This window comes from Nocardioides piscis, from assembly GCF_011300215.1.
GTDB classification, from domain to species: Bacteria; Actinomycetota; Actinomycetes; order Propionibacteriales; family Nocardioidaceae; genus Nocardioides; species Nocardioides piscis.
This window is the reverse complement of sequence record NZ_CP049866.1, coordinates 507,930-563,733: the sequence shown is the minus strand read 5'-3', so window position 1 is coordinate 563,733 and position 55,804 is coordinate 507,930. Positions and strand designations below refer to the sequence as shown.

The 55,804-nt window shown below is 70.7% G+C and carries 56 protein-coding genes and 2 pseudogenes (2 of these 58 only partly in view); 46 read left to right on the top strand and 12 right to left on the bottom strand.

Annotated elements, in window-relative coordinates; genetic code table 11:
• The 11 genes from G7071_RS02895 to G7071_RS02845 all read left to right on the top strand — a co-directional run.
• Positions 1–892, top strand: the 3' portion of a protein-coding gene (locus tag G7071_RS02895) for a sulfotransferase family protein (RefSeq protein WP_166320898.1). The gene continues 191 nt to the left of window position 1, outside the view; the window shows 892 of its 1,083 coding nt (coding positions 192–1,083); its start codon lies beyond the left edge, outside the window; its stop codon occupies positions 890–892.
• The gene (locus G7071_RS02890; RefSeq protein ID WP_246210330.1) at positions 889–1,836 is read left to right on the top strand and encodes a glycosyltransferase family 2 protein; all 948 of its coding nucleotides are present in this window, start codon (positions 889–891) and stop codon (positions 1,834–1,836) included. Before G7071_RS02895 ends, G7071_RS02890 begins: the two co-directional genes overlap by 4 nt.
• A 185-nt stretch (positions 1,837–2,021) precedes the next feature.
• The gene (locus G7071_RS02885; protein WP_166314702.1) at positions 2,022–2,954 is read left to right on the top strand and encodes a Rossmann-like and DUF2520 domain-containing protein; all 933 of its coding nucleotides are present in this window, start codon (positions 2,022–2,024) and stop codon (positions 2,952–2,954) included.
• Entirely contained in the window at positions 2,951–3,877 is a 927-nt protein-coding gene (gene panC / locus G7071_RS02880) for a pantoate--beta-alanine ligase (RefSeq protein WP_166314699.1), read from the top strand. Before G7071_RS02885 ends, panC begins: the two co-directional genes overlap by 4 nt.
• On the top strand, positions 3,877–4,293 hold the full coding sequence (gene panD, locus G7071_RS02875; protein WP_166314696.1) for an aspartate 1-decarboxylase: 417 nt from the start codon (positions 3,877–3,879) through the stop codon (positions 4,291–4,293). The genes panC and panD overlap by 1 nt, the downstream gene beginning before the upstream one ends.
• Before the next feature lie 9 nt (positions 4,294–4,302).
• The gene (locus tag G7071_RS02870; RefSeq protein WP_166314693.1) at positions 4,303–5,976 is read left to right on the top strand and encodes an L-aspartate oxidase; all 1,674 of its coding nucleotides are present in this window, start codon (positions 4,303–4,305) and stop codon (positions 5,974–5,976) included.
• Positions 5,973–6,911, top strand: coding sequence for a carboxylating nicotinate-nucleotide diphosphorylase (gene nadC / locus G7071_RS02865; RefSeq protein WP_166314690.1), 939 nt, complete (start codon positions 5,973–5,975; stop codon positions 6,909–6,911). Before G7071_RS02870 ends, nadC begins: the two co-directional genes overlap by 4 nt.
• A 46-nt stretch (positions 6,912–6,957) precedes the next feature.
• On the top strand, positions 6,958–7,740 hold the full coding sequence (locus G7071_RS02860; protein WP_166314687.1) for a type III pantothenate kinase: 783 nt from the start codon (positions 6,958–6,960) through the stop codon (positions 7,738–7,740).
• A 90-nt stretch (positions 7,741–7,830) separates the two neighbouring features.
• Positions 7,831–8,157 carry a histone-like nucleoid-structuring protein Lsr2 gene (locus tag G7071_RS02855; protein ID WP_166314684.1) on the top strand — a complete coding sequence of 109 codons (327 nt, stop codon included), beginning with the start codon at positions 7,831–7,833 and terminating at the stop codon, positions 8,155–8,157.
• A 161-nt stretch (positions 8,158–8,318) separates the two neighbouring features.
• On the top strand, positions 8,319–10,898 hold the full coding sequence (locus tag G7071_RS02850) for an ATP-dependent Clp protease ATP-binding subunit (protein WP_166314681.1): 2,580 nt from the start codon (positions 8,319–8,321) through the stop codon (positions 10,896–10,898).
• Between the two features lie 174 nt (positions 10,899–11,072).
• A complete protein-coding gene (locus G7071_RS02845; RefSeq protein WP_166314678.1) occupies positions 11,073–11,498 on the top strand; it encodes a hypothetical protein in 426 nt (141 codons plus the stop codon).
• On the opposite strand, the gene G7071_RS02840 is transcribed toward G7071_RS02845, so the two are convergent.
• A complete protein-coding gene (locus G7071_RS02840) occupies positions 11,499–12,365 on the bottom strand; it encodes an A/G-specific adenine glycosylase (RefSeq protein WP_166314675.1) in 867 nt (288 codons plus the stop codon).
• 80 nt (positions 12,366–12,445) lie between these two features.
• Between G7071_RS02840 and G7071_RS02835 the strand changes: the two genes are divergently transcribed.
• Positions 12,446–13,249 (top strand): hypothetical protein, encoded by an 804-nt coding sequence (locus G7071_RS02835; protein WP_166314672.1) that lies wholly within the window; start codon positions 12,446–12,448, stop codon positions 13,247–13,249.
• Between the two features lie 7 nt (positions 13,250–13,256).
• Here G7071_RS02835 and disA read toward each other — a convergent pair whose 3' ends face one another.
• Both disA and radA read right to left on the bottom strand, forming a co-directional pair.
• Complete coding sequence (disA, locus tag G7071_RS02830; RefSeq protein ID WP_166314669.1) at positions 13,257–14,339, bottom strand: DNA integrity scanning diadenylate cyclase DisA; 1,083 nt, start codon at positions 14,337–14,339, stop codon at positions 13,257–13,259.
• A 42-nt stretch (positions 14,340–14,381) separates the two neighbouring features.
• Complete coding sequence (gene radA, locus G7071_RS02825; protein ID WP_166314666.1) at positions 14,382–15,773, bottom strand: DNA repair protein RadA; 1,392 nt, start codon at positions 15,771–15,773, stop codon at positions 14,382–14,384.
• Positions 15,774–16,059: 286 nt separating this feature from the next.
• Here radA and G7071_RS02820 point away from each other — a divergent pair, with 286 nt between their 5' ends.
• The 3 genes from G7071_RS02820 to G7071_RS02810 all read left to right on the top strand — a co-directional run bounded on the left by G7071_RS02820 (position 16,060) and on the right by G7071_RS02810 (position 18,866).
• Positions 16,060–17,103, top strand: coding sequence for a LacI family DNA-binding transcriptional regulator (locus G7071_RS02820; protein ID WP_166314663.1), 1,044 nt, complete (start codon positions 16,060–16,062; stop codon positions 17,101–17,103).
• Between the two features lie 69 nt (positions 17,104–17,172).
• Entirely contained in the window at positions 17,173–17,685 is a 513-nt protein-coding gene (locus G7071_RS02815; protein ID WP_166314660.1) for a SigE family RNA polymerase sigma factor, read from the top strand.
• Positions 17,682–18,866: a hypothetical protein gene (locus tag G7071_RS02810; protein ID WP_166314657.1), complete on the top strand. Its 1,185-nt coding sequence runs from the start codon at positions 17,682–17,684 to the stop codon at positions 18,864–18,866. The genes G7071_RS02815 and G7071_RS02810 overlap by 4 nt, the downstream gene beginning before the upstream one ends.
• A 3-nt stretch (positions 18,867–18,869) precedes the next feature.
• Here the strand turns inward: G7071_RS02810 and G7071_RS19800 are convergent, their stop codons facing one another.
• Both G7071_RS19800 and G7071_RS02795 read right to left on the bottom strand, forming a co-directional pair.
• Positions 18,870–20,228: a VOC family protein gene (locus G7071_RS19800; protein ID WP_343043532.1), complete on the bottom strand. Its 1,359-nt coding sequence runs from the start codon at positions 20,226–20,228 to the stop codon at positions 18,870–18,872.
• 74 nt (positions 20,229–20,302) lie between these two features.
• Positions 20,303–21,091 (bottom strand): DUF3109 family protein, encoded by a 789-nt coding sequence (locus tag G7071_RS02795; protein ID WP_166314654.1) that lies wholly within the window; start codon positions 21,089–21,091, stop codon positions 20,303–20,305.
• A 55-nt stretch (positions 21,092–21,146) separates the two neighbouring features.
• On the opposite strand from G7071_RS02795, the gene G7071_RS02790 reads away from it, so the two are divergent.
• The 13 genes and pseudogenes from G7071_RS02790 to G7071_RS02735 all read left to right on the top strand — a co-directional run bounded on the left by G7071_RS02790 (position 21,147) and on the right by G7071_RS02735 (position 30,820).
• Entirely contained in the window at positions 21,147–22,097 is a 951-nt protein-coding gene (locus tag G7071_RS02790; RefSeq protein WP_166314651.1) for a Ppx/GppA family phosphatase, read from the top strand.
• Positions 22,094–22,882, top strand: coding sequence for a sugar phosphate isomerase/epimerase family protein (locus G7071_RS02785; protein ID WP_246210329.1), 789 nt, complete (start codon positions 22,094–22,096; stop codon positions 22,880–22,882). Before G7071_RS02790 ends, G7071_RS02785 begins: the two co-directional genes overlap by 4 nt.
• Complete coding sequence (locus G7071_RS02780; protein WP_166314648.1) at positions 22,882–23,478, top strand: TetR/AcrR family transcriptional regulator; 597 nt, start codon at positions 22,882–22,884, stop codon at positions 23,476–23,478. Before G7071_RS02785 ends, G7071_RS02780 begins: the two co-directional genes overlap by 1 nt.
• A 42-nt stretch (positions 23,479–23,520) precedes the next feature.
• Positions 23,521–24,228: an ABC transporter ATP-binding protein gene (locus G7071_RS02775; RefSeq protein WP_166314645.1), complete on the top strand. Its 708-nt coding sequence runs from the start codon at positions 23,521–23,523 to the stop codon at positions 24,226–24,228.
• Positions 24,225–24,962 (top strand): ABC transporter permease, encoded by a 738-nt coding sequence (locus G7071_RS02770; protein ID WP_166314642.1) that lies wholly within the window; start codon positions 24,225–24,227, stop codon positions 24,960–24,962. Before G7071_RS02775 ends, G7071_RS02770 begins: the two co-directional genes overlap by 4 nt.
• A 35-nt stretch (positions 24,963–24,997) precedes the next feature.
• Entirely contained in the window at positions 24,998–25,933 is a 936-nt protein-coding gene (locus G7071_RS02765) for a proline dehydrogenase family protein (protein ID WP_215727631.1), read from the top strand.
• Between the two features lie 6 nt (positions 25,934–25,939).
• On the top strand, positions 25,940–26,767 hold the full coding sequence (gene proC / locus G7071_RS02760) for a pyrroline-5-carboxylate reductase (RefSeq protein WP_166314639.1): 828 nt from the start codon (positions 25,940–25,942) through the stop codon (positions 26,765–26,767).
• A 1-nt stretch (position 26,768) separates the two neighbouring features.
• Positions 26,769–27,605 (top strand): annotated as a pseudogene (locus G7071_RS02755) (acetoin utilization protein AcuC); the annotation flags it as partial.
• A 41-nt stretch (positions 27,606–27,646) separates the two neighbouring features.
• Positions 27,647–27,946, top strand: a complete 300-nt coding sequence (locus tag G7071_RS19795; protein ID WP_343043575.1) for a hypothetical protein — start codon at positions 27,647–27,649, stop codon at positions 27,944–27,946.
• Between the two features lie 158 nt (positions 27,947–28,104).
• Positions 28,105–28,311, top strand: a complete 207-nt coding sequence (locus G7071_RS02750) for a helix-turn-helix domain-containing protein (protein WP_166314637.1) — start codon at positions 28,105–28,107, stop codon at positions 28,309–28,311.
• 143 nt (positions 28,312–28,454) lie between these two features.
• A complete protein-coding gene (locus G7071_RS02745) occupies positions 28,455–28,556 on the top strand; it encodes a 30S ribosomal protein bS22 (protein WP_008356322.1) in 102 nt (33 codons plus the stop codon).
• A gap of 58 nt (positions 28,557–28,614) precedes the next feature.
• Positions 28,615–29,583: an NAD-dependent epimerase/dehydratase family protein gene (locus G7071_RS02740; protein WP_166320893.1), complete on the top strand. Its 969-nt coding sequence runs from the start codon at positions 28,615–28,617 to the stop codon at positions 29,581–29,583.
• A complete protein-coding gene (locus G7071_RS02735) occupies positions 29,576–30,820 on the top strand; it encodes a lysophospholipid acyltransferase family protein (RefSeq protein WP_166314635.1) in 1,245 nt (414 codons plus the stop codon). Before G7071_RS02740 ends, G7071_RS02735 begins: the two co-directional genes overlap by 8 nt.
• Positions 30,821–30,885: 65 nt before the next feature.
• On the opposite strand, the gene G7071_RS02730 is transcribed toward G7071_RS02735, so the two are convergent.
• The 3 genes from G7071_RS02730 to G7071_RS02720 all read right to left on the bottom strand — a co-directional run bounded on the left by G7071_RS02730 (position 30,886) and on the right by G7071_RS02720 (position 34,061).
• Positions 30,886–32,145: a DUF5667 domain-containing protein gene (locus G7071_RS02730; protein ID WP_166314633.1), complete on the bottom strand. Its 1,260-nt coding sequence runs from the start codon at positions 32,143–32,145 to the stop codon at positions 30,886–30,888.
• A gap of 145 nt (positions 32,146–32,290) precedes the next feature.
• The gene (locus G7071_RS02725) at positions 32,291–33,073 is read right to left on the bottom strand and encodes a sigma-70 family RNA polymerase sigma factor (RefSeq protein ID WP_166314631.1); all 783 of its coding nucleotides are present in this window, start codon (positions 33,071–33,073) and stop codon (positions 32,291–32,293) included.
• Between the two features lie 109 nt (positions 33,074–33,182).
• Positions 33,183–34,061, bottom strand: coding sequence for an HAD family hydrolase (locus G7071_RS02720; RefSeq protein ID WP_425489410.1), 879 nt, complete (start codon positions 34,059–34,061; stop codon positions 33,183–33,185).
• A gap of 62 nt (positions 34,062–34,123) precedes the next feature.
• Between G7071_RS02720 and G7071_RS18950 the strand changes: the two genes are divergently transcribed.
• The 8 genes from G7071_RS18950 to hemB all read left to right on the top strand — a co-directional run bounded on the left by G7071_RS18950 (position 34,124) and on the right by hemB (position 41,726).
• The gene (locus G7071_RS18950; protein WP_246210674.1) at positions 34,124–34,300 is read left to right on the top strand and encodes a hypothetical protein; all 177 of its coding nucleotides are present in this window, start codon (positions 34,124–34,126) and stop codon (positions 34,298–34,300) included.
• Positions 34,246–35,724: an AMP-binding protein gene (locus G7071_RS02715; protein ID WP_246210608.1), complete on the top strand. Its 1,479-nt coding sequence runs from the start codon at positions 34,246–34,248 to the stop codon at positions 35,722–35,724. Before G7071_RS18950 ends, G7071_RS02715 begins: the two co-directional genes overlap by 55 nt.
• Positions 35,721–35,972, top strand: a complete 252-nt coding sequence (locus tag G7071_RS02710) for a glutaredoxin family protein (RefSeq protein WP_166314627.1) — start codon at positions 35,721–35,723, stop codon at positions 35,970–35,972. Before G7071_RS02715 ends, G7071_RS02710 begins: the two co-directional genes overlap by 4 nt.
• 169 nt (positions 35,973–36,141) lie before the next feature.
• Complete coding sequence (locus G7071_RS02705) at positions 36,142–36,834, top strand: redox-sensing transcriptional repressor Rex (protein WP_166314625.1); 693 nt, start codon at positions 36,142–36,144, stop codon at positions 36,832–36,834.
• Positions 36,831–38,129, top strand: coding sequence for a glutamyl-tRNA reductase (locus G7071_RS02700; RefSeq protein WP_166314623.1), 1,299 nt, complete (start codon positions 36,831–36,833; stop codon positions 38,127–38,129). The genes G7071_RS02705 and G7071_RS02700 overlap by 4 nt, the downstream gene beginning before the upstream one ends.
• On the top strand, positions 38,126–39,082 hold the full coding sequence (gene hemC, locus G7071_RS02695) for a hydroxymethylbilane synthase (protein WP_166314620.1): 957 nt from the start codon (positions 38,126–38,128) through the stop codon (positions 39,080–39,082). Before G7071_RS02700 ends, hemC begins: the two co-directional genes overlap by 4 nt.
• Positions 39,079–40,725 (top strand): bifunctional uroporphyrinogen-III C-methyltransferase/uroporphyrinogen-III synthase, encoded by a 1,647-nt coding sequence (locus G7071_RS02690; RefSeq protein ID WP_166314617.1) that lies wholly within the window; start codon positions 39,079–39,081, stop codon positions 40,723–40,725. Before hemC ends, G7071_RS02690 begins: the two co-directional genes overlap by 4 nt.
• Positions 40,722–41,726, top strand: a complete 1,005-nt coding sequence (gene hemB, locus G7071_RS02685) for a porphobilinogen synthase (RefSeq protein WP_166314614.1) — start codon at positions 40,722–40,724, stop codon at positions 41,724–41,726. The genes G7071_RS02690 and hemB overlap by 4 nt, the downstream gene beginning before the upstream one ends.
• Before the next feature lie 521 nt (positions 41,727–42,247).
• Here hemB and G7071_RS02680 read toward each other — a convergent pair.
• Positions 42,248–43,453 carry a lytic transglycosylase domain-containing protein gene (locus G7071_RS02680; protein ID WP_166314611.1) on the bottom strand — a complete coding sequence of 402 codons (1,206 nt, stop codon included), beginning with the start codon at positions 43,451–43,453 and terminating at the stop codon, positions 42,248–42,250.
• Between the two features lie 164 nt (positions 43,454–43,617).
• Between G7071_RS02680 and hemL the strand changes: the two are divergent.
• From hemL to G7071_RS02645, 7 genes and pseudogenes are all read left to right on the top strand, one after another.
• A pseudogene (hemL, locus tag G7071_RS02675) lies at positions 43,618–44,933 on the top strand (glutamate-1-semialdehyde 2,1-aminomutase).
• Positions 44,930–45,607 (top strand): histidine phosphatase family protein, encoded by a 678-nt coding sequence (locus G7071_RS02670; protein WP_166314608.1) that lies wholly within the window; start codon positions 44,930–44,932, stop codon positions 45,605–45,607. The pseudogene hemL and the gene G7071_RS02670 overlap by 4 nt, the downstream one beginning before the upstream one ends.
• Before the next feature lie 4 nt (positions 45,608–45,611).
• The gene (locus tag G7071_RS02665) at positions 45,612–46,178 is read left to right on the top strand and encodes a TlpA disulfide reductase family protein (RefSeq protein ID WP_166314605.1); all 567 of its coding nucleotides are present in this window, start codon (positions 45,612–45,614) and stop codon (positions 46,176–46,178) included.
• Positions 46,171–46,926, top strand: coding sequence for a cytochrome c biogenesis CcdA family protein (locus G7071_RS02660; RefSeq protein ID WP_166314602.1), 756 nt, complete (start codon positions 46,171–46,173; stop codon positions 46,924–46,926). The genes G7071_RS02665 and G7071_RS02660 overlap by 8 nt, the downstream gene beginning before the upstream one ends.
• Positions 46,923–48,494, top strand: a complete 1,572-nt coding sequence (gene resB, locus G7071_RS02655) for a cytochrome c biogenesis protein ResB (protein WP_166314599.1) — start codon at positions 46,923–46,925, stop codon at positions 48,492–48,494. Before G7071_RS02660 ends, resB begins: the two co-directional genes overlap by 4 nt.
• Entirely contained in the window at positions 48,491–49,420 is a 930-nt protein-coding gene (ccsB, locus tag G7071_RS02650; RefSeq protein WP_166314596.1) for a c-type cytochrome biogenesis protein CcsB, read from the top strand. The genes resB and ccsB overlap by 4 nt, the downstream gene beginning before the upstream one ends.
• A complete protein-coding gene (locus G7071_RS02645) occupies positions 49,417–49,680 on the top strand; it encodes a DUF4229 domain-containing protein (protein WP_166314593.1) in 264 nt (87 codons plus the stop codon). The genes ccsB and G7071_RS02645 overlap by 4 nt, the downstream gene beginning before the upstream one ends.
• A gap of 81 nt (positions 49,681–49,761) precedes the next feature.
• On the opposite strand, the gene G7071_RS02640 is transcribed toward G7071_RS02645, so the two are convergent.
• From G7071_RS02640 to G7071_RS02630, 3 genes are read right to left on the bottom strand one after another with little or no spacing between them, the layout of a single operon-like run.
• Positions 49,762–51,021 (bottom strand): GNAT family N-acetyltransferase, encoded by a 1,260-nt coding sequence (locus tag G7071_RS02640; RefSeq protein ID WP_166314590.1) that lies wholly within the window; start codon positions 51,019–51,021, stop codon positions 49,762–49,764.
• Positions 51,022–51,052: 31 nt separating this feature from the next.
• Positions 51,053–51,934 (bottom strand): 1,4-dihydroxy-2-naphthoate polyprenyltransferase, encoded by an 882-nt coding sequence (locus tag G7071_RS02635; RefSeq protein ID WP_166314587.1) that lies wholly within the window; start codon positions 51,932–51,934, stop codon positions 51,053–51,055.
• Complete coding sequence (locus G7071_RS02630; protein WP_246210328.1) at positions 51,918–53,306, bottom strand: MFS transporter; 1,389 nt, start codon at positions 53,304–53,306, stop codon at positions 51,918–51,920. Before G7071_RS02630 ends, G7071_RS02635 begins: the two co-directional genes overlap by 17 nt.
• Positions 53,307–53,418: 112 nt before the next feature.
• Between G7071_RS02630 and G7071_RS02625 the strand changes: the two genes are divergently transcribed.
• The 3 genes in view from G7071_RS02625 to G7071_RS02615 are tightly spaced (at most 59 nt apart) and all read left to right on the top strand, a layout consistent with a single transcriptional unit that may run on beyond the window.
• Positions 53,419–53,868 carry a hypothetical protein gene (locus tag G7071_RS02625; protein ID WP_166314584.1) on the top strand — a complete coding sequence of 150 codons (450 nt, stop codon included), beginning with the start codon at positions 53,419–53,421 and terminating at the stop codon, positions 53,866–53,868.
• A gap of 24 nt (positions 53,869–53,892) precedes the next feature.
• Positions 53,893–54,924 (top strand): AMP-binding protein, encoded by a 1,032-nt coding sequence (locus tag G7071_RS02620; RefSeq protein WP_246210327.1) that lies wholly within the window; start codon positions 53,893–53,895, stop codon positions 54,922–54,924.
• Between the two features lie 59 nt (positions 54,925–54,983).
• Positions 54,984–55,804, top strand: partial view of an o-succinylbenzoate synthase gene (locus G7071_RS02615; protein WP_246210607.1) — the 5' portion only. Its footprint extends 52 nt past the window's final position; 821 of the gene's 873 nt are visible here — the first part of the coding sequence; the start codon lies at positions 54,984–54,986; the stop codon falls past the right edge of the window.

Below are 55,804 nucleotides of genomic sequence, written 5' to 3'. Positions count from 1 at the left end.
CAAGGAGGCCGGCGTCCAGGTCAGTGACTCCCGCCCCAGCGCGTGGTTCGAGACCGGCCGCATCTCCACCCGCGAGCCGGCCCGGATCAGGGTCGCCGACTGGCTCGAGCCACACTTCGAGGTCCACCCCGAGCTGGTCGTCAAGGACCCCCGGCTCAGCTGGTTCCTCGGGCTGTGGCGGGTCGCCGCGATCCGGACGGGCGCCAAGCCGGTCTTCGTGACCATGCTGCGCCCCCCGGCCGAGGTCGTCGGCAGCAAGCAGAAGTACTACGCCAACAAGCTCGGTTCCGCCCACCTCGCCGCCAGCTGGCTCAACATGCTGCTCCACACCGAGCGCGCGACGCGCGACGAAGCCGGCACGTCGCGGGTGTTCGTGCGCTACGAGGACCTGCTGACCGACTGGGTGAAGACGACGATGCACGTCGGCCACACCCTCGAGCTGCAGTCGATCATCCACACGCGCAGCGACCTGATCCGTGAGGTGCACCGCTTCATCGACCCCGACCTGCGGCGGGTCTCGGCCAGCCTCGAGGACCTCGGACTGCCGCCGCGGCTGCACGACCTCACCGCCCAGACGTGGGTGGAGCTCAACAAGCTCGCCGACCCCGACGGGGACGTCTCGCAGGTCCACGCCACGCTCGACCAGCTGCGCGACGCCTACACCGACCTCTACGAGGAGGCGGAGGCGATCAGCAAGAGCTCGGTCGTCGCCGCGCGGATCGACGGTGCCCGTACGGCGGCTGCCTCCGACGCCCCTGCGCCAGGACTGGCGGAGCGGATCCCGCACGACGTCCGCGCCAAGATCCCGCCGTCCCTGCGCCGAGGTGTGCGCAAGGCCCTGGGTCGCGAGCGCACGGCGGAGCAGCCCCCGGGGCAGCCGGAGCCGTCGTGAGCGTCCCGATCGGTGGCGGTCCCGGACTGAGCAACATCGAGGGGCACACCGAGTTCGACATCGTCTGGCCGTGGCAGGCCGGTCCGCTGCGCCGGGGTGCGACCGCGGTGCTCCGGGTCAAGAACGAGGCCGACTCGATGCGTTTCGTGCTGCCGCCCCTGCTGCGCGCCTGCGACCACGTGCTGCTGGTCGACAACAACTCCACCGACGGCACCGGCGAGGCGGCGCTGGCCGTCGCCGCAGAGCACGGGCTGGGCGAGAAGTTCACGCTGAAGCACTACCCGTTCGACGTCGCCCGCGCCGGCGCCGAGCACCTCGCGGTCCCCGAGCGCAGCGTCCACTCGCTGGCCTACTTCTACAACTGGTGCTTCTCCCACGTCCGCACCCGCTACTCGTGGAAGTGGGACGGCGACATGGTGCTCACGACCGAGGGCGAGGTGTCGCTGGCCGACCTGTCGTGGCAGGTGGGCCGCGCGGACGTGGTGATCCGGATCCCACGCCACGGCCTCTACATCGAGTCCGAGAGTCGCGCCTTCCTCGACCTGGGCCTGCGCAACATCGAGGAGTGGGGCTTCCCGATGACGCCCGACTTCGTCTATTCCAAGGCCCCCGAGTGGGAGATCCGGACCACGCCCGACACCATCCGGCAGTTCGCGCTCCCGCAGGGGCTGGTCGTGGAGCTGAAGTATCTCGACGGCGACGAGTTCGCCCACTGGACCAACCCCGAGTCCTTCGCCACCAGCGTCCGCAACCGCCGCAAGCGGCGCGAGTGGCTGGTCTTCAACGCGCTCAGGGCGGGCGAGGTCCCGGAGGGGGTCACCGAGATCGTGGCCCCGGCCGGCGAGCACGTCGTCGACTTCGTGACCCACACGTGGCTCCCGCGCGCCCCACGCCCCTTCGTGGTCGACGACCCGGACCACGCCAAGCTGCACCTGCGCGCCTGACGCCCCACCCGGCGGACCTACTCACGGGTAGCGATTTCGGTGGCGGTCGTCACGCTCGAGTCCTGTTCCCGCGGACCGACCCATCGGCGTACGCTCAGGTTTCAACAACCACGAGCACCGAGTCTGGTACCCACACCGGCCCCACCTGGGGTGGTCGGAGGGACTGGAACGAAAGGGTTCGGACCATGAGGCACTTCCGTGTGGGTGTCATCGGCGCTGGCCGCGTCGGTGCCGTCCTGGCCGCCGCGCTGCGCGCCGCCGGCCACGAGATCGTCGCCGCCGCCGGCGAGTCGGACGCCTCCCGGGGCCGGATCGAGGCCATGTTGCCCGGCACCCCCGGCGCCAAGCCCAGTGACGTGGCCCGCGCCGCTGATCTGCTCCTGCTGACGGTGCCCGACGACATGCTGCCCAACGTGGTCGCGATGCTCAGTGCCAGCGGCGCGATCCACGAGGGCCAGTTCGTCGTCCACACCAGCGGCCGGCACGGCCTGGCCGTCCTCGCCGATGCCGCAGCCGTGGGTGCACGACCCATCGCCCTGCACCCCGCCATGACCTTCACCGGCACCGAGGTCGACCTGCCGCGGCTGCGCGAGGCGATCTTCGGGGTGACGGCCGACGCTGCCGAACGGCCCGTCACCGAGCAGCTCGTCGCCGACCTCGGCGGTCGCCCGATGTGGGTCGACGAGGACAAGCGCACGCTCTATCACGCTGGCCTGGCCCACGGCGCCAACCACCTCGTCACGTTGGTGACCGAGGCGATGGAGATGCTCGCCGCGGCTGGTGGCGACAACCCCGCCGACACGCTCCGCCCCCTCCTCAACGCAGCGCTCGACAACGCGCTCGATCAGGGCGACGCCGCGCTCACCGGGCCGATCGTGCGCGGTGACGTCGAGACGGTCCGGGCCCACCTGGTGGAGATGAGGGCCTCAGCGCCGCAGACGGTCCCGTCCTACCTCGCCCTGGCCCGCGCGACCCTCAGCCGGGTGGTCACCGACGGGCGCCTGCTCCCGATCCGTGGCGCCAAGCTGGCGCAGGTGCTCGACGCCGCGTCGAGTGACGACGTGGCTCCATCATCGGTGCGGCCCCTCACTCGGCTCGGACGCACCATCCGTCGATGACCGCCTCCACCCTTGCCCTCGCGCACACCCGCGAGGAGCTCGCCGACCTGCTCGCGGCCGCCCGCCGCGACGGGCAGCGCGTCGGCTTCGTGCCCACGATGGGCGCCCTGCACGAGGGGCACGCCAGCCTGATGCGCGTGGCCGCCGAGCATGCTGACCTGGTGGTGGTGAGCGTCTTCGTCAACCCCATGCAGTTCGCCCCCACCGAGGACCTCGAGCGCTACCCGCGCACGTTGCCCGCCGACCTCGAGGTGTGCGCCGCCAACGGGGTCACCGCCGTCTTCGCGCCGGCCACCGACGAGATCTATCCCGGGGGCTTCGGTCACGAGACGGTCCGCGACGGGGTCACCGTCGCCCCAGGACGCCTCGCCACCATCCTCGACGGCGCCTCCCGTCCGGGGCACTTCGACGGGGTCCTGACGGTCGTCGCCAAGCTCTTCGGCCTCGTCCAGCCCGACGTCGCCGTCTTCGGCGAGAAGGACTACCAGCAGCTCGCGTTGATCCGCGCCATGGTCCGCGACCTGTGCATGCCGATCCGGATCGTCGGGGCAGAGACCATGCGTGAGCCCGACGGCCTCGCGATGTCGAGCCGCAACCGCTATCTCGATCCCGGCCAGCGGCAGGCCGCGACCGTCCTGAGCCGAGCACTGCGGGCAGCGCAGCAGCAGGCGGCGTACGGCGAGGAGGCGGCCCGTGAAGCAGCGCTGGGCGTGCTCGCGACCGAGCCCGCCGTCGTGCTCGACTACCTCGCCCTGACCGCCCCCGACCTGGCCGAGGCGCCGGAGGTCGGCGAGGGTCGGGTCCTGGTCGCGGCCCGGGTCGGCGACACCCGCCTGATCGACAACATGCAGATCTTCTTCGACCGACTCCCACCGGCGGGCACCGCAGTCGCGGGCTCGACCACCCACGAAAGGAGCAGCTGATGCTGCGCACGATGATGAAGTCCAAGATCCACCGGGCGACCGTCACCCAGGCCGACCTCCACTACGTCGGCTCCGTGACCGTCGACGAGGACCTCCTCGACGCGGCCGACCTGCTCAGCGGCGAGCTGGTGCACATCGTCGACGTCACCAACGGCGCCCGCCTCGAGACCTACACGATCGCCGGCGAGCGGGGCTCGGGCGTCATCGGGATCAACGGCGCGGCCGCCCGCCTGGTGCACCCCGGCGACACGGTGATCCTGATCGCCTACGGTCAGATGGAGACCGCGGAGGCCAAGGACTACAAGCCCGCGGTCGTCTTCGTCGACGCCGACAACCGGGTGATGGCCACCGGCTACGACCCGGCGGAGACCTTCGGCGACCCGTCGCTGACGCGCGGCGACTTCCTCGCCCGCTAGCCTGCCGGGATGCAGTCCTCCCCGAGACTTCCGCAGCGCCTGCGAGCCCCGGAGCCGGGGTGGACCACCCGCGCCGACGTGGTGGTCATCGGTTCCGGGATCGCCGGGCTGACCGCCGCGCTCCGCATCCACGCCGCCGACCGCAGCCTCAAGCTCCTGGTCGTCACCAAGGACGTCCTCAACGCCGGGTCGACGCAGTGGGCCCAGGGCGGGATCGCGGCCGCTCTCGGACCCGAGGACACCCCTGACCAGCACCTCCACGACACCCTCGTCGCCGGCGCGGGCGCCTGCGACGTCGAGGCCGTGCGAGCCCTGGTGACCGAGGGCCCGGACGCGGTGCGAGAGCTGATCGCGCTGGGCACCAGGTTCGACCACCACGAGGGGGAGCTGTCGCTGACCCGCGAGGGCGGCCACCACCGCGACCGGATCGCCCACGCGGGCGGCGACGCGACGGGGGCGGAGATCCAGCGGGCGCTCATCGCCGCCGTCGAGCTGGCCCCCGAGATCGAGGTGATCCAGCACGCGCTGGCGGTCGACCTGCTGCTGGCCGGCGACGCCGGGGTGGCCGGGGTGACCCTGCACGTCCTCGGCGAGGGACAGCGCGACGGTGTCGGGGCAGCTCACTGCCGGGCGGTCGTGCTCGCCAGCGGCGGCTTCGGCCAGGTGTTCTCGCAGTCGACCAACCCGAGCGTCTCCACCGGAGACGGTCTGGCGATCGCCGCTCGCGCGGGGGCGACCCTGCGCGACCTCGAGTTCGTCCAGTTCCACCCGACGGTGATGTATCTCGGTCCCGACTCCCAGGGCCAGCAGCCGCTGATCTCCGAGGCGGTGCGTGGCGAGGGTGCCTTCCTCGTCGACTTCGGTGGTGACCGCTTCATGCAGGGGGAGCACGAGCTCGCCGACCTGGCCCCGCGCGACGTCGTCGCCAAGGCCATCACGCGCCGCATGCTCGAGGCCGACAAGCCCCACATGTGGCTCGACGCCCGTCACCTCGGGGCGGAGTTCTGGGAGCGACGCTTCCCCACGATCCTCGCGGTCTGTCGCGAGCACGGCGTCGACCCGGTCACCGAGCTGATCCCCGTCGCTCCGGCGCAGCACTACGCCTCGGGCGGAGTGGCCACCGACCTCGACGGTCGTTCGGACGTGGCCGGCCTCTATGCCACGGGCGAGGTCGCCTGCAGCGGGGTGCACGGCGCCAATCGCCTCGCCTCCAACTCGCTGCTCGAAGGCCTCGTCTTCTCGCGGCGGATCGCCCAGGTGCTGCCGCAGGAGCTGCGTGAGTGGCAGGCACCGAGCGGCGACGACCCGCGTCGTCCCGGACTGGTCGACGGCCGGCTGCGCGCCGATCTCCAGGCGACGATGACGACCAAGGTGGGCGTCCTGCGGACCGCGGAGGGCATGACGCAGGCCGTCGAGTGGCTGCAGGCGTGCGACACCGACGCGGGTGCGGTCCCCGGCGTCGACGGCTGGGAGACGACCAACCTGCTGACCCTGAGCAGTGCGCTGGCGCAGGCGGCGCTCGGGCGCGAGGAGACCCGGGGATCGCACTGGCGCGAGGACTTCCCCGAACGAGACGACGTGACCCAGGCCGGTCACATCGACACCCGGCTGGTCGACGGGCGGCTGGGCCAGGAGTTCTGTCCCGCACCCTCGACCGACCCGACCACTGGAGCAGTCGCATGACGCCGTACGCCGACCTGCCGCCCGAGCTCCTGCGCGAGATCACCGACGCGGGGCTCGACCCGGAGGCGCTGTATGCCGACATCGAGCGAGCGCTCGCCGAGGACCTCCCCGGCGGTGCCGTCGACGCCACGAGTGCCGCGACCATCTCCGCGGACGCCCGCGGCCGGGCTGACTTCGCCGCGCGCGAGCCTGGCGTCGTGGCCGGGCTCGGGGTCGCGGCCATGGTGTTCGCCCAGGTCATGGGGGAGTCGGTCCAGATCACCGACCGGGTCCCCGACGGGACTCGCGTCGGCCCCGGCGACGTGGTCATGCGCGTCGCAGGTCCCACCCGCGGGCTGCTGACAGCAGAGCGGACGGCCCTCAACTACGCCAGCCACCTCTCGGGAGTGGCGACCGGCACCGCGCACTGGGTCGACGCGCTCGAGGGCACGACGGCGAAGGTCCTCGACACCCGCAAGACCCTGCCCGGCTGGCGAGCGTTGCAGAAATACGCCGTCCGGTGCGGCGGTGGGGTCAACCACCGCTTCTCGCTGTCCGACATGGCGATGGTCAAGGACAACCACGTCATCGCAGCCGGTGGGGTCGTGCCGGCTCTCGAGGCCCTGCGCTCGGCCTTCCCCGGTCTGCCCGTCGAGGTCGAGGTCACCGACCTCGACCAGCTGCGCGAGCTGCTCGACGCAGGCTGCCAGCGGATCCTGCTCGACAACATGTCGACCGAGACGATGGCCGAGGCAGTGCGGATCAATGCCGGCCGCGCGGTGCTGGAGGCCTCGGGTGGTCTCACGCTCGAGCGGGCGCGTGAGGTCGGCGAGACCGGTGTCGACTACATCTCGGTGGGAGCCCTGACCCACTCGGTGAAGGTCTTCGACCTGGGCATGGACCTCGTGGACGAAGCCGACCCGCGCGTCGCTGAGCAGGACGGGGCACTGACGTGACCGTGCGCGGCTCGTGCGAGTCCACCAGACAGCCCGTGGACGAGGGATGAGCCTGCTCGCCGCCGACATCGGCAACTCCGACACCGTGCTGGGGCTCCTCGACGGCGCCGACGTCGTGGCCCACTGGCGGGTCTCGACCGACGAGCGGCGCACGTCCGACGAGTGGGCGGTGCTCGTGCGCGGGTTGCTCGCGGAGTCGGGCAGAGCCGTGGACGGCATCGCCGTGTGTGCGACGGTGCCGGCCGTGCTGCACGAATGGCGTGACATGCTCGCTCGCCATTTCAAGGACATTGAGTGTGTCGTCGTCGAACCCGGTGTGCGCACCGGGGTGTCGGTCCTGATGGACAATCCGCGCGAAGTGGGCGCCGATCGCATCATCAATGCCTTGGCCGCGGCGAACGAATTCGGGGGTCCGGCCATCGTCGTCGATTTCGGCGGAACCGCGACGACGTTCGACGTCGTGAGTGCCTCCGGTCAGTATGTCGGTGGCGCTATTGCTCCCGGGATCGAGATCTCCCTCGAGGCGCTCGGGCGGCGGGGGGCACAGCTGCGCAAGGTCGAGCTGATGCGTCCGCGCTCGGTCATCGCGAAGAACACCGTCGAGGCCTTGCAGAGCGGGATGTTGTTCGGTGTCGCTGCCCAGGTCGAGGGAATGGTGGCGCGGATGATCGACGAGCTGGGTGTGCCGAGGACGAGCGTCAACGTCATATCGACCGGGCACCTGTCGGGACTCGTGCGCGATGAATGCGATTGTTTCACCGCCGATTCCCCGTGGCTGACCCTTCAGGGCTTGCGGCTGGTGTTCGAGCGCAACTCGATCAGTCGATAGACGTGAATTCGCCAATTGCTCCCCAACTTGAAAGGGGCGTATTGTCTGCACGTCCACCGCACGGGGTCTTTGATGGAATGAGGAATTCGAATGGCGCAAAAGGTCAACATCACTCTGGTCGATGACATCGACGGCAGCGAGGCGGACGAGACCCTCACCTTCGGTCTGGACGGCACGACCTACGAGATCGACCTCAACGACGCCAACGCCGCGGCGTTGCGCGAGGCACTGAGCGGCTATGTGGGTCACGCCCGCAAGGTCAGCGGCTCGAGCCGTCGTGGTCGCAAGGCCACGTCGTCGGCGGGCGGCTCCAACACCAAGGACGTGCGTGAGTGGGCCAGGAGCCAGGGCATGGACGTCTCCGAGCGCGGCCGCATCTCCGCGGACATCCAGAAGGCCTACGACGCCGCTCACTGAGCCGTCGTCACGCAGCCGGGGCTGTTCGCTGTCAGCGGACGCCTCGGCTGCGTCGTTGGGAACACGTAGGGTGGAGTCGGGCGTTGAGCCCATTGTCTGCCTGACCTCCCAGCGTCCACGTCGTGAGGTCTGCCGCAGACCACAGACGTGAAGGAGCGCACATGTTCGAGCGGTTCACCGACCGAGCCCGACGAGTTGTCGTGCTGGCCCAGGAAGAGGCCCGCATGCTCTCCCACAACTACATCGGGACCGAGCACATCCTGCTCGGGCTCATCCACGAGGGCGAGGGCGTCGCCGCGAAGGCGCTGGAGTCGCTCGACATCTCGCTGGAGGCCGTCCGCGCCCAGGTCGAGGAGATCATCGGCCAGGGCCAGCAAGCGCCGTCGGGACACATCCCGTTCACGCCCCGCGCCAAGAAGGTGCTCGAGCTCTCGCTGCGCGAGGCGCTCCAGCTGGGCCACTCCTACATCGGCACCGAGCACATCCTGCTCGGCCTGATCCGCGAGGGTGAAGGCGTCGCCGCCCAAGTGCTGCAGAAGCTCGGCGCCGACCTCAACCGGGTGCGCCAGCAGGTCATCCAGCTGCTCTCGGGCTTCCAGGGCAAGGAATCGGCCGCCAGTGGTGCTGCCGCGAGCGGCTCGGGATCCGAGACGCCGTCCAGCTCGCTGGTCCTCGACCAGTTCGGACGCAACCTGACCCAGGCTGCCCGTGAGGGCAAGCTCGACCCGGTCATCGGTCGTGGCCAGGAGATCGAGCGGGTCATGCAGATCCTCTCGCGACGGACGAAGAACAACCCCGTCCTGATCGGCGAGCCCGGCGTCGGCAAGACCACCATCGTCGAGGGGCTGGCCCAGGACATCGTCAAGGGCAACGTGCCCGAGACGCTCAAGGACAAGCACATCTACACCCTCGACCTCGGCGCCCTGGTGGCCGGCTCGCGCTATCGCGGGGACTTCGAGGAGCGCCTCAAGAAGGTGCTCAAGGAGATCCGCACGCGCGGCGACATCGTGCTGTTCATCGACGAGATCCACACCCTCGTCGGTGCGGGCGCGGCCGAGGGCGCGATCGACGCGGCCTCGATCCTCAAGCCGATGCTGGCCCGGGGCGAGCTGCAGACGATCGGTGCGACCACCCTGGACGAATACCGCAAGTACCTGGAGAAGGACGCAGCGCTCGAGCGTCGCTTCCAGCCCATCCAGGTCCAGGAGCCCTCGATCGCGCACACGATCGAGATGCTCAAGGGGCTCCGCGACCGCTACGAGGCCCACCACCGCGTGACGATCACCGACGAGGCGCTCGTCTCGGCCGCCACCCTGGCCGACCGCTACATCTCCGACCGCTTCCTGCCCGACAAGGCCATCGACCTGATCGACGAGGCCGGCTCGCGGCTGCGCATCCGTCGGATGACGGCGCCGGCCGACCTGCGCGAGTTCGACGACAAGATCGCCGACGTCCGCCAGCGCAAGGAAGCCGCCATCGACGGCCAGGACTTCGAGGCCGCGGCGCGCCTGCGCGACGAGGAGAAGCAGCTCATCGCCCGCAAGTCCGAGCGGGAGACGCAGTGGCGCTCCGGTGACATGGACGAGGTCGCCGAGGTCGACGAGGAGCTGATCGCCGAGGTCCTGGCCGTGGCGACCGGCATCCCGATCGTCAAGCTCTCCGAGGAGGAGTCGACCCGACTGCTCAAGATGGAGGACGAGCTCCACAAGCGCGTCATCGGCCAGGAAGAGGCCGTCAAGGCCCTCTCCCGCGCCATCCGGCGCACGCGCGCCGGGCTCAAGGACCCCAAGCGCCCCGGTGGCTCGTTCATCTTCGCCGGCCCCTCGGGAGTCGGGAAGACCTGGTTGTCCAAGACGCTGGCCGACTTCCTGTTCGGTGACGAGGACTCGCTGATCCAGCTCGACATGAGCGAGTTCGGCGAGAAGCACACGATCTCGCGCCTCTTCGGCTCGCCCCCCGGCTATGTCGGCTACGAGGAGGGCGGTCAGCTGACCGAGAAGGTGCGGCGCAAGCCGTTCTCGGTGGTGCTCTTCGACGAGGTCGAGAAGGCCCACCCCGACATCTTCAACAGCCTCCTCCAGATCCTCGAGGAAGGTCGCCTGACCGACTCGCAGGGCCGGGTGGTCGACTTCAAGAACACCGTCATCATCATGACCACCAACCTCGGCACCCGCGACATCGCCAAGGGCCAGAACCTCGGCTTCCAGCAGTCGGGCGACGACAACTCCTACGAGCGGATGAAGAACAAGGTCTCCGAGGAGCTCAAGCAGCACTTCCGGCCCGAGTTCCTCAACCGCGTCGACGAGATCATCGTCTTCCCGCCGCTGTCGCAGGCGCAGATCGTCTCCATGGTCGACAACATGATCGCGGGCGTCGAGCTGCGGCTCAAGGACCGCGACATGCAGCTAGAGCTGACCCAGCCGGCCAAGAACCTGCTGGCCGAGCGGGGCTTCGACCCGGTGCTGGGCGCGCGTCCCCTGCGACGCACGATCCAGCGCGAGATCGAGGACGTGATGGCCGAGAAGATGCTGTTCGGCGAGATCGGCCCCGGTCAGATCGTGCTGGTCGACGTCGAGGGCGAGGGGCCGAGCGCGACGTTCACCTTCCACGGTCAGAAGGTCAGCGCGCTGCCCGACCTGCCGCCGTTCGAGACCGCCGACGTGATCGGCGAGGCTGAGCCTCCGCTCGAAGGACCTGATGACTCGACGGGTCCGGTCGACGTGCCGAAGAGCGACGACTGACAGAGCAGGACCCCGCACGACCTGACGCAGCCCCCGGCCTTCCTCGGCCGGGGGCTGCGTCGTTCTTGGGATATCCATGGGAGAAACGGGGGTCGATCGGCCGGTTTCACCCCCGTTTCTCCCATGGATATCCCCCCAAGCCGGTCCGCGCGCCGGTCCTGCCATCATCGGGTCATGCTGTCGGGGCGGTCGTGGGTCGTGGTGGGCCTGATGGGCGTGGCGTGCGCGGCACTCCTCGTGGTCTGGCAGCAGACACGGCCAACCGCAGTCGACGTACGGCTGCCACCGGCCGGTGCCTCGCACGCCGTCGTGCTGGAGACCTATCTGGCAGCGCTCGTGGCCGAGGACTGCGGCACGGCCACAGGGCTGGGTGACGACACGTTCACGGTCGGCAACGGTGAGCTCTGCGGCGAGGTGGACGTGAAGGCGTTCGAGCCGATCGGCGAGCCAGCGAGCCCTGACGCCGAGGTCACCTATTCGACGGTGCTCACGGTCCGTGGCGGTGACGAGACGATCGGCCCAGGAAGGCTGACGTGGTTCTACTCGTTGGCGAAGCGCGACGGGGAGTGGCGACTGGTCGGGGGTGGGTCCGGCCCCTGATCAGGGCAGGGCGTATGCCGAGGGGCCAGCCGGCGTTATCAGCCCGTCGGCGACCAGGCTGGCCAGGCAACGCTCTCGCTGGGTCGCGTCGGGCCACGCTGCGTCGATCCGCGAGGAGTGGACGGGCCCGTCGTGGTCGCGCAGCAGCGCCATGATCCGGCCGCGGCACTGCCGGTCGGTGCCGTCCCAGGCCTGGCCACGGCGTGGCGGGCCGTCGTGCGCCGGTCGCCCGGCGGCCAGCCAGGCGCACCGGTCGGCGATCGGGCAGGAGTCGCAGCGGGGGTCACGCGCTGTGCAGACGAGGGCGCCGAGCTCCATCACCGCGACCGCCCAGGTCGCGGCGAGCGCAGGAGCGTCCGGGAGCAGCTCGGCGCCCAGCTCTCGCTCGGCCCTGGTGACCGAAGGCGGCGGGAGCTCGGTCCCGCCCACCGCCCGGGCGAAGACACGACGGACGTTGGTGTCGAGGACGACGTGGCGCTGTCCGAAGGCGAAGCTGGCGATCGCGGACGCGGTGTAGTCGCCGATCCCGGGCAGGGCCAGCAGCTCGGCATACGTCCTCGGCACCTCCCCGCCGTGGTCGTCGACGATCGCTCTCGCGGCTGCGTGGAGTCGCAGGGCACGGCGCGGATAGCCGAGTCGGCCCCAGGCGCGCACCGCCTCCCCGGCCGGTTCCACGGCCAGGTCGGCCGGCGTCGGCCAGCGCTCCAGCCAGCGCTCGTGCACGGGCAGCACCCGGGCCACGGGTGTCTGCTGGAGCATGAACTCCGAGACCATGACCGACCAGGCCGATGCCGACGGGGAGCGCCACGCGAGGTCGCGGGCGTTGTCGTCGTACCACCCGAGGACGGGGGCGTGGAGGTCGCTCATCGACGCAGATCGTATGTCGATTGCCGCCCTGCACGGTGTGGGAGCCCCACCGGAGCGCCGGCTCTGCCTACGGTGTCGACATGCCTTCCCCGCCGCTGAAGCCCCGCGGCCCGCTGCCTCCGCGCGTCTACTGGACCCGCCGGCTCGTGCTGCTGGCGATGGCGCTGGTGCTGGTGATCGGTGTGGCCAAGCTGCTGGGCAGCTCGAGCGACGCCTCCGACCCGTCCTCGGAGGAGAAGGCCGTCACCGCCGGCGCTTCGACGACCAGCCCTGCGACGCAGACTGCCGCACCGCGGGTGAAGAAGAAGCGGAAGAAGCAGACCCCCACCGAACCGCCGCTCGCCGAGCCGACCGGGCCGTGCGCCAACAGTGACATCGTGGCGACGCCGGTCGTGGCCGAGGCGTATGGCGACACGGACGTCGCGATCACGCTCAACCTCCGCGCTTTGGAGACACCCGCCTGCACCTGGACCGTCTCCGCCGAGACGCTGACCGTGTCCATCACCTCGGGCGACGACTTCATCTGGGGCAGCCGCCACTGCCCGACGAGCATCCCGGTCCAGGACGTCGTCGTTCGGCAGGCAGTCGACGCGCCGGTCCAGGTCGTCTGGCCGGGCGCACGACGCTCCGACGAGGACTGCTCCACGAACACCGACTGGGCCCTGCCGGGCTTCTACCACGTCGAAGCAGCCGCCCTGGGCGGCGAACCCACCGACGTCCAGTTCGAGCTGGTCGTCCGTCCCAGCGAGGTCATCACCAAGACCGTCACGCCCAAGCCGCGCCCCCAGAGCAAGAAGTCCGCTCGGGACACGACGCCCGCGCCGGGGGAGAGCGACACCGCCCACACGCCCGGTGAGCAGGGCGGCGGCAACTCCGAGGGCTGAGCTCGTCTCAGATGTAGCGCTCGGTGATGCTGGACTCCGCGAGCCGGGAGAGTCCCTCGCGGACGCTGCGGGCGCGGAGCTCGCCAACGCCCTCGACCGCCTGGAGGTCGTCGATGGTGGCCGAGAGCAGCGGCTGGAGCCCGCCGAAGTGTTCGACGAGCCGTTCGACGACGGGGCTGGGCAGGCGCGGGACCTTGGCCAGCAGCCGGTGACCGCGGGGGGCCACCGCGCCGTCGAGGTGCTCACCGGTGCCGAGCCCCAGCACAGCCGCGACGGACCCCGGATCGACGAGGTCTGTGGGGGACAGGCCGGCCAGGTCGGCAAGCATCGACTCGGGCGTGGTCTTGCGGCGCTTGCCCGTCGGCAGGTAGTCGCGCACGACCAGCTCGCGCTCGGCGTCGACGCCGGTGATCAGCTCCTCGAGCTGGAGTGACAGCAGACGACCGTCGGTGCCGAGCTCGAGGACGTAGTCGTCGATCTCACGCGCGATCCGGGTCACCATCTCGAGCCGTTGGGCGACCACGGCGACGTCGCGGACGGTCACCAGGTCCTCGATCTCGAGGGCGGACAGGGTCGCGGACACCTCGTCGAGGCGCATCTTGTAGCGCTCGAGGGTGGCGAGGGCCTGGTTGGCGCGGGAGAGGATCTGGCCGGAGTCCTCCAGCACGTGGCGGATCTGGCCGACATAGGCGGCGATGATCTGCATCGACTGGGACACCGAGACGACGGGGAAGCCGGTCTGCTTGGCAACGCGCTCGGCGGTGCGGTGGCGGGTGCCGGTCTCCTCGGAGGGGATGGTGTGGTCGGGCATGAGGTGCACGGCCGCTCGATGGATCCGGGTGATGTCCTTGTCGATGATGATCGCGCCATCCATCTTGGCCAGCTCGCGCAGGCCGGTGGCGGTGAAGGGCACGTCGAGGGTGAAGCCCCCGGTGGCGATCGAGTCCACGGTCTTGTCGATGCCCAGGACGATCAGCGCGCCGGTGCGCCCGCGCAGGATTCGCTCGAGGCCGTCGCGCAGGGCGGTGCCCGGCGCGATCTCGGCCAGCGTGGCCCGCAGGCGCAGTTGGTCCGGAGTTCGCTCGGCCACCGTTGTCCTCCCCGTGTCTGCGCGAGTCGCGCGGCCTTGAGTCTAGGGCGTGCTGACGCCGACGGTGCGCAGGGCGGACCTGACCGACGTCACGTCGAGCACCTGCATGCCGTCCACGGCGCCCCGCCTCGGCGCAGCTTCCCCGCCTGCCGGGCTCGGCTCACTGGGAACGACCGCGACCCGGAACCCCAGCCGGGCAGCCTCGGCCAGCCGCTGCGGCAGGTCGCGGACGCGGCGCAGCTCACCGGCGAGTCCGATCTCTCCCATCGCGACGACGCCCTTGGGCGGTGCGATGCCGCTGGTGGAGCTGGCGATGGCGATCGCGATCGCCAGGTCGGCGGCAGGCTCGGTGATCCGCGCGCCACCGACGGTGGAGGCGAAGACGTCGTGCTGGTGGAGCCTGATGCCGGCGTGCTGCTGGAGGACGGCGAGGATCATCGCCACCCGGGAGCCGTCGATGCCGGACGTCGTACGGCGCGGACGCTCCAGCGGCGAGGGCGTCACCAGCGCCTGCACCTCCGCGAGCATCGGCCGCCGCCCCTCCATCGTGACTGCCACGCAGGTGCCGGGGACCTGGGAGGAGTGGTGCTCGACGAAGAGGCCGGTCGGGTCGGTGACGGCGCGGATGCCCTCCGAGGACAGGTCGAAGCACCCGACCTCGTCGATCGGGCCGAACCGGTTCTTCATCGCCCGCACCATCCGGAACCGCGAGTTGCGGTCGCCCTCGAAGTGGAGGACGACGTCGACGAGGTGCTCGAGGACGCGCGGCCCGGCGATCGAGCCGTCCTTGGTGACGTGGCCGACGAGGACCGTGGTGATGTTGCGCGTCTTGGCGACCCGGATCAGCGCGGCCGCCACCTCCTTGACCTGGGTGACGCCGCCGGGCACCCCCTCGACGCCGCTCGCACCGATGGTCTGCACCGAGTCGATCACCAGGAGTGTCGGCCGCACCTGCTCGATGTGGCTCAGCACGGCGCCGAGGTCGGTCTCCGCGGCGAGGAACAGCTCGTCGTGGACCCCGCCGGTGCGGTCGGCGCGCAGACGGACCTGGGAGGCCGACTCCTCACCAGTGACATAGAGCGTGCGGGTGCGGACCCGGGCGGTCTGTGCTGCCACCTCGAGGAGCAGCGTGCTCTTGCCGACCCCCGGCTCGCCGGCGAGCAGGATCGCCGCACCGGGCACGAGCCCCCCGCCGAGGACCCGATCGAGCTCGGGCACGCCGCTGCTGCGGAACTTCGAGTCCTCCACCGAGACCTGGCCGATCGGCACGGCGGGGCTGGTCACGGGCGATGCGGTGGCCCGCAGTGTCGGCGCGGCGGCCTCGACGACCGAGCCCCAGGCCTGGCACTCGCCGCAGCGCCCGACCCACTTCGACGTCTCCCACCCGCACTCCGAGCATCGGTGGGCCGGACGGGACCTGGCGGTTTTGCTCATGGGAGGAACCTAGGCGAGCCCTCCGACAGCGACTGACGCGCGGGGCGAGCCCAAGGCTGGGCGAGCCCGGGGCTGGGCGAGCAACTGGCGGCGGCCGACGGCGGGATCGCCGTACGACGTGTCGTGCGCCGCCATTTGCGAAAGGGGTCGCCGTACGACGTGTCGCGCGCCGCCGCTTGCGAGGGGGATGGTCGTCCGAGGTGTCACACCACCAGTCGGGAGCGCGGCCGTCCACGCCCGGCGCCGCGGATATGCTTCGTGGGATTGGAACGATCAAGGAGACCTGATGTCGCGCACGGAGCCCTGGCTCACCGGACACATCCCGGTGTCGCCACCGACGCTCGCCGACGTCGCCGAGCGGGCCGGGGTCTCGCGCCAGACCGTCTCCAACGCCGTCAACAACCCCGACCTCCTCCGGCCGGGCACCCTCGAGCGGGTCCGCGCGGCCATCGCGGAGATGGGCTATTCCCCCAACCGCGCCGCCCGCAACCTGCGCACCCGGACGAGCCAGCTGATCGGGCTGCGGGTCTCGCCCGTGCAGGAGGGCACCGCGAACGCGATGATGGACCGGTTCGTGCACACGCTCGTCGACAACTCCGCAGCCGCCGGCTATCACGTGCTTCTCTTCGCCGGCGACGACGACGACCCGGTGACCGGCTACGAGCGCCTGCTGCGCGCCACCGCTGTCGATGCCTTCGTCGTCACCGACACCTATCTCGGCAACCCGCAGGCGACCTGGCTCAGTGCCCACCGTGCGCCGTTCGTGGCCTTCGGTCGTCCCTGGGACCAGCCCGAGGCGACCCACCCCTGGGTCGACGTCGACGGCGCAGCCGGCACCCGCCTCGCCACCGAGCACCTCCTCGACAGGGGCCACACCCGGATCGCCTGGATCGGCTGGCGCAAGGACTCAGCGATCGGCGAGGACCGCCGCTCGGGCTGGCTGGGCGCCATGCACGCCGCCGGCCTGCCCACGACCGGGCTCGCATCCCGGGTGGAGGACACCGTCCAGAGCGGGGCCGAGGCGGCCGCCGTGCTCCTCGACGAGTCAGCGCCGACAGCCTTCGTCTGTGCGTCGGACACCCTGGCGATGGGCGTGCTCCACACGCTCTGGATCCGCCAGCTCGCCCCCGGTCGCGACGTCGCCGTGATCGGCTTCGACGACTCCCAGGTCGCCCAGGTCTTCCCGGTCGGGCTGACGTCGGTGCGACAGCCGCTGGAGGACGTCGCGAGCGAGATCGTCCTGGCCCTGGAAGGCCTGCTCGGCCACGTGCATGCGCCGGCCCCGGGCGTGCTCCTGACCCCGACGCTCGCCATCCGCGAATCCAGCTGACCCCCACGTCAACCGGCCGGGACCGCCCAGCGTCTTCTCTCGCAAGACCCGCCTGACACAGGAGATGCCGTGGCCCGACGCGATGAGGACTTCGTCGCCTTCGTCGACGCACGCTCTGCTGCCCTGCTGAGGACGGCCCGGCTGCTGTCGGCCGGCGACCGGCACGCCGCCGAGGACCTGGTGCAGACGGCGCTGGAGCGGGCCTATGTCGCCTGGCCGCGGATCAAGCGGCAGGAGGCCCAGGAGTCCTACGTCCGCTCGATCATGACGCGGGCGGCCATCGATCGGACGCGCCGCAAGCAGCGCCGCGGTGAGGTCCTCACCGACGAGCTCCCCGAGTCGGTCGACATCCCCGCGGGGCCCGAGGACCGCGATGCCGTGTGGCGCCTGCTCGCCGCCCTGTCGCCACGCCAGCGCGCGGTGCTGGTGCTGCGCTACTACGAAGACCTCACCGAGGCGCAGATCGCCGAGACGCTCGGCTGCAGCCCGGGCACTGTCAAGGCCCATGCCTCCCGCGGGGTCGCGCTCATGCGCGAGCTCTGCGCGGACACGCCTCTCGACCCGACGGGAACGACCCGATGACCATCGACCCCGAGATCCGCGATCGCATCCACGCCGCCGTCGACCAAGACACTGCTCCACCAGGGCTCGCCGAGCTCGTCGTGCGTCGTGGGCGGCGTCGACGGGCTCGGAGGTACGCCATCGCTGGGCTCGCAGGCGCAGTCATCGTCGGCGCGACCAGTGCCGCGGTGAAGCTATCTGAAGCGACGGGGACGCGGAGTGCCGAGGTGGCAGGCAACCAGCAGACGGCATGGGCGTGGGCCCGTTCCCTGCCCGAGGGGCCTCCCGCCGACGTCCCCTTCTTCGGGGAGGGCGGGTTGCACGACGGTGACGAGGTCGTCCCCGTGCCTGACAGGGTGATCCGCAGCGGGTCCATCGCTCCGTATCGAGTGTCCGGAGGGTGGTTGGTGCTGGTGGGCATCGCCCAGGAACTGGCACCCGCAGTGCTGTCGCCCGACGGATCGCTGCGTGAGCTGCCTCCCTGGCAGTACCCCGAGCACTCCAACGATGCCACCGTGGTGGCGTCGGCTGATGGCACCCAGGTGGCTTACGGAGATCGCGTCCTCGACCTGGGGACGCGTGACAGGACCTCGATACCGAGGCAGCCGGGCGAGGAGATTCGCCTGATCGGGTTCAGCGAGGAGGGCCTGGTCTACCAACTGACCGGTCCGACGCGGACGACGACCAGGCTGCTGTCCCCTGATGGGAGGGCCGTGGACGTCGCCCTGCCCGCCGGCGCGTACGTCTCCCCGCGTTGGCCCGCGGACGTGGCCCTGTCCTACCCAGAGTCAGTGGACGAGTGCGTGGTGTCCTGGGAGCTGGTCGACTTGCACTGGGTGGAGCGGTCGCCCGGGTGCAGGGAACGCGCGCCAGGGCGGCCGTCCGATGTGTCGCCCGATGGTCGTTGGGTGCTCACCGACGACCTGCCCGAGGTGTGGGCCCTGGAGGAGGGCAGGTTCAGCGAGGTCGCCGTGCCGCGTGCCACGGAGGAGCGTTGGGGCTACCCCGTGTTCGCCTTCTCGAGCTGGGAGTCCACGGACACCTTCCTGATCCCCGTGACGGACCCGCCGGCGAGCGGAGATGACCGGGACGGCACAGACTCGGCTGTCCAGTTGGTCCGCTGCACGATGTCGACCGGCGACTGCGAAAGGGCCGGTGAGGAGACGATGTTGGGACCCGACTGGCCGCTCGGCCTGGGGTGATCGTCAGAAGGCGCGCCACCACACGTTGACGGCATAGTCGACGTCGGTCCCGGTGTGCGAGGCGAGGATCTCATCGGCGACGGCGGGCGCGAACTCGATCCGCACCACCGCCTCGAGGTCGGCCCGCGTCTCGAACGACCAGCCCATGTCGACCCCGATCCTGCTCCAGCCCCGCAGCGACCAGAACCGCTCGATCGCGTCCGGGTCGATGGTGGGGTAGCCGCGCCGGAACCACGCGCCGAAGGTCGAGCGCGACCCGTCGTTGTCGATCACGAAGGCCGTCCCGCCGCGCGCCATCACGCGATCCAGCTCGGCGAGCCCGGGCTCGCAGCCCGGTCCGAAGAAGTAGGCCCAGCGGGCGTGCGCGACGTCGATCGACGCGTCCGCGACGGGGAGGGACTGCGCCGTAGCGACTTCGACGGTGACGTTGTGCGACCTGCGCGTACGGCGACGAGCCAGCGCCGCGAGGTCGGGGTGGGGCTCGACGCCGACGACTGTCGCAGCCGTGGCCGCCCAGCGCGGGAGGTGGAACCCGTTGCCGCAGCCGATGTCGAGGAAGCGCGCACCGTCCCAGGCGGCGACCGATGCCATGGCCCCCTCGATCCGCCCGTGCGGGTCGGCGGCGCGGTTCTCGATCTCGTAGGTCGCCGGGTTGTGCCAGATGTTGGGTGACGGCGTCGCGCCCGCGCGCCGGGGCGGGTCGGTGCGCGGGGTCACCCGGGGATCAGAGCCGGACGAGACCCGACGGCGTCTGGAACTGCGCGGCCAGGATCCCGGGGTGCCGTTGGGGGCGACCCACTCGACCTTGACGTCCTCGAGCGGCGCCTCGACGGTCTCGCCGAGCCACTCGCTCACCCGCTGTGGGTCGCCGGCGATCTCGAGGGTGGCGAGGGAGAAGTCGCTGTCGGCGCCGTTGCTCGGGTGCATCTCGGCGGGTGACTCCCACTTGATGAAGAACGGCAGCTGCGGGTCGTCCATCAGGCTGTTGACACCGATCTGGCGCCAGAGCAGCTCCTCGCCGTTGGGCAGGTGTCGGTTGCCCTTGACCGACTCACGGCCCAGACGCACCTCGAGCTCGGCGAGGTCGTCGACGGCCACGACCCAGCCGAGCCAGCCGCCACCGGCAGCCGAGCGCGCGCGCACGGCCTGGCCGAACGGCGCCTTGTCGCTGGCGGGGTGGTCGAGGCACTCGACGATCTCGAGGTAGTTGCCACCGTCGAGCGGCAGGATCATGTTGCGGGTGCCGAAGCGGGGATGCACACCTCCGTCGCTGAACTGCTTGCCGAGCAGGCTGCCGAGGCGCTCGGCGGTGCTGGCGAGACCGTCGGGTCCGGCGGCGAACGAGAGGTGGTCCAGGCGCATGCAGGCATTCTGAACCCGCTGTCCGAGCACCCCGCACAGGGGGTCGAGTTCTCTTGACGTCGAGAAAAGAATTGTCAGCGTGGGTCGGCGGGATGGAGCGCCAGGGCCGAGCGCGACCGCACGTGTGCCTCGCAGTGGCGGACGAGCTCGGCATAGCCGGCCGGTCCCATCAGCTCGGTCAGCTCCGCTGAATGCGTCACGAACACCGGCTCGAGGGCGACGTGCGCCTCGGTGTTGCCCGAGCAGTACCAGTCGAGGTCGTGGCCGCCCGAGCCCCAGCCACGCCTGTCGTACTCGCCGATCCCGACCTCGGTGTAGGAAGTCGCGTCCGTGCGCTCGACGGTGCGGAAAGTGCGCCGGATCGGGAGCTGCCAGCAGACGTCGGGCTTGGTCTCCAGCGGGTTGCGGCCCTGCTGCAGGGCGAGGAGGTGCAGGGCGCAGCCGGCCCCGATCTGCTCGCCCCGACCGTCCGGGGGAGCGAAGTCGGCCCGGTTGTGGAACACGCACGCCGACTGCCCGTCGTGCTCCAGGGTGCGGGTCTTGCGATCCCCGTCGTCGTCGGTCTCGATCCAGTCGGCCTTCTTCACCTTCGCCCTGCGTGGGTGGAACTGCCAGGTGTCGGGCGTGAGCTGGGCGACGAACGTCGCAACCCGGGACTCGTCGTCCTTGTCCGCGAAGTGGGCACCGAGGGTGCAGCAGCCGGTGTCGGGGGCGTCGGCATAGATGCCCTGGCAGCCCTGGCCGAAGATGCAGGTGTAGCTCGACGTCAGCCACGTCAGGTCGCAGCGGAAGATCTGGTCGGCGTCGGCCGGGTCGGCGAACTCCACGAACGCACGGGGGAACACCAGGTCGACTTCGGGCACTGGCTGATCCTACGGCCGGGCGCCGGCGACAGGCACGTGCTTGTAGTTTGGGTCCATGCGCCTGGGCGTCCTGGACATCGGCTCGAACACCGGTCATCTGCTCGTGGTGGATGCCCACGGTGGTGCCGCGCCCCTGCCCGCCTTCTCGCACAAGCAGCCGCTCCGGCTCGCCGAGCACCTCGACCCCGGCGGCGCGGTGACACAGGCTGGCATCGACGCCCTGGCCGGCTTCTGCTCCTCCGCGGTCCAGGTGGCCGAGGACAAGGGCTGCGAGGAGATGATCGGCTTCGCCACCTCGGCCGTGCGGGACGCGGTCAACTCCCACGAGGTCCTCGCCCACGTCAGCCGGGTCTCGGGCGTCGACCTCGAGGTGCTCTCGGGTGAGGACGAGGCGCGGCTGACGTTCCTCGCCGTACGCCGATGGTTCGGCTGGTCCGCCGGCCGGCTGGTCGTCTTCGACATCGGTGGCGGTTCGCTCGAGATCGCCGGCGGACGAGACGAGGCGCCGGACGTCGCCTGGTCGCTGCCCCTCGGCGCCGCGCGGCTCGCCCGCACCTGGTTCGCGAACGGTCGGGCCGACGACGAGGCGATCCGGGCGATGCGCCGACAGATCCGCACCGACATCGCCCGCAACGCGGGCAACCTGCTCCGGCCGGGCTCGCCCGACCGCGCGGCCGCCACCTCCAAGACGTTCCGTTCGCTGGCCCGCATCTGCGGTGCCGCCCCCAGCGGCGAGGGCGCGCTCGTCCCGCGCACGCTCGAGCGCGCAGCGTTGAGCACCTGGATCCCCAAGCTGGCCTCGCTGTCTCCCGAGGAGCTCGCCGCCCTGCCCGGCGTCTCGCCCAGCCGCACCCACCAGATCGTCCCGGGGGCGCTCGTCGCGGAGGCCTGCATGGACATCTTCGACCTGCCGGCGCTGGAGATCTGCCCCTGGGCGCTGCGCGAGGGAGTCATCCTCGAGCGCATCGACCAGCTCTCCGTGCTGGGCGACGAGGTGAGCCAGTGACCCTGATCGCCCTCTCGACCGCTTCGACCTATCCGGAGTCGACCGCGCACGCCTTCGGCTATGCGGCGTCGGTCGGCTATGACGCCGTGGAGGTGATGGTCGGGATCGACTCGCTGTCGCAGCAGACGTCGGCGATCAAGCAGCTGAGCGACCACCACGACATGCCGGTGTGCGCGATCCACGCGCCCTGCCTGCTGTGGACCCAGCGCGTGTGGGGGTCGGACCCGTGGGTCAAGCTCGAGCGGTCCGCCGATCTGGCCCTCGCGGTGGGCGCCGACGTCGTCGTGGTCCACCCGCCGTTCCGGTGGCAGAAGGAATACGCCGCCGGCTTCGTCGACGGGATCGCTGCCCTCGAGGAGTCGACCGGCATCGCCTTCGCCGTGGAGAACATGTATCCCTGGCGGGCGTCCTCCCGTCGCGGCATGGAGATGTATCTCCCCAGCTGGGACCCCAGCGAGCACCCCTACGCCAACACCACCATCGACCTCTCCCACGCCGCCATCGCCCGATCGGACGTGATCGAGATGGCCGACCGGCTCGGCAGCCGGTTGCGCCACGTCCACCTCACCGACGGCAGCGGCTCCGCCAAGGACGAGCACCTCGTCCCCGGTCGGGGCGGCATGGGGGCCGGCGCCTTCCTGGCCCACCTCGCCGAGCAGGACTTCGAGGGGCACATCGTCCTCGAGATCAACACCCGCCGCTGCTCCACCCGCGAGGAGAGGGTCGGCGACCTGACCGAGTCGCTCGCCTTCGCGCGCGAGCACTTCGCCGTACGCACGGCCTGATGGCTGGTTCGCGGGGTCGTCGTCCGGGCGCCCCCGACACCCGTGCCGCCGTGCTCTCCGCGGCTCGCTCGGCCTTCGCGGCCAAGGGCTTCCGCGCCACGACGATCCGCGGAGTGGCCACGACGGCGGGCGTCGACCCAGCGCTGGTCCACCACTACTTCGGCACCAAGAGCGACCTCTTCCTGGCGGCGATGGAGCTGCCGGTCGACCCGCGGAGGGTGATCGGCGCCGTGGCCGACGGACCGGTCGAGTCGGCGGCCGAGCGCTTCCTGGGCGCGTTCCTCTCGGTCTGGGACGACCCCGCGGTGCAACCCGCGCTCCTGACGGTGGCCCGGAGCGTCCTCGAGCCGGGCGGCGACCGGCTGCTCTCGCAGGGCTTCCTGCCGGTGGTGGTGGAGCCCGTCGGTGAGCTGCTGGGCCTCGACCGGCCAACGCACCGGATGAACCTCGTCGCCAGCCAGGTGATGGGCCTGATCCTGATGCGCTACGTCCTCCGGGTCGAGCCGCTCGCCTCGATGCCCGGCGAGATGGTGGTCGCCACGTTCGCGCCCACCCTCCAGCGCTACCTCACGGGCGACCTGCCGCCTGACCACTGAGGGCCCTTGACCCCGGCACGGGACGGGAGCACAATTCAACACATGGTGAATAACGTGGTCGAGGTGCAGGACCTCACGGTCGTCCGTGGGGGACGCCCGGTGCTGGAGGCCCTCAGCTTCGGGATCGATGCGGGGGTGACCGGGCTCCTCGGTCCGAGCGGGTGCGGCAAGTCGACGTTGATGCGCTCGATCGTGGGGGTGCAGAAGATCCGGTCCGGCGGCGTCACGGTCCTCGACCGGCCGGCCGGCTCCAGACCTCTGCGCCACCGGGTCGGCTACGTCACCCAGGCCGCCAGCGTCTATGACGACCTGTCGGTCACCGAGAACCTGCGGTTCTTCGCCCGGGTGCTCGACGTCGACCCGGGCGCCGTCGTCGAGGTGATCGAGGCGGTGGACCTCGTCGACCAGAGCGACCTGGTGGTGGGCAACCTCAGTGGCGGGCAGCGGTCGCGGGTCAGTCTCGCGGTGGCCCTGCTCGCGCGTCCCGACGTCCTGGTGCTCGACGAGCCCACTGTCGGCCTCGACCCGGTCCTGCGCCGCGACCTCTGGGCGTTGTTCCACCGGTTGGCCGACGAGGGGCGCGTCGTCCTGGTCTCCAGCCACGTGATGGACGAGGCCGAGCGCTGCGACCGGCTGCTGCTGATGCGGGAGGGCCGGATCATCGCCAGCGGCACGCCCGAGGAGATCAGGGGCGACGCCCACGACATCGAGGCCGCGTTCCTCCGGATCGTCGAGGGGGGTCCCCGATGAGCCTTCGCATCGTCCTCGCGGTCGCGGGCCGGGTGCTGACCCAGGTCCGCCGCGACCACCGCACCCTGGTGATGCTGCTCCTGGTGCCCTGCCTGTTGATGAGCCTGCTGTGGTGGATGTTCACCGACCTCCCCGGCGACCTCTTCGACCGCTTCGGACCAGGCCTGCTGGCCCTCTTCCCGTTCATCGTGATGTTCCTCGTCACCAGCGTCACCACCCTGCGCGAGCGGAGCAGTGGCACCCTCGAGCGGCTGCTGTCGATGCCGATGGGCCGACTCGACTTCCTGCTGGGCTATGCGCTGGCCTTCGGCGCCCTCGCGGCGGTGCAGTCGGTCCTTGCCGTCGGGGTGAGCGTCGGGCTCCTCGGGCTCGACGTCAACGGCCCCGTCTGGCTGCTGGGCGTGGTCGCGGTCGCCGACGCAGTTCTCGGTACGGCGCTGGGGCTGTTCGTCAGCGCGTTCGCGGTCACCGAGTTCCAGGCCGTCCAGTTCATGCCGCTCGTCGTGCTCCCGCAGCTGCTGCTGTGCGGGCTGTTCGTCGACCGCGAGCTGATGCCCGACGTGCTCGAGGCGATCAGCTCGGTGCTGCCCCTGTCCTACGCCGTCGACGGCATGCAGGAGCTGGTGGGGGCGGCGGACCAAGCGGCCGTGTGGGCCGACGTCGGAGTCGTCGTCGGGTTCGCGGTCGCCGGCCTGGCGCTGGGAGCGGCGACCCTGCGTCGGCGTACACCCTGAATCCACGCCACGAGCGTCGGCGTAACGTGTGCGCCATGTCACTGCTGCGCCAGCCGATCCTGCTGCTTGCCAAGAGCGACAAGGTCAAGAACCTCGTCAGCACCATGCCCGTCTCGTCGGGGATCGTCACCAGCTATGTCCCGGGTGAGACCACCGGGTCGGCTGTCGACGCCTCGGCGGGCCTGATCGACGACGGGCTGCACGTCACCCTCGACTTCCTCGGCGAGGACACCCTCGACCGGGCGCAGGCCGACGCCACCGTGGCTGCCTACAAGGAGCTCCTGGCCGAGCTCGCGCGCCGGGGTCTCTCGGGCCGTGCCGAGGTCAGCGTCAAGCTCTCCGCAGTCGGGCAGGCCCTGCCCGACGAGGGGGAGAAGGTGGCGCTGGAGAACGCCCGCGAGATCTGCCGCGCAGCACGCAACGCGGGCACCACGGTCACCCTCGACATGGAGGACCACACGACCACAGACTCCACGCTCGAGATCCTCCGCAACCTGCGCAAGGACTTCCCCGAGACGGGGGCGGTCCTCCAGGCGATGCTTCACCGCACCGAGGCCGACTGTCGTTCACTGGCCTACGAGGGCTCGCGGGTGCGCCTGTGCAAGGGCGCCTACCACGAGCCCGAGTCGGTCGCCTTCCAGGACAAGGTCGACATCGACAAGTCCTATGTCCGCTGCCTCAAGGTGCTGCTCGCGGGCCAGGGCTATCCGATGATCGCCAGCCACGACCCGCGGATGATCCAGATCGCCTCGGCCCTCGCCAGTCGTCACGGCCGCAACCACGGCACCTACGAGTTCCAGATGCTCTACGGCATCCGGCCCGAGGAGCAGCGGCGCCTCGCCGAGGCCGGCGAGACGGTGCGCGTCTACATCCCCTACGGCCAGGAGTGGTACGGCTACCTCATGAGACGTCTGGCCGAGCGCCCGCAGAACCTGACATTCTTCCTGCGCTCGCTCGTCTCCAAGAAGTAGGTGCCCATGACTGCTGGTGGGTCCGCAACCACGCCCCGGACCGCCATCATCGGCGCCGGGGTGATGGGGGAGATGTTGTTGTCCGGCCTGGTCCGCGCTGGTCGCCGGGTCGACCTGCTGCTCGTCGGTGAGAAGCGACCGGAGCGGGCGCACGAGCTCGAGGAGCGCTACGGCGTCGCGGTCGTCTCCAACCTCGAGGCAGCGGAGCAGGCCGACACCGTCGCGCTCGTGGTCAAGCCCCAGGACATGGCCGCGGTGCTCGCCGAGATCTCGCCGGTGCTGCGCCCCGGCCAGCTCCTGGTGAGCCTGGCCGCCGGCATCACGACCGCCTTCATCGAGGACCGGGTGCCCGAGGGCGTCGCGGTCGTCCGGGTCATGCCCAACACCCCGGCCCTCGTCGACGAGGGGATGGCAGCGATCTCGCCCGGATCACACTGCGACGAGGAGCACCTCGCCGAGGCCGAGGCGTTGCTCGCCTCCACCGGCCGGGTGGTGCGGGTGCCGGAGAAGCAGCAGGACGCGGTCACCGCGATCAGCGGGTCGGGTCCTGCCTACATCTTCTTCGTCGTCGAGTCGATGATCGAGGCCGGAGTCCATCTCGGGCTGCCCCGTGCCACCGCAAGCGAGCTGGTCATCCAGACCCTGGTCGGCTCGGCCAAGATGCTGCGCGAGACCGGCACCCACCCGGTCGTCCTGCGTGAGCAGGTCACCTCACCCGGTGGCACGACCGCATCTGCCCTGCGCGAGCTGGAGGTCCACAAGGTGCGTGCCGCGTTCCTCGCTGCGATGGAAGCCGCGCGCGACCGCTCGCGGGAGCTGGCCGAGGGTTCCTGACATGGAGTGCTCCGGACCGTCCTCAGTCGTCTTCGACCCCTCTCTGACCGAATACAACTTCGGCCCGTCCCACCCCATGTCCCCGATCCGGGTCGACCTGACGATGCGCCTGGCCGAGCAGCTCGGGGTCCTGGACCGGCTGAAGGTCGTCCCCGCGCCCGTCGCCGACGACGACACGATCGCCACCGTGCACACCCGCGAGCTGATCGCGGCCGTGACCCGGATGGGCGAGGAGGGCGGAGAGGACCCGGCCCACGGCCTGGGCAGCGACGACAACCCGGTCTTCCCCGGCATGCACCACGCCGCGGCCCACGTCGTCGGCGCCAGCGTCGAGGCGTTCAGGCAGGTCCTGAGTGGCGAGTCGTTGCACAGCGCCAACATCACGGGCGGGCTGCACCATGCGATGGCCGACCGTTCGAGCGGCTTCTGCATCTACAACGACATCGCCGTCGGCATCCAGAGCCTGCTCGACCAGGGCGTCGAACGGGTCGCCTATGTCGACATCGACGTCCACCACGGCGACGGCGTGGAGAAGATCTTCTACGACGACCCACGCGTGCTGACCATCTCGTTGCACGAGACCGGCCAGATGCTCTTCCCCGGCACAGGCTTTCCCCACGATGTCGGCGGGCCCGACGCGCAAGGGTCGGCGGTCAACGTGGCACTGCCTCCCGGCACCGCCGACGGCGGTTGGCTGCGCGCCTTCCACGCCGTGGTGCCGCCCCTGCTCCGTGCCTTCGAACCGGAGATCCTGGTGACGCAGCACGGCTGCGACTCCCACATGGAGGACCCGCTCGCCCACCTGATGCTCAGCGTCGACGGTCAGCGCGCGGCCTACCTCGCTCTCCACGAGCTGGCGCACGAGGTCTGCGACGGCAAGTGGGTGGTCACCGGGGAGGCGGCTATGCAGTCGTCGACGTCGTGCCGCGCGCGTGGACCCACCTGCTGGCCATCGTCGGCGGCCAGCCCCTGGCGGCCACCACAGAGACCCCCGCCGCCTGGCGCGCCCACGTGCTCGAGGCCATGGGTCAGACAGCGCCGTACCGCCTCAGTGACGGTCGCAACCCGGCGTTTCGTGACTGGTCCGCGGGCTACGACCCGGCGACCTGGCTGGACCGCGCGATCATGGCCACGCGCACCGAGGTCTTCCCGTTCCACGGCCTCGATCCGCAGCCGTGACGACCGAGATGCAACCCGACACGCCGATGTCTCACAAGTTTCTCTAGTAACACTCTTCCCCAAGGGTCACATTGGCCCTATTCTCCACCGAAGAGCGCCAACGAATTCGTGTCATCGGTGGGGAAGCCGGTGCCGTTGCGCGAAAGGTTGGTCCAGCCATGACCCCCAGCAACCCCGGTGACATGTCCGACGTCACCTTCCTGACCATCGCCGAGGTGGCAGCCAAGATGCGCGTGTCGAAGATGACCGTCTATCGGCTTGTCCACGGCGGCGACCTCGCTGCGGTGCGCGTGGGCCGTTCCTTCCGGGTGACCGAGGACGAGGTCAACGACTACCTGCGCAAGAGCTTCTACAACGCAGGCTGAGACCTGCCCGCTCCTCGACCGGCGCGGACACCGATTCTCGTCGCTCTCTGCTGCCCAGTAGGCTGTGCGGGTCGCGCGGGCACCTGCCCGTGCGCCGTGCGCGCACCAGGTGCGTGCGCGCAGGTTCATGAAAGGTTTCCTTCGTGGGTTCAGTCATCAAGAAGCGGCGCAAGCGCATGGCCAAGAAGAAGCACCGCAAGTTGCTCAAGAAGACGCGCGTCCAGCGTCGCAAGCTCGGCAAGTAGCGTTCCCAGGGGGCACTTCGATGGGACGGGTCGTGCTGGTCACCGGGGTCTCCCGGGCATCGGGCGCCGCTTCGCGCGCCTGGCCGCGAGCGACCCGGCCATCGACCGCGTCATCGGCGTGGACGTGGTGCCGCCCCGTGGTGACATCGGCGACGTCTCGTTCGTCCGGGCCGACATCCGGACCCCAGTCATCGCGAAGGTCCTGGCCAAGGAGGACGTCGACACCGTCGTCCACATGAGCGTCATCGCGACCCCCGGCTCGGCCGGGGGTCGGAACACGATGAAGGAGCTCAACGTCATGGGCACCCTCCAGCTGCTCGCGGCCTGCCAGAAGTCGCCGACGATCAGGCAGCTCGTGGTGAAGTCGACGACCACGATGTATGGCGCCAGCTCGCGCGATCCCGCCATGTTCACCGAGGACATGGGACCCAAGCGGCTGCCCAGCGCGGGCTATGCCAAGGACGTCTTCGAGATCGAGGGCTACGTCCGCGGCTTCGCGCGCCGGCGCCCCGACGTCGTCGTGACCACGATCCGGGCTGCCAACGTGATCGGCCCGCACGTCGAGAGCCCGATCACCAGCTACTTCCGCCTGCCGGTCATCCCGCGTGTGTTCGGGTTCGATCCGCGACTGCAGTTCCTCCACGAGGACGACCTCCTCGACGGGCTCAAGCACGCAGTGCTGGCCGACGTCGCAGGCACCTTCAACGTCGCCGGTGACGGGATCCTGATGCTCTCGCAGGCCATCCGACGGCTCAACAAGCCAGCCGTCTCCATGCCCGCCTTCGCCGTCGGTCGGCTCGGGTCGACCCTGCGCCAGGCGCGGGTCGCCGACTTCTCTCCCGAACAGCTCAGCTTCCTGACCTTCGGGCGCGGCGTCGACACCACGCGAATGCGCACCGAGCTCGGCTTCGAGCCGCGTTTCACCACCGCCGAGGCCTTCGCAGACTTCGGGGTCTCCCTGGGGGTGCCGGTGCCGGTGCAGACCGCCTCCCGCCCGGCCGCGACGAGGGGACAGCTGCATGTCTGACGCCGAGATCATCCCCATCGGCACCAGTGGTCGCCCGGGTCGCGGGAGCGGTCGCGAGCGGCCGTCGGCTGCCGCGCGTGGGCTCGCCGGCGGCCCCACGCCCAGTTCGAGCCCCAGGGCTCGTGGCGCGAAGGCCCCCACCGCCAAGGCATCCCCCGTGAAGGCTCCCGTCGTGAAGCGGCCCGCCGCGAAGACCACCGTCGCGAAGAAGCCCACGGCGAAGAAGACATCGGCCAAGCAGTCGCCCCCCACCGCTCAGCCGCCGTCGGTCGACCAGTCCCAGGCGGCCTCCTTCGCGTCCGCGCGGCCAGCGGCGACCACCCAGGAGCGTCACCCGTTGGGCGGGGTGCCCGTTGCAGACCTGCTCTCGGCGTTCCAGACCGCCGCCGTCGAGGTCTTCGGCGAGCAGTGGGAGCGGCGGCTGGCCGAGATGTTGGCCTTCATGCGCCGTCGCCTGAGCGGCGAATACGTCGTGGACGAATACGGCTTCGACACCGAGCTGACCCAGCGCTTCCTGATGGCCGCGCTGCGCCCGATCGCCCAGAAGTGGTTCCGGGTGGAGGTGCGTGGGGCCGAGAACATTCCGGCGACCGGCGGTGCGCTGGTGGTCTCCAACCACTCGGGCACCATCCCCGTCGACGGCCTGATGTCGATGGTGAGCATCCACGACGAGACGGGTCGCTTCCTGCGCCCCCTGGGTGCTGACCTCGTCTTCAAGATGCCGGTGGTGAGCGCGCTCGCCCGCAAGAGCGGCGCCACGCTGGCGTGCAGCGAGGACGCCGAGCGGATGCTGAGCGGAGGTGAGCTGGTCGGGGTGTGGCCGGAGGGCTTCAAGGGCATCGGCAAGCCGTTCAGCGAGCGCTACAAGCTTCAGCGCTTCGGCCGAGGAGGATTCGTCTCAGCCGCGCTGCGCACCGGTGTCCCGATCATCCCGCTGTCGGTGGTGGGCGCGGAGGAGATCTATCCCCTCGTCGGCAACATCCCGTCGCTGGCGCGCCTGCTGGGGATGCCATACATCCCGATCACGCCGTTCTTCCCGCTGCTCGGTCCGCTCGGTCTCGTTCCCCTGCCGTCCAAGTGGCTGCTGGAGTTCGGTGAGCCGATCCGCACCGATGCCTACGACGCCCACGAGGCCGAGGACCCGATGCTGGTCTTCGATGTCACCGACCAGGTCCGCGAGACGATCCAGCAGACGCTGTTCAGCCTGCTCCGGGAGCGCGACAGCGTCTTCGGCTGAGACGCCCTGGCGCCGGTCGAGCTCACGTTCTGAGCGGTGACTCCCGCACGGGCGCCGCAGGGGCGTCAGGGTGTCGTCGGAAGCGCTTCGGTCGTGTCGTCCAGGGTGTCCTGCACCCCGTCGACGGTGTCGTCGACGATGCCACCGGGACCGACCAGCTCGCCCACGGGCTGTTCCGCCCCGGGCACCACGGACGTGGCGCTGTCGAGGTCGCCGGTCAGCAGCTTGGTCACGCTGTTGACGGGAGTCCGGACATCCAGCTTCTGGCCGGACCCGGGCGTGCCCGAGGGGCCCTGGGAACCGGTCGGGGCCTGGTCGGAGGGCTGTCCGCCGGTCGCGTTGGGAACGGTCAGGTCGGGGACCACGATGCCTTCGACGTCGATGCCGGAGATCGGCTCGGGGGACGAACCTGAGCCCTGGGTGCCGTCACCGCGCGCGCCCTGCGTCAGTCGACGGTCCTGGCTGGCGGCGATGAGGACGCTCTCCACCCCGGCGATCGGGCCAGCGCTGGTCAGCAGGCTGCTGGGCACCGAGACAGAACCCTCGCCACAGGTGGCACACACCTCCTGAGCCCGCTGGTAGATGCCGGCGAGGACCTGAGCGGCTGCCACGAGGTCGTCGTGGGCGCTGACTGGCAGGGTCGACTCGAGCTCGGCGAGGCTCTCGATGCTGCCACTGACGAAGGTGCGGAGCTCGGTGACGAGGTCGGCATCACCGGACTCCTCGTAGGCCGCGAAGATCGACGCCGACGCGTCCTGTGCCTGCTGGGTGAAGGTGTCGAGGGTCGGCGCGACGGCGCTGACACTGGCGGGGTCGCTGCGGCGGGCGAGGTCGTCCAGCTCGGCCAGACGCCCTTCGGCGTTGGCCAGCATCGCGCGCCCCTTGGCCGAGTCGCCCTGGGCGAAGCCGGTCTCGATCTCCTCGAGTGCTCGCTTGACGGGATACAGGGACTCGCCCGGCAGTGCTGTCTGGGCGGCGAGCGCCATCGAGCTCGTCGCACCCACCAGTGCGGCGCCACCGAGGACGGCGGCGAGGCGGCGGTCGCGCTTGTTGGCGCGGACCGGCAGCAGCAGGCGCTGCTCCTCGGAGGTCAGCGGTCGGGTCGCCTGGGGGAGCAGGGCGGTATCGGCCTCGATCATCAGCCGGGTGCGCAGGGACGAGACGAACTCTGGCCGCGGAGATATCTCGGGGATCGACCGCAGGTCGCGCACCACGGCGAGCAGGTCGGCGAAGCGCTCGGCGTCGCGGTCGGTGAGCGCAGCGGGATCGCGCGAGATCATCGCGTCGAACTCCGCTGCACGGCGTGCGGTCAAGGGCCCTGTCATCGCATTCTTCCTTGCATCTGCTGGCCAGTGGGGACGGCCTGTGGGTGCCCCTCCACTGAGCCAAACGACTCGCAGGCGAGGGAAGTTACGGCGCTGCAACCCTCGACTTGGCGACGTGGGTCACGCCCTCGGCAGACGGGCCGGCTCATTCGCGCAACCCCTCGGGCATGAGCTTGGCCAGGTTGCGGACCCCGCGGAGCTGGAGCTGCTTGACGGCCCCGTCGGAGCGGCCCAGGGCCAACGCCGTCTCGGCGATGCTCAGGCCCTGCAGGAACCGCATGATCAGGCACTCGCGCTGCTCGTTGGGCAGCTTGGTCAGCGCGGACAGCAGGACCTCGTTGGTCAGTCCCGCGAGGACCTCCGCCTCCGGTCCCTCGGTCGCGTCGTCGTGGAGGCTCATGTCCTCGGTCGTCATCTCCAGGCGGGTGCGGCCCGCCTTGAAGTGGTCGGTGGTGAGGTTGCGGGCGATCGTCATCAACCAGGCCCCGAAGTCGCGGCCCTGCCAGCGGAAGTTGTTCATGCTGCGCAGCGCGCGGAAGAACGTGTCAGAGGTGAGGTCCTCGGCCAGCGTCGCCGACCTGGTGCGGTAGTAGAGGAAGCGGTAGACCGCGGGCTGGTAGTGGTCGTAGAGCAGCCCGAAGGCCTCCTTGTCGCCGGCACGGGCGAGCTCGACCAGCGCGATCAGCCGGGACCGCTCCGCTTCGTCCTCCTCCGAGGACGTGGCTTGGTCGGCGTCGCCGTAGTCGCCGCTGCCGGACCCGGTCTCGCCCGCGTCGGTCGGTGCGGAGGTGGCGGTGGACCCGAGGCCGACGTGGCTCGAGGAGCCGGGGTTGGCCAGGGCGAAGAGCGGTGCCCAGTCGGGCACCAGCGCACACGCCACGGCGCGCCGCAGCGCGTCGAGCCCAGCTGACGCGGGTCCAACCCACATTTTTCGACCAGCCCCTCCCAGCGGCCAGCAATCGACCGGTTCCCCAGAGTAGGCCGATGCGGTGGAGTTGAGAACCAAATGGACAGGATCCATCACCCCCAGGAGGGGGTCAGTGACGGCGTCGTACGGCGGCGCCGGCGGCGACCGCGCCACTGATGGCGCCGGCTGCAGCGGCTGCGGCGAGTCCCGCCCGCGCGGCCTTGCGACCTGTGCGGTAGTCGCGGATCCGCCAGCCCTGGGCCTTGGCGTGCGCCCTCAGGGTCGCGTCAGGATTGATCGCGACCGGGTCGCCGACCATCGAGAGCATCGGCAGGTCGTTGGCGGAGTCGGAGTATGCCGAGCAGCCGCCCAGGTCGAGCCCTTCGCGAGCGGCCAGTGCCTTGACCGCCTCGGCCTTGGCCGGCCCATGGAGCAGCTCTCCGACCAATCGTCCGGTGTAGACGCCGTCCTCGTGCTCGGCGACGGTGCCCATCGCGCCGGTGAGACCCAGACGCCGGGCGATGATGGAGGCGACCTCGATCGGCGCGGCCGTGACCAGCCAGACGCGTTGTCCCTGGTCGAGGTGCAGCTGCGCCAGGGCCCGGGTGCCCGGCCAGATGCGGTGGGCCATGGCCTCGTCGAAGATCTCCTCGACGATCTCCTCGAGCTCGGTCACCGTGTGACCCGCGATGAAGCTGAGCGCCGAGTTGCGGGCGTCGGCGACGTGCTCGGGGTCCTCGACGCCGACGATGCGGAAGTAGGTCTGCTTCCACGCAGCCCCCAGCAGCTCGCGGGTGCTGAAGAAGTGACGGCGGTGCAGACCTCGAGCCAGGTGGAAGATGCTGGCGCCCTGCATGATCGTGTTGTCGACGTCGAAGAAGGCAGCCGTCCGCGAGTCGACGGGCATGTTGAGCGCGGTCTCGACCTCCGCGGCGGCCGCGGCGGCCTCTCCGGCCATCGTCGATCGTTGCTGCAGGTCGAGGCGGCGATGGCGGTCCGGCGGCGTCACGTCGGCCAGCGTAGTCCCCAGAAGCCCGGTGGATGGGGGAGTGTGTGTGGAAGTATCGGCCCATGCAGCTCACGGATCTCGCCGACCTGGTGAGGATCGCCGCCGACGAGTCCGCCGACAGGCTCGCCCTGGTCGAGTCCGGGGGCGGGGCCGCACCTGGGCCGAGCTCGAGGACGAGGTCGCCCTGCTCGCCAGCGGGCTCAGCGGGCTCGGCATCGTCGCCGGTCACCGGGTCATGATCGCCGTGGGCAACAGGCTCGAGTTCGTGACCACCTATCTCGGTGTGCTGCGAGCGCAGGTGGTGGCCGTCCCGGTCAACCCGCGCTCCAGCGTCGACGAGCTCGCGCGGATGATGGCCGACTCCGGCACCCGCGTGGTCGTCAGCGACCCCGCCACGCTCCCGGCCGTGCGTGAGGCCTGCGCCCAGCTCCGAGCTGCCCTGGACGGGCAGCCGAGCGAGCTCGACCCCGACCTGCTCAGCCGCGCGCACCGGCCGCGGATCGTGGTGGTCGACGAGACGCCTGCCCCAGACGAGGTGGCGTTCGCCGACCTCATGGCTGGGCCGGCACGCGCCATACCGCCGCTGCCCGACCCGGAGAAGCTCGCCGCGCTCCTCTACACCAGCGGCACGTCCGGACGCCCCCGCGCCGCGATGCTGACCCACCGGGCCCTGCTGGCCAACCTCGAGCAGGTCGGCGCCGTCGAGCCGCCGATGATCCACGGCGACGACGTCGTCCTCGGGGTCCTTCCGCTCTTCCACGTCTATGGCCTCAACGCCGTCCTGGGCGCGGTCATCAAGCACCGCGCGAAGCTCCTGCTGGTCGAGCACTGGGACCCGATCGGCGTGCTCGACCTGATCGAGGACGAGGCATGCAGCGTCCTGCCGATCGCTCCTCCCGTCTTCGCCCACTGGCGTGGCGTCGAAGAGCTCGCCGACAGGTTGGGCCCGGTACGGCTCGTGCTCTCCGGCTCGGCGCCCCTCTCCTCGGAGGTGATCGAGGAGTTCACCGGCCTGACCGGCATCCCCGTGCACCAGGGCTACGGCCTGACCGAGGCGTCCCCGGTGGTGACGAGCACCCTGTGCAGCCAGCACCTGCAGAACGGGTCGGTCGGTGCGGCGCTGCCAGGGATCGACCTGAGGCTGGTCGACGAGACGGGAGACCCGGTGCCGGGGGAGGATCCCGGACAGATCCAGGTCAGGGGCGCCAACCTGTTCAGCGGCTACTGGCCAGAGGGCACGGACGGCCCGTCCGCCGAGGGCTGGTGGTCGACCGGCGACGTGGGCATCCTCGATGCGACGGGCGACCTCTTCCTGGTCGACCGGGTCAAGGAGCTGATCATCGTCAGCGGCTTCAACGTCTATCCCTCCGAGGTGGAGGACGTCCTTCGCGAGGTCCCCGGAGTTCGCAGTGCCGCGGTGATCGGGGTTGCCGACGAGCTGACGGGGGAAGCAGTCGTCGCCTACATCGTGGCTTCGGGCTCGTCGCCGACCGCTGGCCTGGCGGAGGCAGCGGATGCTCACGCCGCGAGCCGGCTGGCGCGCTTCAAGCGACCGACCCGGATCGAGGTCGTCGAGGAGCTCCCGCACACACCGACCGGCAAGGTCCAGAAGGGACGCCTGCGAGGCATGGAGCGGCGCCGCGCGCTGGGACTGCTCGAATGAGCACCCCCGTGACCGCTCGGGTCACGATGTACGGCCGCGCGGGCTGTCACCTGTGCGACGAGGCGCGCGCACTCATCGAGGAAGTGTGCCTCGAGCTCGGCGAGACCTTCACCGAGGTGGACGTCGACGCCGACCCCGAGCTCCGCGACCGCTTCGGCGACGAGGTGCCGGTGACATTCGTCGACGGCCGCCAGCACGACTTCTGGCGCGTGGACCCACAACGCCTACGCTCCGCGCTGCGCGGCTGACCAGCCCGGTGCGCTCCCACCCCGGTCGGGGTGGGTCACGTCACATGTGCTAGTCGACAGTTCGGCTGAGTTTGTTCTCGCGTTCACAAACTCCTACAGTGATCGCGCGCCCTCGACGTCAGCCGGGTTTATCCGACCCGGACTCGAGACTGGCCGGAAAGTAGACGCGGTGACTGCACGGACGTCCAACGACAGTGCCCGGGACATCCCCGAGGCGACCGTCGCACGGCTGCCCGTCTATCTCCGGGCCCTGATGACCCTGGCCGAGCGGGAGATCGAGACCTGCTCGTCGGAGGAGCTGGCCAGCGCGGCGGGAGTCAACTCCGCCAAGCTCCGCAAGGATCTCTCCCACCTCGGCAGCTATGGCACCCGAGGCGTCGGCTACGACGTGGAATACCTGCGCTACCAGATCGCCCGCGAGATCGGCCTGACCCAGGACTGGCCGGTCGTCATCGTCGGCATCGGCAACCTCGGCCACGCCCTGGCCAACTACTCCGGATTCCGCAGCCGTGGCTTCCGGGTGGTCGCGCTACTCGACGCCGATCCGGGCCGGCACGACGAGATGGTCGCGGGCATCGACGTACGCCCCTTCGACGACCTCGAGTCGATCGTCGCCGAGAACGACGTGGCCATCGGTGTCATCGCGACTCCCGCCAACGCTGCCCAGGACGTCGCCGACCGGATGGTCGCTGCCGGCATCACCAGCGTCCTCAACTTCGCACCCACGGTGCTCTCGGTGCCCGAAGGTGTCGACGTGCGCAAGGTCGACCTGTCGATCGAGCTGCAGATCCTCGCCTACCACGTCCAGCGCAAGGCCGCGGCCGCGCTGGTCGAGGCCGACGTCGAGGAGGACTCGGCATGAGCGTCCTCGTCGTGGGGGTCTCCCACAAGACGGCACCGGTGGCACTCCTCGAGCGGCTGGCCCTGGACCCGGACGGTGTCAGCAAGCTGATCACCGACGTGAGCAGCAGCGCCCACGTCACCGAGGCGACGGTCATCGCGACCTGCAACCGGCTCGAGATCTATGCCGACGTCGACCGTTTCCACGGCAGCGTCGAGGAGGTCTCCCGGCTGCTCGTGGACCGGGCCGGCGACTCGACGGACGCCCTCGTGCCTCACCTCTACGTCCACTACGACGACGGTGCGGTCTCCCACCTGTTCAGCGTCGCCTCCGGGCTCGACTCGATGGTGGTGGGCGAGGGGCAGATCCTCGGCCAGACCCGCGAGGCGCTGCGCCTGGGTCAGGAGCTCGGCACTGTCGGGTCGGCGCTCAACGTCTTGTTCCAGCAGGCGCTGCGGGTCGGGAAGCGCTCGCGCGCCGAGACCGACATCGACCGCGCCGCCCCGTCACTGGTGGGCGCGGCCCTCGACCGGATCCCCGACGTCGTCGGCGGCCGGCGGGTCGTGGTCGTCGGGGCCGGAGCGATGGCCTCGCTGGCCGTGGCGACCGTGTCGAGGCGGGGCGCTGCCGACATCGCCGTGGTCAACCGGACGAGCGGCAACGCGGAACGGCTTGCGAGTGAATATGCCGCGCGGTCGCTTCCGCTCCCGGCCCTGGCACAGGCGATCCGGCAGGCTGACATCGTCATCTCGTGCACCGGCGCGGCCGGTGTCCTGATCACGCGTGAGGCTCTCGCGCAGGCACGGGTCGGGGTGGAGTCGCCGCTCGCAGTGATCGACCTCGCCCTGCCCCACGACGTCGAACCCGATGTCGCCACGCTGCCGGGCGTCACCCTCGTGGGGCTCGCCTCGCTCGCCGAGGACCTCCGTGGCAGCGACGCCGCCCGCGGGGTCGAGGGCGTGCGCGACATCGTGGCGCAGGAGATCAGCGCGTTCCTCGCTGCTCGACGACAGGCCAGCGTCACCCCGACCGTGGTCGCCCTCCGGTCGATGGCCACCTCGGTCGTGGACGCCGAGATGGAGCGGCTCGCGACCCGGCTGCCCGACCTCGACGAGGGGACCCGCAGCGAGGTGCTGCAGACGGTTCGCCGGGTGGCCGACAAGCTGCTCCACGAGCCGACCGTGCGCGTGAAGGAGCTCGCCAACGAGGCCGGGGCCGTCTCCTATGCCGCCGCCCTCGCCGAGCTGTTCGCGCTCGATCCCGAGGCCGTCGACGCCGTCACACGTGCCGCAGTGGCAGAGGAGGGACGCTCATGACCCCGGTCCTGCGCCTGGGCACCAGGCGCTCCGCCCTCGCCACCACCCAGTCCGGGCATGTCGCCGATTTGATTCGCGCCCGGTTGGGGCGTGAGGTGGAGCTTGTGGAGATCACCACCGAGGGCGACATCAGCAGCGCACCTCTCGCCAGCCTGGGCGGGACGGGTGTGTTCGTGAGCGCGCTGCGCGACGCCCTCAAGCGCGGTGACGTCGACGTCGCCGTCCACTCCCTCAAGGACATTCCCACCCAGCCCGAGGCCGGCATCGCGCTGGCCGCCATCCCGACCCGCGAGGACCCGCGCGACGCCGTGGTCGCTCGCGACGGCCTGACCCTCGGCGAGCTGCCGGTCGGCAGCCGGATCGGCACCGGTTCGCCGCGCCGGGTCGCCCAGCTCGAGGCCCTCGGGCTCGGCCTCGACGTCGTCGGCATCCGCGGCAACGTCGACACCCGGATCCGCAAGGTCGCCAGCGGTGACTATGACGCTGTCCTCCTGGCCCGCGCGGGCCTCGCCCGGCTGGGGCGGGTCGACGAGATCACCGAGACGCTCGACCCGCTGCAGATGCTCCCCGCCCCGGGGCAGGGTGCGCTGGCGATCGAGTGCCGCGCCGAGGACGAGGCCCTCGTGGCCGACCTCGCGCAGCTGGACGACCCCCGGACCCGGGCCGCCGTGACCGCCGAGCGGGCCGTGCTGGCCACGCTCGAAGCCGGCTGCTCTGCCCCGCTGGGAGCGCTGGCCGAGGTCGTCGAGGGTGACGACGGCGACGAGCTCTGGATCCGGGCGGTGGCCATGTCTGCGGACGGTGGTCTCTCGGTCCGGATGAGCACGACCGGGTCGCCCACGGACGCCGCCGAGACCGGCAACCGCCTCGCGAGCGACATGCTCGCCGAAGGCGCCGCAAGCCTGATGAACAGCACAGGGATGGAAGCACCAGTGAGGAAGCAGCAGCGATGACGCGAGCACAGAGCGCCAAGTCCGAGTCGGACAAGCCCAAGGACGCCCGTCCGGTCAGGGGATGGGTGTCGTTCGTCGGCAGCGGCCCCGGCGACCCGGGGCTGATGACGATGCGCGCAGCGGAGCTGCTGCGCGATGCCGAGGTCATCGTGACCGAGGCTCCCGAGCACGCCGCCCTCGTGCGTGCCCTCATCCCGCTGACCGAGGACGGTCCGATCCTCGTCGACGGTGGTTTCGGTGAGGACGGCCAGCCGCTGACCCACGCTGCCCGCGCGCGGGTCGTGGTCAAGCACGGCAAGAAGAACCGCGTGGTCCGGCTGATGACGGGCGACCCGTTCCTCTATGCCTCCGGCCCCGAGGAGGCGCAGGCGTGCGTCAAGGCCGGCGTCGGCTTCGAGATCGTGCCGGGCGTCTCGTCGGTCTCGGCCGTGCCGGCGTATGCCGGGATCCCCCTGACGACCAAGGACCACCGCGAGGTGGCCGTGGTCACCTGCGGCAGCAAGGTCGACTGGACGCAGTATGCCGACGACCGCACCCTCGTGCTGCTCTCTGGCGTCGGCACCATCGGCGAGACGGCGGCTGCGCTGATCGCCGCCGGCCGCTCCGCTGACACCCCGGTCGCGATGACCCGGGTCGGCACCACCACCGAGCAGTCCACGGTCACCTCGACCCTGGCCGACATCGCCGCCGACGCCCGCGCTGCCCGCATCGCGCCCCCGGCCATCACCGTCATCGGCAAGGTCGTCGACCTGCGCCAGACGCTGTCGTGGTTCGAGACCAAGCCGCTGTTCGGCTGGCGGGTGCTGGTGCCCCGCACCAAGGAGCAGGCGGGCTCGCTCTCGCGTCGCGTGCGCGAATACGGCGCCGTTCCCGAGGAGGTCCCGACCATCTCGGTCGAGCCGCCCCGCAACCCCCTGCAGATGGACAAGGCCGTTCGCGGGCTGGTGGAGGGTCGCTATGAGTGGATCGCCTTCACCTCCGTCAACGCGGTCAAGGCCGTGCGGGAGAAGTTCGAGGAGTACGGTCTCGACGCCCGCGCGTTCTCCGGCCTCAAGATCGCTGCGGTCGGCGACAAGACCGCCGAGGCCATCGCGGCGTGGGGCCTGCGGGCCGACCTGGTGCCCTCGGGCGAGCAGTCGGCTGCCGGCCTGCTGGCCGACTGGCCGCCGTACGACGAGGTGCTCGACCCGATCAACCGGGTCTTCCTGCCGCGAGCCGACATCGCCACCGAGAACCTGGTGGCGGGGCTGGTCGACCTCGGCTGGGAGTGCGACGACGTGACGGCCTACCGCACCGTGCGGGCGACGCCGCCGCCGGCGGAGACGCGCGACGCCATCAAGGCAGGCAAGTTCGACGCCGTCGTCTTCACGTCCTCCTCGACGGTGCGCAACCTCGTCGGCATCGCCGGCAAGCCCCACCCGTCCACGATCATCGCGGTGATCGGGCCGGCGACGGCCAAGACCGCCGAGGAGCACGGACTGCGCGTGGACGTGCTGGCCCCCGTGCCCGACGTCGAGGTCCTGGTCGACGCCCTGGCCGACTTCGGCGCCAGCCGTCGCCTCGACCTGATCGCCGCGGGCGAGCCGGTCACCAAGCCGAGCGAGCGCAAGCCGACCGCACGCCGCAAGGCGCGCGCCAAGTGACGGCGGGGGGTGAGTCGCCCGAGGTCGTCGGTCCCCTGATCCGACCGCGTCGGCTGCGGCGCACCCCTGCGCTCCGGCGCCTCGTGAGCGAGACGACCGTGCGGCCCAGCCAGCTCGTCCTGCCCGTCTTCGTGCGCGAGGGCATCGAGGAGCCGGTGCCGATCTCCTCGATGCCGGGCGTGGTGCAGCACAGCCGCGACTCGCTCCGCGAGGCGGTCGCCGAAGCCGCCGCCCTCGGGCTGGGTGGGGTGATGCTCTTCGGCATACCTACCACCAAGGACGCCGTGGGCAGCGGCGCCAGCGACCCCGGCGGCGTCCTCAACCTCGCGATCAACGACGTGGTCGCCGAAGTGGGTGACGCGCTGACGGTGATGAGCGACCTGTGCCTCGACGAGTTCACCGACCACGGCCACTGCGGACTGTTGACGCCCGACGGCGAGGTCGACAACGACAAGACTCTCGTCGCGTATGCCGAGATGGCGCGCGCCCAGGCCGAGGCGGGCGTCGACATGGTCGGCCCCAGCGGGATGATGGACGGCCAGGTGGCGGCAGTCCGCAAGGCCCTGGACGCGGCCGAGCACTCGGACGTCTCGATCCTGGCCTACTCCGCGAAATATGCTTCCGCCTTCTTCGGCCCCTTCCGCGAGGCGGTCGACTCATCGCTCGAAGGTGACCGGCTGACCTATCAGCAGGACCCGGGCAACGCCCGGGAAGGCGTCCGCGAGGCGCTGCTGGACGTCGCCGAGGGCGCGGACATCGTCATGGTCAAGCCGGCGCTGGCCTACCTCGACGTGGTCCGCCAGGTCCGCGACGCCGTCGACGTGCCGGTCGCGGCCTACAACATCTCGGGCGAATACGCGATGGTCGAGGCGGCTGCCGCCAACGGCTGGATCGATCGCGACGCTGCGGTGCTCGAGACGCTGACCTCGATCCGCCGCGCCGGAGCCGACGTGATCCTCACCTACTGGGCAGCTGACGCAGCCCGGCTGCTCACCCGCTGATCGCGAGTCGGCGCTGGTGACACGGCCAGTCGGCGCTGGTGACACGGCGAGTCGGCGCAAACCGCGCAGCGAGTCGGCGCTGGTGACACGGCGAGTCGGCGCAAACCGCGCAGCGAGTCGGCGCTGGTGACACGGCCAGTCGGCGCAAACCGCGCAGCGAGTCGGCGTCGGTTCCGCTCGGCTCAGTGAGCTCCATGCCGACTCGGCAGGTGTGGAGCGCCGACTCGGCAGGTGTGGAGCGCCGACTCGGCAGGTGTGGAGCGCCGACTCGGCAGGTGTGGAGCGCCGACTCGGCAGGTGTGGAGCGCCGACTCGGCAGGTGTGGAGCGCCGACTCGGCAGGTGTGGGGCGCCGACTCGGCAGGTGTGGGGCGCCGACTCGGCAGGTGTGGGGCGCCGACTCGGCAGGTGTGGGGCGCCGACTCGGCAGGTGTGGGGCGCCGACTCGGCAGGTGTGGGGCGCCGACTCGGCAGGTGTGGAGCGCCGACTCGGCAGGTGTGGGGCGCCGACTCGGCGCTCCGTCAGGGCGCGAGCAGCGCGTTCGCGCAGTCGGTGAGCTCGTTCGTCGCCGTCAGCAGGTCGTCGACCACACCTTGGGTGGTGCACTGCGCCAGGGCCTGGGTCAACGTCAGCGTCTCGTCCACCGGGCTCACACCCGTGGTCGGGAGCGGCGTCAGCGTCGTGGACGGAAGCTTGGTGGGCAGCTTGAGCGGCACCTTGGTCGGCGCCTGAGTGGCCGTCTGGGTGGGTGCAGGCGCAGGCGTCGAAGTGGCCGAGGCCGTGGTGGTCGGCTGGGTCGTCTTGGTCGTCGTCGAGCCGCCACCACCGCGGACGACCGCGGTGCCGCCGGAGCCGCTCTTGCCGCCCTTGGCGTTGGTGCGGGCGGTGCTGATGCGCGGGCCTGCGGGGTCGGGCGCGAAGACTCCCGCGGACGTCGTGCCGTTGGGGACGGAGGTGAAGTCACCCTGGAGGTAGGCCTCCATGATGGACAGCACGAGGTCGACGTAGTCGTTGGAGTGGTTGTAGCGGTAGACGCTGGCGCGCTGGCCCTTGTCGGACGACAGGTCGTCGTCACCGGAACAGAGGTAGACCGCCGTGGCGAGGGCCGCGTCGTCGATGTCCTGGGGGTTGCGCTTGCCGTCGTTGTCGCCGTCGACCCCGACCACGGACCACGTGGAGGGGATGAACTGCATGGGACCGACCGCGCGGTCGAACTTCACGTCCGAGTCGTGCTGGCCGGCGTCGGTGTCGGTGATGCGCTGGGTGTTGTTCTTGCCGTTGAGGGGGATGCCGTAGATGCCGGGCTGGGCGACCCCGTCGTCGTCGAGGGTGTTGCCCGCGAAGCGGCCGTGGTCGGACTCGACGCGACCGATCGCGGCGATCAGCTGCCAGGGGAGCTCACACGACTTGTCAGCGGAGTTGATGACGGCCTCGGCGCGCTGGTAGGCCGCGAGCGCCGCGGTGGGGATCCCGCTGGTCGAAGCGGTCGCGATGATCCGCCCGGTGTCACCGCTCGCGGCGGCAGGAGTGCTGCCGGGGGGCGCCGAGACGCTGGCGGGAGCCTCGATGGCCTGGGTGGGGACGGCGGTGCCGTCGGGCAGCAGCCCCTGCTCCTCGTCCGCTGCGGAGGACGCACCTGCGCTGGCCATGCTCACCGACCATGCGGCGGAGAGCAGAGCGAGCGGCACGATGGCCGTTGCCTTGTGCAGTCGAGTGAAAGCTGGCATTGCATATCTCCCTGGTGGACTCCGGCGCTGACTCCCTCAAAGCCCGCGTGGATGGTCAACGAGTGTTGTCACAGGGGGTTACGGCTGCAGGCCCAGTGTGAGGTCGGTCACCCACAGAATAGCCCCGATTCCGCGTCTCTTGGCCCCTGAGCCAGAATGAACCGGTGACCGGGCGTCCCACGACCACCTCCGCCGCGCTCTTCGAGCGGGGCCAGGTCGTGACCCCGGGCGGGGTCAACTCCCCGGTGCGCGCGTTCTCGGCGGTGGGCGGCACGCCTCGGTTCATCCGGAGCGCCCAGGGTGCTTGGTTGACCGACGTCGACGGCAACGAATACGTCGACCTGCTCTGCTCCTGGGGGCCGATGCTGCTAGGGCACGCACACCCCGAGGTCATGGCGGCGGTGACCGCCGCGGTCGCCCGCGGCACGTCCTACGGCACGCCCACCGAGCCCGAGGTCCTGCTGGCCGAGGAGATCGTCTCGCGCACCCCGGCCGAGCGCATCCGCTTCGTCTCCAGCGGGACCGAGGCGACCATGTCGGCGATCCGTCTCGCGCGTGGGTTCACCGGCCGCGACCTCGTCGTGAAGTTCTCCGGCTGCTACCACGGTCACGTCGACGCCCTCCTGGCCAGCGCAGGCTCCGGGTTGGCCACCCTGGCGGTCCCCGGCACGCCGGGTGTTCCCGCGAGCGCGGCCGGCGAGACGCTGGTCCTGCCCTACAACGACCGCGAGGCGGTGGTGCAGGCCTTCGCGGAGTATGGCGATCGCATCGCCTGTCTCATCACCGAGGCCGCCCCCGGCAACATGGGCGTCGTCCCCCGGCCGACGGTTTCAACGGCTTCCTCGCGCAGACCTGCTCCGACCACGGCGCGCTCTTCGTCAGTGACGAGGTGATGACCGGCTTCCGCGCCACCCGCCAGGGCGGGTGGGGGCTCGACGGCGCCGACGAGGGCTGGACACCTGACCTGATGACCTTCGGCAAGGTCATGGGTGGCGGCTTCCCGGCTGCCGCCTTCGGTGGCCGCGCCGAGATCATGAGCCACCTCGCGCCCGAAGGGGCCGTCTATCAAGCGGGCACGCTCTCGGGCAATCCGATCGCCACCACCGCCGGGCTGGCCACGCTCCGGCTCGCCACGCCCCAGGTCTATGCCGACCTGTCGACCGCGGCCGAGGCGATCAAGTCGGCGGCCGGTGACGCGCTCACGGCGGCGGGGGTCCCGCACGTCGTCCAGAGTGCCGGGACGATGTTCTCGGTGTTCTTCCGCGAGGGTGCCGTCACCGACTTCGCCGACGCCGCCGCGCAGGACACCGCTGCGTTCGCCGCGTTCTTCCACGCCATGCTCGACGCGGGCGTGCACCTGCCGCCCTCGGCCTTCGAGGCATGGTTCGTCTCGGCGGCGCACGACGAAAGAGCGGTCACGGCCGTCCTCGACGCCCTCCCGGGTGCAGCCCGCGCTGCCGCAGCGAAAGGAACCGCATGAGCGACCGGACCATCGTCCACCTCCTCCGCCACGGCGAGGTGCACAACCCCGAGGGCGTGCTCTATGGCCGCCGCGACGGGTTCCACCTCTCCGACCTCGGCAACCAGATGGCCCAGCGCATCGGGGAGATGCTGGGCGGGCGCGACATCGTCCACATCCGCTCGTCGCCGCTCGAGCGTGCCCAGGAGACCGCGGCACCCCTGGCCGCCGCACGGGGGCTCACCCCGGTGATCGACCCGCGGGTGATCGAGTCGAGCAACCGCTTCGAAGGGGTCAACTTCGCTGCCGGTGTCCTGACCTTCGCCAAGCGACCCAGCCTGCTGCGCCACCTCTACAACCCCTTCACCCCGTCGTGGGGCGAGCCCTACGAAGAGATCGTGTCCCGGATGATGGCGGCCGTCGAGGACGCCCGGGACGCCGCCCGCGGTCACGAGGCCGTGGTCGTCTCGCACCAGCTGCCGATCTGGACGACGCGGCTGTTCGCGGAGAAGCGCCGCTACCTCCACCACCCCAAGAACCGTCAGTGCACCCTGTGCTCGGTGACGTCCCTGCACTTCGAGGGCGACAAGCTGCGCCAGGTGGCCTATTCGGAGCCCGCCGGCGACCTGATCCCGGTGGGCGACCGCTCGGCGCCGTTCTCCGCGGGCGGAGCCAAGCCCGAAGATCGTCCCTGAGATCGTGAAGCTGCGAATCCTGGGCGTCGTCCTGTGCCTGTCGCTGGCCTCCGGGTGCTCGTCGTTCGAGGGGCCCGACGACCGGGGCTTCATCTCCCAGGACGGGGCGGTGACGCTGATCCCCGTCGAGGACCGGGAGCAGCCGGTCGACGCCAGCGGTGAGGACCTCGACGGCCGCAAGATCGCCCTCGCCGACCTCCGCGGCGGGGTGGTCGTGGTCAACGTCTGGGGCTCGTGGTGCGGGCCCTGCGAGACGGAGCAACCCGACCTCAACGAGGCGGCCGAGGAGACCTCGGAGATCGCCGACTTCCTGGGCATCAACATCCGCGACGCCTCGACCGACAACGCTCGCACGTTCGTCCGCTCCTTCGAGGTGCCCTATCCCTCGATCTACGACCCGGAGAGCAAGGCGCTGCTCGCCTTCTCCGAGGTCGTGCCCGTGCGTGCGCCCCCCACCACGTTCGTGCTCGACGCGGAGGGGCGGATCGCCGCGGCCGTCTTCGGCGCGCTGCCGTCGGTGGGGACGCTCGTCGACATCATCGAGGACGTCGAGAGCGAAGCCAGTGGGTGACCTCTTCAGGGAGACTGCAGCATCGGGTTCGCTCCTGCTCGCGCTGCCGTTCGCCCTCCTGGCGGGTCTGGTCTCCTTCTTCTCACCCTGCGTGATCCCGATGCTGCCCGGCTATCTCTCCTACGCCACCGGCATCTCGGGCGCGGACCTGGCCGAAGGTCGCCACGGGCGCGGCCGGATGCTCGCGGGCTCGGTGCTGTTCGTCCTCGGCTTCGCGGTCGTGTTCGTCGCGCTCGGTGCGATCACCGGCGAGTTCGGCGTCTGGTTGGCCGCACACGTCCAACAGCTCAACGTCGTGCTCGGTGTCTTCGTGATCCTGATGGGGCTGGCATTCATCGGTCTCGTGCCGCAGCTCCAGCGGGAGGTGCGGTTCCACAAGGTGCCCGCGGTCGGGCTGGTGGCCGCCCCGTTCCTCGGTTTCCTGTTCGGGCTCGGTTGGACCCCCTGCGTCGGTCCCACCCTCGGCGTCATCTTCAGCCTCTCCGCGCAGGAGGCGACCGCCGCGCGCGGCGCGCTCCTGTCGGCCGTCTATGCGCTCGGGCTCGGGCTGCCCTTCATCTTCGCGGCGCTGGCCTACCGGCGCGCCCTGGCGGCCTTCGCGGTCGTCCGCCGCCACCAGCAGTGGGTCACCCGGATCGGCGGGCTGATGCTGGTCCTCGTGGGCGTGCTGCTCGTGAGCGGCGCGTGGGACTGGATCGTCCAGTGGCTCCAGGTCAGGCTGATCAGCGACTTCGAGGTCGCCGTATGACCGAGACCGGAGGCCGTGACCGCCAGGCCACCCCGATGCCGGCCGACATGACCTCCCGCGAGCTGGCGCGCTGGGTATGGCGCCAGGTCACCTCCATGCGCACGGCACTCATGCTCCTGCTCCTCCTGGCGCTCGCGTCGATCCCGGGCTCGGTGGTGCCCCAGGAGGACGTCGACTCCATCGGCGTCTCCCGCTGGCAGGAGGAGCACCCGAAGCTGACGCCGATCTATGACGCGCTCGGACTGTTCTCGGTCTATGACTCCCCGTGGTTCTCGGCGATCTATCTCCTGCTGATGGTCTCGCTCGTCGGCTGCATCGTGCCCCGCACGGCTGTCTACTGGCGGGCGCTGCGGGCCGAGCCACCCAGGGCACCGAGCAACCTGTCGAGGCTGCCCGAGCACTCGGCGTACGCGACACCGGATGCTCCCGACGACGTGCTGCAGCGGGCCGCCAGCGAGCTGAAGCGGCGCCGCTACCGCGTGGTCACGGTCGACGGTGCCGTGTCGGCGGAGAAGGGCTATCTCCGCGAGGTGGGCAACCTCGTCTTCCACATCTCGGTGCTGGTCGTGCTGGCCGGCTTCGCCGTGGGCGGGCTGTTCGGCTTCAAGGGCGGCGTGATCGTGGTCGAGGGGAAGGGCTTCTCCAACGACCTGACGCAATACGACGACTTCGTCCCGGGCAGCCTGTTCGACGCCGACGACCTCGAGCCGTTCTCCTTCACGATCAAGGACTTCGAGGTCGACTGGCTGACCGAGGGGCCGCGCGCCGGCATGGCGCGCAAGTTCGTCAGCGAGCTGGAATACCAGGAGACACCCGACTCCCCGGTGAAGGACTACGACCTCAGGGTCAACCACCCGCTGGACGTCGGCGACACCGAGGTCTTCCTGATCGGGCACGGCTACGCCCCACAGATCACCATCAGGGACGGCAACGGCGACGTGGCCCGCAGCGGCCCGGCGATCTTCCTGCCGCTCGACCAGACGTTCCAGTCCTTCGGCGTCGCGCGCGCCCCCTTCGGCAACCCCGACGAGATCGCGCTGGAAGGCGAGTTCTTCCCGACGTTCGCGCTCGGGGACGGGATGCCGCGATCGACGTACGGCGATCTCGCCAACCCCGTCCTCTCGCTGTTCGTGTACACCGGCGACCTGGGCACGGGCGGGTCGGTCTACGTCCTCGACAAGGCGGACGCGACGCAGCTGATGAAGGACGACGAGCAGCCGCTGCGCCTCGACCTGCGTCCGGGTGACACCGTCGAGCTGCCCGACGGGCTCGGGTCGGTCACCTTCGAGGAGGAGATCCCGCGCTGGAACAAGGTCCAGATCAGCCACACCCCCGGCAAGCTGGTGGCTCTCACCGGTGTCGTGCTGGCCCTGCTGGGGCTGCTCGGCTCGCTGTTCATCCGGCCCCGCCGCGTGTGGGTGCGCGCCCGGCGTGACGAGGCGACGGATTCGACGATCGTCGATCTCGGCGCGCTCGACCGCAGCAACGGCGGCGACCCCGAGCGCGGCGAGCTCGAGCTCGCGGGGATCATGGCGTCGCTGCAACACACAAGAGAGGACAAGGCGTGACCAACGCATCGTGGGAGGCCCTGAGCAACCAGGCTGTGGCGGCCAGTGGGGTCGTCTACTTCCTGGCCCTGCTGGCCCACCTCGTCCAGTGGGCGGCGCTGCGCAAGCTCGCGGCAGACGAGAACCCCACCACGGGACGCACGGCCATGGCCGGCCGCCTCGGGGTCCTGCTCACCGTCGTGGCGGTCGCGGTGCACCTCGTCGCCCTCGTCGGCCGTGGCATGGCTGCCGACCCCAACAGGGTGCCCTGGGGCAACATGTACGAGTTCACGCTGTCGGGGACCTTCTTCGTCGGGCTGCTCTACCTGCTGTTCCTGCGCCGCTACAAGCTCGAGTGGATGGGCCCGCTGGTCGTGGCCTTCATCTTGTCGATGGTGATGATGGCGGTGGTCTGGCTCTATGACCCCGTCGCTCCGCTGACGGAGGCGCTCTATTCGCCTTGGCTGGTCATCCACGTCGTCTCCGCGGTGATCGCCACAGCCGCGTTCACCCTGGCCGGGATCTGCTCGGTGCTCTATCTCCTCAAGGAGCGCTCGTCCAAGGAGCGCGGCTATCTCGCGCGTGTCCCCGACCTCGTCTCGCTCGACCGCCTGTCCTACCGCATGCACGCGTTCGGCTTCCCGGTGTGGACGTTCGCGGTGCTCATCAGCGGCCCGATCTGGGCACACGAGGCGTGGGCGTCCTACTGGAACTGGGACCCCAAGGAGGTGTGGGCGTTCATCACCTGGGTCGTCTATGCGGCCTATCTCCACGCCCGCGCGACCGCCGGCTGGAAGGGACGCAACGCTGCGATCGTCGCGCTCGTGGGCCTGGCGACGCTGTGGTTCAACTTCATCGGGATCAACTTCTTCAGCAGCCAGAGCCAGCACTCCTACGCCGCTCCGGCCTCGATCACCGAACCATCCGTTCGAGAGGTGCAGTCATGAAGGAATTCGCCATCTACACGGGGCTGCGCATCCTGCTCTTCGTCGCCAGCCTGATCACCGTGGCGCTCGTCTGGTCACTGTTCACCGAGGGCGAGGTCCCGGCCATCTGGCCGGTCGTGATCGCCTTCGTCGTCTCCGGGATCTTGTCCTACTTCCTCCTCAACCGGCAGCGCGACGCGTTCGCCCGTCGGGTCGAGGAGCGCGCCGCCCGGGCCTCGGCGGCCCTGGAGGAGCGGAAGGCACGCGAGGACCAGGACTGACCCGCCTCGCCGATATCCATGGGAGGTAGGGGGGTTTGGGGACGGCAATGACCCCCGTTTCTCCCATGGATATCCCGACGCTCAGAAGCTCGTCAGGCCGTATGGCGCTGCGCCGCCGTCCATCAGCGCCGCGAGCCGGGCGACGGCGCCGCTCGACCCGGTGACCCTGCCGGCGCGGGCGAGCGTGCCGACGGCGACTCCGCCGAGATAGAGCGAGCCGAGCGTCTCGGCGCTCATCGACACGTCGGGCTCGCCGGTCGTCGACGTGATCACGGCCCGCCCGTCGCGGGCGTCGATCCGAAACGCCCCACCGGCGTGGCCGAGCGGGTCGTCGACGCCCAGCACGATCGAGTCGTCGGCGAACCACGGGCGGGCAGCCAGCGCGCGCGGCACGTCGAGCACCCGGATCCAGATGTGGCTGTAGACGTCCTTGACCGAGACCAGGTCGGCGTTGGTGAGGCTCCAGTCGAGGACGTCGTCGAGCCGGCTGGCCCGGTCGACGACGCGCTGCGTGAGGTCGATGCCGGCCAGGAACTGCCACAGGCCGAGGTGGGCCTCGTCGCCCAGGGCGAGCAGGGAGGCCCGGAGGGGCGTGGGCTTGCCCGGCTCGTAGTCCTCGACCTGCCACTGGACATAGCCGTCGGGCTCGCCGGCGGGGGAGAGGTGGACGGCGCCCCGCAGCTTGGTCGCCGGGCTGCCGGTGGCGGGGTCGACCTCGCCGGTCATGAACGCACGATAGGCGGAGTGTCGGGCGACCGAGCCCCGGGTCGTGGCGTGGAAGCGCTCGAACAGGTCGCTGACGACGGGCCACATGTCGGCCGGTTCCAGCATCTCGACGCGGCCCTTGTCGGCATACGTCCGCCACGCGAAGCGTGGGGTCGTCTCGACCTCGATGTGGCGGCGGAAGGTCGCGGCGCCGAAGCCGAACCGGCCATAGATGGAGGCTTCGGAGACGGTCAGCGCGGCCACCGGGGCCGTGGACTGGGCGAGGTCGTCGACCATCAGGCGCCTGAGCAGGCCCTGGCGACGGTGCGCGGGGCTGACCGTGACGTCGGTGATCATGTGCAGGTCGACGAGCTCGAGCCCGGCGTTGAGGGTCTTGTCGAAGCTGGTGAACGTGGCGACCGGGTTGGGTCCGGCGCCGAACTCGCCCGCCGGCAGCCAGGCCCCCGAGACCCGCTGGTCGTCGGCGCGCATCGTGTCGAGCCAGATCTTGAGCGGGAGCTCGCCGGGCGTGCCCTCGTGGAAGCCGTGGGAGACGGTCTTCACCCACGCGGTCAGCGCGGCGACGTTGTCCTCGGACTCGTCGTGCGGGTCGAGGATCGCGAAGTCGTAGTCCACACGGTCCACGCTAGTCAGCGCGACAACCCGTTTATCCGATCCCCGCGACGAACAGGGGTGTGGCGACGAGAACCGCCCAGAGCAGCTCGCCCACCCCGGTCTGCTGGAGCACAGGCACCAGGGCGGGTCCGGTCGCCCCACCGAGGACGGTGCGCAGCGGTGCCACCATCGGGAGCAGGAACACCAGCCCGAGCAGTGCCCACCACGTGGACCCGGCAGCGACCGCCACGCCCGCCACGGCGGCGGCGGCGACCAGGAAGGCATAGAGGTAGCGGGTGCGCTCGTCACCCAGCGCGACGGCGAGAGTGCGCTTGCCGGCCACCGTGTCGGTCGGGATGTCGCGCAGGTTGTTGACGACCAGGATCGCGCAGGCCAGCGCCCCGATGCCGACGGCTCCGGCGAGGGCGAGCCACTCGAAGGTCTCGGTCTGGACGTAGGTCGTGCCGATGACGGCGACGAGCCCGAAGAACACGAAAACCATCACCTCGCCGAGACCGAGGTAGCCGTAGGGGTTGGAACCGCCGGTGTAGAACCACGCGGCAAGGACGCACACGAGGCCGACGCCGGCCAGCCACCACGCGGTCGTGGCGGCCAGCACCAGACCGGCGGCGCCGGCAACCCCGAAGGCGACGAACGCGGCCGTCCTGACCGCCCTGGGCGACGCCGCGCCCGACCCGACGAGTCGCATCGGGCCGACCCGGTCGGCGTCCGTGCCGCGGATCCCGTCGGAGTAGTCGTTGGCGTAGTTGACTCCCGTCTGGAGCGCGAGGCTGACCACGAGGGCGAGCGCCGCCTTCCACCACACCGGCTCATCGACATACGCAGCGACCGCGGTGCCGGTCAGGACGGGAGCGACGGCCGCGGGCAGGGTGCGCGGGCGGGCTCCGGCGAGCCAGTCAGAGGGGGTTGCCACCGGTGGATTGTGTCAGGGGACCGACGCCGCCCGGCTCGGCGGGCTGGGTGACGCTCGGCGGGCCGACCGGAGCCAAGGACCCGGGGTCCTCGGCGGGGTCGGAGGCGGAGGCCTCGGCGAGCACCTCGGGCGGGACGTGGCGCTCGAGGAACCTGCGCGCCACACCCGTCGAGGGGTGCAGCCCGGCGGCGGCCAGGGTGACGATGCCGGCGATGACCAGCCAGCCGGTGCTGCCCCAGGTCATCACCAGGAACGTGTAGAGCGCCGGCGCCCACACCTTGCCGAGCGTGGCGCTGAGCTCCGCTGCGCCCTGGTATTCGCCGCGGCGCCGGGGGTCGCTCAGCTCGGCCTCGAAGGTCCAGCCGGCGGCCGCGAGATAGAGCTCGGCACCCGTCAGCGTCACGTGCCCGAGGAAGAACAGGACCACCGTCAGCAGGCCCACGGAGTGGTGGGTCGAGAGCGTGATCACACAGCAGACGATGAAGAACGTCGTCGAGACCCGGACGGCGCGCAGGGCGGTCGCGTTGTCCTTGATCCCGCGGGCGGCGGCGAGCGGCAGGAAGATGCACATCACGGTGTTGGTGGCGAACAGCAGCGAGAGCACCACCCACGGCGCGTCGGTCCTCTCCACCAGCCACAGCGGGATGACGAGGTGGAGCAGCACCTGGTTGGTCCACATGACGCCGTGGAAGAACGAGGTCACCAGCCAGCCGACGTTCTTCATGGGGCCAGGACCGGGGACCTTGACCCTTCGCTCGTCCATGGTCATCGAGTCGTGGGGAGCGTCGGGCAACCGGGTGACGGCGACGGCGTTGACGGCGAAGCTGATCGCGGTGAAGAAGGGGATCAACAACAGCACCGTGGTGGACTCGGGGGCGAGCGCGATCACGCTCACCAGCGCCCCGAGCGAGAACCCGACGTTGAGTGCGGAATACATGTAGGCCCGCGACGTCACCCGCTCGCGCGGAGGGAGCACGTCGATCGTGTAGGCCCCGTGCGCCGCGCCGCCGAGGCTGCCGAACACCTCCATGGTGACCGCCATCGCGACAAAGCCCCAGAAGTCGTCGATGAACGGCCACACGGTGAACGTCGCCGCCTGACCGGCCGAGCTGATCGCCCAGCACCGCTTGGGACCGATCCGGTCGACGAGCCTGCCCATCGGATAGGCGCTGATGAAGGCCGCGACCAGAGCCAGTGTCAGGCCCAGTCCGATCTGCGCCCCGTTCAGGCCGACGACCTTGGTGAAGAAGACGGCCGAGCCGGTCAGGAACGCACCCTCGCCGACGGCGAAGAGCAGTGACACGGCGGCCAGCTTGCCGGCCAGGGGGGTGGGCGGCTTGGCATAGGCGACGAAGCGCTTCATCAGTGGCATCGCCTGTCATTGTGCAGCTCGACCTCCCGGGCTGTCGCGCGGTTTTCGGCCGCTGCCGGGACGCCCGTGCGGAGGTGGTGAGGGGCGCGCGTCGTCTGTGATGCTCGAGCCCATGAGTGACCGACCTTCTCCCGAGCACCGCCGGCCCGAGGGCGTCAGCGACGCCACGATCGAGGCCCTCGGCAAGCTCTCCGCCGCGATGGACCACGTCGAGGACGCGCGCGGCCACCTCTACGCCTTCCACCGGCTGATGGGTAGCGCGGAGTCGACGATGGAGGAGGCGACCGAGCTGGTGCGCGCCGCCGGGCACGACGACATCGCCGACGCGCTCGACGGTGGGGTCCTGGGCCGCAACCCGCTGCCGGGCATGTGGTCGTTCCAGATGGTCGAGGCCTATGACGACGGCTTCTATGCCGAGGCCAAGGGCATCCAGCAGCGTGCGCTCGACGAGCTGGTCGGCGGGCGGCGACACATCTTCGAGGCCGAGATGAAGGAGCTGCGGCGCACCCCCGGGCGCGAGGGCCACGAGGCGGTCCCGGACGACGCCGACGGCGAGTTCTGACCACCGGCCGATAGCGTTCGGCGGGTGAGCCTGCTGAGTCCCGCCGCCGACCCACGGGTGGCGATCGCCCAGCTGGGCGCGTGGCTCGGCCAGGACGAGCCGGCCGACCCCCTGCTCATCACCACCTCGGGATCGACCGGGGCTCCCAAGCGGGTCGTGCTCTCCCGGGCCGCAGTCGTCGCCTCGGTCGAGGCGAGCGCGGAGCGGCTCGGGGCCCAGGGCCGGTGGCTGCTGGCGTTGCCGTCGTCATACGTCGCAGGCGTGCAGGTGGTCGTGCGGTCGCTGGTCGCAGGTCATCAGCCCGTGGTGGTCGCAGACCTCGACCTCGAGGCTGCGGTGTCCTCCGCGCCGACGAGCACGCTCTTCACCTCGCTGGTGCCCACACAGCTCCACCGCCTGCTGGCCGACGACCGCCAGGTGGCGGCCCTGCGTGCACTGCACACGATCCTGCTCGGGGGCGGCCCGATCGACCCGGACCTGCGGGCGCGGGCCGAGGAGCAGGGTCTGCGGATCGTCGCGACCTACGGCGCCAGCGAGACAGCAGGTGGGTGCGTCTATGACGGTCGGCCGCTCGACGGAGTGTCGGTGGACGTCGGCGCCGACGGCCGGATCCGGATCGGCGGTCCCACGATCTTCTCCGGCTATGCCGACGACCCCGCGCTGACGGCCAGGACGCTCGTCGACGGCTCCTACGTCACCTCCGACATCGGTCGGATCGACGAGCAGGGCCGGCTCCACGTCCTGGGCCGCGCCGACGACGTGGTGGTCAGCGGCGGGGTCAAGATCCCGTTGCCGGCGGTCGCCGCCAGGCTGCGGCAGCACCCGGCGCTCGAGCAGGTCGAGGTCCTTGGCGTCGAGGATGCCGAGTGGGGGAGCCGCGTGGTGGCGTTCGTGGTCGGTGAGGTCGCCCTGGACGAGGTCCGGGACTGGGTCGGGTCCGAGCACCCCCGCACGTGGGCGCCACAGCAGGTCGTGGCCCTCGATCTGCTTCCCCTGCTCGCCAACGGCAAGGTCGACCGGGAGGCGCTGCGGGGCCTGCTGGGAGCCCGGCCGTGACCCACGTCTTCTCGATCCCGCTGCGCACGCGGTTCCGCGGGCTCACGCACCGCGAGGGCATGTTGATCCGTGGTGACGCCGGCTGGGGCGAGTGGTCGCCGTTCCTGGAATATGCCGACGCCGAGGCCAGGCCCTGGCTCGACTGCGCCCTCGAGGCCGCCGCGGGCGACTGGCCAGACCCGGTGCGCGACAGCGTCCCGGTCAACGTGACGGTCCCGGCCTGCAGCCCCGAGCGGGCCCACGCCATCGTCCTGGCCGGCGGTTGCACGACCGCCAAGGTCAAGGTCGCCGAAGCCGGTCAGGCTCTCGCCGAGGACGAGGCGCGGCTCGAGGCTGTGCGCGACGCGCTCGGACCCGGTGGGCTCATCCGGATCGACGCCAACGGCGGCTGGGACCTCGAAGGAGCGGTCGCCGCGATCCGGCTGCTCGCGCTCGCTGCAGGCGGGCTCGAATATGTCGAGCAGCCGTGCGCGAGCGTGGAGGACCTCGCCGCCGTACGCCGCAGGGTCGACGCGCCGATCGCCGCCGACGAGTCGATCCGGCGGGCCGCGGACCCCTATCGCGTGCGCGACCTGGAGGCCGCCGACATCGCCGTCCTCAAGGTCCAGCCGCTGGGTGGGGTTCGGGCCTGCCTGCGGATCGCGGAGGACATCGGCATGCCTGTGGTGGTCTCGAGTGCCGTCGAGACGAGCATCGGCATCGCGGCAGGCGTGGCCCTGGCGGCAGCGCTGCCCAGCCTCGAGCACGCCTGCGGCCTGGCCACCGTCCAGCTCCTGGCCGACGACGTCGCGGTCGAACCGCTGCTGCCGGTGGCTGGCATGCTGCCCGTGCGCAGGCCGGCGGTGGACGAGAGTGCGTGGGAGCGGCTCTGCGCCGACCC

Coding starts and splice junctions, on each gene's coding strand:
- panC (WP_166314699.1), top strand. CDS start 2,951: ATGACCGCCTCCACCCTTGCCCTCGCGCACACCCGCGAGGAGCTCGCC.
- G7071_RS02670 (WP_166314608.1), top strand. CDS start 44,930: ATGAGCGACCGGACCATCGTCCACCTCCTCCGCCACGGCGAGGTGCAC.
- G7071_RS02700 (WP_166314623.1), top strand. CDS start 36,831: ATGAGCGTCCTCGTCGTGGGGGTCTCCCACAAGACGGCACCGGTGGCA.
- G7071_RS02630 (WP_246210328.1), bottom strand. CDS start 53,306: ATGCCACTGATGAAGCGCTTCGTCGCCTATGCCAAGCCGCCCACCCCC.
- G7071_RS02680 (WP_166314611.1), bottom strand. CDS start 43,453: ATGCCAGCTTTCACTCGACTGCACAAGGCAACGGCCATCGTGCCGCTC.
- G7071_RS02860 (WP_166314687.1), top strand. CDS start 6,958: ATGAGCCTGCTCGCCGCCGACATCGGCAACTCCGACACCGTGCTGGGG.
- G7071_RS02730 (WP_166314633.1), bottom strand. CDS start 32,145: ATGACAGGGCCCTTGACCGCACGCCGTGCAGCGGAGTTCGACGCGATG.
- G7071_RS02780 (WP_166314648.1), top strand. CDS start 22,882: ATGGCTGGTTCGCGGGGTCGTCGTCCGGGCGCCCCCGACACCCGTGCC.
- G7071_RS02840 (WP_166314675.1), bottom strand. CDS start 12,365: ATGAGCGACCTCCACGCCCCCGTCCTCGGGTGGTACGACGACAACGCC.
- G7071_RS18950 (WP_246210674.1), top strand. CDS start 34,124: ATGCAGCTCACGGATCTCGCCGACCTGGTGAGGATCGCCGCCGACGAG.
- G7071_RS02820 (WP_166314663.1), top strand. CDS start 16,060: ATGTCGCGCACGGAGCCCTGGCTCACCGGACACATCCCGGTGTCGCCA.
- G7071_RS02735 (WP_166314635.1), top strand. CDS start 29,576: ATGTCTGACGCCGAGATCATCCCCATCGGCACCAGTGGTCGCCCGGGT.
- G7071_RS02850 (WP_166314681.1), top strand. CDS start 8,319: ATGTTCGAGCGGTTCACCGACCGAGCCCGACGAGTTGTCGTGCTGGCC.
- G7071_RS02790 (WP_166314651.1), top strand. CDS start 21,147: ATGCGCCTGGGCGTCCTGGACATCGGCTCGAACACCGGTCATCTGCTC.
- radA (WP_166314666.1), bottom strand. CDS start 15,773: ATGAGCAAAACCGCCAGGTCCCGTCCGGCCCACCGATGCTCGGAGTGC.
- hemC (WP_166314620.1), top strand. CDS start 38,126: ATGACCCCGGTCCTGCGCCTGGGCACCAGGCGCTCCGCCCTCGCCACC.
- resB (WP_166314599.1), top strand. CDS start 46,923: ATGACCGAGACCGGAGGCCGTGACCGCCAGGCCACCCCGATGCCGGCC.
- G7071_RS02625 (WP_166314584.1), top strand. CDS start 53,419: ATGAGTGACCGACCTTCTCCCGAGCACCGCCGGCCCGAGGGCGTCAGC.
- G7071_RS02710 (WP_166314627.1), top strand. CDS start 35,721: ATGAGCACCCCCGTGACCGCTCGGGTCACGATGTACGGCCGCGCGGGC.
- G7071_RS02775 (WP_166314645.1), top strand. CDS start 23,521: ATGGTGAATAACGTGGTCGAGGTGCAGGACCTCACGGTCGTCCGTGGG.
- G7071_RS02885 (WP_166314702.1), top strand. CDS start 2,022: ATGAGGCACTTCCGTGTGGGTGTCATCGGCGCTGGCCGCGTCGGTGCC.
- G7071_RS02845 (WP_166314678.1), top strand. CDS start 11,073: ATGCTGTCGGGGCGGTCGTGGGTCGTGGTGGGCCTGATGGGCGTGGCG.
- G7071_RS02725 (WP_166314631.1), bottom strand. CDS start 33,073: ATGTGGGTTGGACCCGCGTCAGCTGGGCTCGACGCGCTGCGGCGCGCC.
- G7071_RS02855 (WP_166314684.1), top strand. CDS start 7,831: ATGGCGCAAAAGGTCAACATCACTCTGGTCGATGACATCGACGGCAGC.
- G7071_RS02870 (WP_166314693.1), top strand. CDS start 4,303: ATGCAGTCCTCCCCGAGACTTCCGCAGCGCCTGCGAGCCCCGGAGCCG.
- G7071_RS19800 (WP_343043532.1), bottom strand. CDS start 20,228: ATGCGCCTGGACCACCTCTCGTTCGCCGCCGGACCCGACGGTCTCGCC.
- G7071_RS02810 (WP_166314657.1), top strand. CDS start 17,682: ATGACCATCGACCCCGAGATCCGCGATCGCATCCACGCCGCCGTCGAC.
- nadC (WP_166314690.1), top strand. CDS start 5,973: ATGACGCCGTACGCCGACCTGCCGCCCGAGCTCCTGCGCGAGATCACC.
- G7071_RS02770 (WP_166314642.1), top strand. CDS start 24,225: ATGAGCCTTCGCATCGTCCTCGCGGTCGCGGGCCGGGTGCTGACCCAG.
- panD (WP_166314696.1), top strand. CDS start 3,877: ATGCTGCGCACGATGATGAAGTCCAAGATCCACCGGGCGACCGTCACC.
- G7071_RS02765 (WP_215727631.1), top strand. CDS start 24,998: ATGTCACTGCTGCGCCAGCCGATCCTGCTGCTTGCCAAGAGCGACAAG.
- G7071_RS02835 (WP_166314672.1), top strand. CDS start 12,446: ATGCCTTCCCCGCCGCTGAAGCCCCGCGGCCCGCTGCCTCCGCGCGTC.
- G7071_RS02645 (WP_166314593.1), top strand. CDS start 49,417: ATGAAGGAATTCGCCATCTACACGGGGCTGCGCATCCTGCTCTTCGTC.
- G7071_RS02690 (WP_166314617.1), top strand. CDS start 39,079: ATGACGCGAGCACAGAGCGCCAAGTCCGAGTCGGACAAGCCCAAGGAC.
- proC (WP_166314639.1), top strand. CDS start 25,940: ATGACTGCTGGTGGGTCCGCAACCACGCCCCGGACCGCCATCATCGGC.
- G7071_RS02750 (WP_166314637.1), top strand. CDS start 28,105: ATGACCCCCAGCAACCCCGGTGACATGTCCGACGTCACCTTCCTGACC.